Annotated in this window: 39 protein-coding genes; 22 read left to right on the forward strand and 17 right to left on the reverse strand. The window is 52.4% G+C overall.

Going from position 1 to position 43886, the window contains the following annotated elements; all coding sequences use genetic code 11:
• Positions 1–510: SdiA-regulated domain-containing protein (locus EK22_RS18940; RefSeq protein ID WP_036253564.1), on the forward strand; the 510-nt coding region annotated here is incomplete at its 5' end.
• Between the two features lie 65 nt (positions 511–575).
• Positions 576–3428, forward strand: coding sequence for an Ig-like domain-containing protein (locus tag EK22_RS25010; protein ID WP_036253566.1), 2853 nt, complete (start codon positions 576–578; stop codon positions 3426–3428).
• 410 nt (positions 3429–3838) lie between these two features.
• Here the strand turns inward: EK22_RS25010 and EK22_RS18950 are convergent, their stop codons facing one another.
• Both EK22_RS18950 and pap read right to left on the reverse strand, forming a co-directional pair.
• Complete coding sequence (locus EK22_RS18950; protein WP_051961974.1) at positions 3839–5743, reverse strand: CBM96 family carbohydrate-binding protein; 1905 nt, start codon at positions 5741–5743, stop codon at positions 3839–3841.
• Between the two features lie 482 nt (positions 5744–6225).
• Entirely contained in the window at positions 6226–7710 is a 1485-nt protein-coding gene (gene pap, locus EK22_RS18955; protein ID WP_036253568.1) for a polyphosphate:AMP phosphotransferase, read from the reverse strand.
• A 379-nt stretch (positions 7711–8089) separates the two neighbouring features.
• Here pap and EK22_RS18960 point away from each other — a divergent pair, with 379 nt between their 5' ends.
• Positions 8090–8284 carry a hypothetical protein gene (locus EK22_RS18960; RefSeq protein ID WP_020159484.1) on the forward strand — a complete coding sequence of 65 codons (195 nt, stop codon included), beginning with the start codon at positions 8090–8092 and terminating at the stop codon, positions 8282–8284.
• Positions 8285–8474: 190 nt separating this feature from the next.
• Here EK22_RS18960 and lpxD read toward each other — a convergent pair whose 3' ends face one another.
• The 3 genes from lpxD to EK22_RS18975 all read right to left on the reverse strand — a co-directional run bounded on the left by lpxD (position 8475) and on the right by EK22_RS18975 (position 10741).
• The gene (gene lpxD / locus EK22_RS18965; RefSeq protein WP_036253571.1) at positions 8475–9518 is read right to left on the reverse strand and encodes a UDP-3-O-(3-hydroxymyristoyl)glucosamine N-acyltransferase; all 1044 of its coding nucleotides are present in this window, start codon (positions 9516–9518) and stop codon (positions 8475–8477) included.
• 142 nt (positions 9519–9660) lie between these two features.
• Positions 9661–10173 carry a DUF2380 domain-containing protein gene (locus EK22_RS18970; protein WP_081917974.1) on the reverse strand — a complete coding sequence of 171 codons (513 nt, stop codon included), beginning with the start codon at positions 10171–10173 and terminating at the stop codon, positions 9661–9663.
• Positions 10174–10390: 217 nt separating this feature from the next.
• On the reverse strand, positions 10391–10741 hold the full coding sequence (locus EK22_RS18975; protein WP_020159481.1) for an HPF/RaiA family ribosome-associated protein: 351 nt from the start codon (positions 10739–10741) through the stop codon (positions 10391–10393).
• Between the two features lie 236 nt (positions 10742–10977).
• Here EK22_RS18975 and nhaR point away from each other — a divergent pair, with 236 nt between their 5' ends.
• Positions 10978–11886, forward strand: coding sequence for a transcriptional activator NhaR (gene nhaR, locus EK22_RS18980; RefSeq protein ID WP_020159480.1), 909 nt, complete (start codon positions 10978–10980; stop codon positions 11884–11886).
• Between the two features lie 133 nt (positions 11887–12019).
• On the opposite strand, the gene EK22_RS18985 is transcribed toward nhaR, so the two are convergent.
• The 3 genes from EK22_RS18985 to EK22_RS24775 all read right to left on the reverse strand — a co-directional run bounded on the left by EK22_RS18985 (position 12020) and on the right by EK22_RS24775 (position 13918).
• Positions 12020–13114: a 5-(carboxyamino)imidazole ribonucleotide synthase gene (locus tag EK22_RS18985; protein WP_036253579.1), complete on the reverse strand. Its 1095-nt coding sequence runs from the start codon at positions 13112–13114 to the stop codon at positions 12020–12022.
• Positions 13111–13608: a 5-(carboxyamino)imidazole ribonucleotide mutase gene (gene purE, locus EK22_RS18990; protein ID WP_020159478.1), complete on the reverse strand. Its 498-nt coding sequence runs from the start codon at positions 13606–13608 to the stop codon at positions 13111–13113. Before purE ends, EK22_RS18985 begins: the two co-directional genes overlap by 4 nt.
• Positions 13609–13753: 145 nt before the next feature.
• Positions 13754–13918 (reverse strand): hypothetical protein, encoded by a 165-nt coding sequence (locus tag EK22_RS24775; protein WP_161786470.1) that lies wholly within the window; start codon positions 13916–13918, stop codon positions 13754–13756.
• On the opposite strand from EK22_RS24775, the gene EK22_RS18995 reads away from it, so the two are divergent.
• Complete coding sequence (locus EK22_RS18995) at positions 13918–14361, forward strand: hypothetical protein (RefSeq protein WP_152565152.1); 444 nt, start codon at positions 13918–13920, stop codon at positions 14359–14361. The two genes, EK22_RS24775 and EK22_RS18995, sit on opposite strands and share 1 nt — an antisense overlap.
• 260 nt (positions 14362–14621) lie before the next feature.
• Here the strand turns inward: EK22_RS18995 and EK22_RS19000 are convergent, their stop codons facing one another.
• Together EK22_RS19000 and EK22_RS19005 are read right to left on the reverse strand one after the other, a co-directional pair.
• The gene (locus EK22_RS19000) at positions 14622–14987 is read right to left on the reverse strand and encodes a hypothetical protein (protein ID WP_036253582.1); all 366 of its coding nucleotides are present in this window, start codon (positions 14985–14987) and stop codon (positions 14622–14624) included.
• 137 nt (positions 14988–15124) lie between these two features.
• Complete coding sequence (locus EK22_RS19005) at positions 15125–15304, reverse strand: hypothetical protein (protein WP_027147291.1); 180 nt, start codon at positions 15302–15304, stop codon at positions 15125–15127.
• Between the two features lie 1334 nt (positions 15305–16638).
• Here EK22_RS19005 and gltA point away from each other — a divergent pair.
• The 13 genes from gltA to nirJ all read left to right on the forward strand — a co-directional run bounded on the left by gltA (position 16639) and on the right by nirJ (position 27663).
• Entirely contained in the window at positions 16639–17937 is a 1299-nt protein-coding gene (gene gltA, locus EK22_RS19015) for a citrate synthase (RefSeq protein ID WP_027147290.1), read from the forward strand.
• An 85-nt stretch (positions 17938–18022) separates the two neighbouring features.
• Positions 18023–19291 (forward strand): alginate export family protein, encoded by a 1269-nt coding sequence (locus tag EK22_RS19020; protein WP_036253586.1) that lies wholly within the window; start codon positions 18023–18025, stop codon positions 19289–19291.
• 189 nt (positions 19292–19480) lie between these two features.
• The gene (locus tag EK22_RS19025) at positions 19481–20194 is read left to right on the forward strand and encodes an MBL fold metallo-hydrolase (protein ID WP_036253588.1); all 714 of its coding nucleotides are present in this window, start codon (positions 19481–19483) and stop codon (positions 20192–20194) included.
• Positions 20195–20196: 2 nt separating this feature from the next.
• Complete coding sequence (locus EK22_RS19030) at positions 20197–21108, forward strand: sulfite exporter TauE/SafE family protein (protein WP_036253590.1); 912 nt, start codon at positions 20197–20199, stop codon at positions 21106–21108.
• Between the two features lie 55 nt (positions 21109–21163).
• On the forward strand, positions 21164–22750 hold the full coding sequence (locus EK22_RS19035) for a nitrite reductase (protein ID WP_051961975.1): 1587 nt from the start codon (positions 21164–21166) through the stop codon (positions 22748–22750).
• Positions 22750–23061 (forward strand): c-type cytochrome, encoded by a 312-nt coding sequence (locus tag EK22_RS19040; protein WP_036253592.1) that lies wholly within the window; start codon positions 22750–22752, stop codon positions 23059–23061. Before EK22_RS19035 ends, EK22_RS19040 begins: the two co-directional genes overlap by 1 nt.
• Before the next feature lie 5 nt (positions 23062–23066).
• Entirely contained in the window at positions 23067–23372 is a 306-nt protein-coding gene (locus EK22_RS19045) for a c-type cytochrome (protein ID WP_020159467.1), read from the forward strand.
• A gap of 77 nt (positions 23373–23449) precedes the next feature.
• A complete protein-coding gene (locus EK22_RS19050; RefSeq protein WP_020159466.1) occupies positions 23450–24613 on the forward strand; it encodes a cytochrome D1 domain-containing protein in 1164 nt (387 codons plus the stop codon).
• Between the two features lie 3 nt (positions 24614–24616).
• Positions 24617–25075 carry an Lrp/AsnC family transcriptional regulator gene (locus EK22_RS19055; protein WP_020159465.1) on the forward strand — a complete coding sequence of 153 codons (459 nt, stop codon included), beginning with the start codon at positions 24617–24619 and terminating at the stop codon, positions 25073–25075.
• A complete protein-coding gene (locus EK22_RS19060) occupies positions 25068–25577 on the forward strand; it encodes a siroheme decarboxylase subunit beta (RefSeq protein ID WP_081917975.1) in 510 nt (169 codons plus the stop codon). Before EK22_RS19055 ends, EK22_RS19060 begins: the two co-directional genes overlap by 8 nt.
• Entirely contained in the window at positions 25570–26010 is a 441-nt protein-coding gene (locus EK22_RS19065; RefSeq protein WP_036253594.1) for an Lrp/AsnC family transcriptional regulator, read from the forward strand. The genes EK22_RS19060 and EK22_RS19065 overlap by 8 nt, the downstream gene beginning before the upstream one ends.
• 2 nt (positions 26011–26012) lie before the next feature.
• Complete coding sequence (locus EK22_RS19070) at positions 26013–26519, forward strand: siroheme decarboxylase subunit beta (protein ID WP_036253597.1); 507 nt, start codon at positions 26013–26015, stop codon at positions 26517–26519.
• 1 nt (position 26520) lies between these two features.
• Positions 26521–27663 (forward strand): heme d1 biosynthesis radical SAM protein NirJ, encoded by a 1143-nt coding sequence (nirJ, locus tag EK22_RS19075; protein WP_036253599.1) that lies wholly within the window; start codon positions 26521–26523, stop codon positions 27661–27663.
• Between the two features lie 30 nt (positions 27664–27693).
• Here nirJ and EK22_RS19080 read toward each other — a convergent pair whose 3' ends face one another.
• The 5 genes from EK22_RS19080 to EK22_RS19100 form a co-directional block, all read right to left on the reverse strand.
• On the reverse strand, positions 27694–30867 hold the full coding sequence (locus EK22_RS19080) for a DUF748 domain-containing protein (RefSeq protein WP_036253601.1): 3174 nt from the start codon (positions 30865–30867) through the stop codon (positions 27694–27696).
• Positions 30868–30962: 95 nt separating this feature from the next.
• Positions 30963–32252, reverse strand: coding sequence for an ammonium transporter (locus EK22_RS19085; protein ID WP_020159459.1), 1290 nt, complete (start codon positions 32250–32252; stop codon positions 30963–30965).
• 16 nt (positions 32253–32268) lie between these two features.
• Positions 32269–32607 carry a P-II family nitrogen regulator gene (locus EK22_RS19090; RefSeq protein ID WP_020159458.1) on the reverse strand — a complete coding sequence of 113 codons (339 nt, stop codon included), beginning with the start codon at positions 32605–32607 and terminating at the stop codon, positions 32269–32271.
• Positions 32608–32803: 196 nt separating this feature from the next.
• Positions 32804–34060: an ammonium transporter gene (locus EK22_RS19095; RefSeq protein ID WP_020159457.1), complete on the reverse strand. Its 1257-nt coding sequence runs from the start codon at positions 34058–34060 to the stop codon at positions 32804–32806.
• Between the two features lie 20 nt (positions 34061–34080).
• Positions 34081–34419 (reverse strand): P-II family nitrogen regulator, encoded by a 339-nt coding sequence (locus EK22_RS19100; protein WP_036253603.1) that lies wholly within the window; start codon positions 34417–34419, stop codon positions 34081–34083.
• 667 nt (positions 34420–35086) lie between these two features.
• On the opposite strand from EK22_RS19100, the gene EK22_RS19105 reads away from it, so the two are divergent.
• From EK22_RS19105 to ntrC, 4 genes are all read left to right on the forward strand, one after another.
• Complete coding sequence (locus EK22_RS19105; protein ID WP_036253605.1) at positions 35087–36259, forward strand: porin; 1173 nt, start codon at positions 35087–35089, stop codon at positions 36257–36259.
• Positions 36260–36423: 164 nt separating this feature from the next.
• Positions 36424–37833 (forward strand): glutamate--ammonia ligase, encoded by a 1410-nt coding sequence (gene glnA, locus EK22_RS19110; protein WP_036253608.1) that lies wholly within the window; start codon positions 36424–36426, stop codon positions 37831–37833.
• 239 nt (positions 37834–38072) lie between these two features.
• Positions 38073–39122, forward strand: a complete 1050-nt coding sequence (glnL, locus tag EK22_RS19115; RefSeq protein ID WP_036253610.1) for a nitrogen regulation protein NR(II) — start codon at positions 38073–38075, stop codon at positions 39120–39122.
• Positions 39115–40536 carry a nitrogen regulation protein NR(I) gene (gene ntrC, locus EK22_RS19120; RefSeq protein ID WP_036253612.1) on the forward strand — a complete coding sequence of 474 codons (1422 nt, stop codon included), beginning with the start codon at positions 39115–39117 and terminating at the stop codon, positions 40534–40536. The genes glnL and ntrC overlap by 8 nt, the downstream gene beginning before the upstream one ends.
• A 342-nt stretch (positions 40537–40878) precedes the next feature.
• Here ntrC and EK22_RS19125 read toward each other — a convergent pair whose 3' ends face one another.
• Entirely contained in the window at positions 40879–43452 is a 2574-nt protein-coding gene (locus EK22_RS19125; protein WP_036253615.1) for a chemotaxis protein CheW, read from the reverse strand.
• Between the two features lie 195 nt (positions 43453–43647).
• The coding region (locus tag EK22_RS19130; protein ID WP_036253619.1) for a transposase at positions 43648–43886 on the reverse strand (239 nt) is incomplete at its 5' end.

The raw sequence follows: 43886 nt of genomic DNA on the forward strand, positions 1-43886 counted from the left end.
GGCGGCGAGCTGATCGCGGTCAAGGCGGGCGCGCGCAATAGGATGAATCCCGACAAGATCAAGCGCCTGGACGCGCAGGGCTTCGGCATCGCCGATCCCCAGGGCATGACGCTGGAACCGGCCACCGGCCGGCTGTTCGTTCTGGATGGCGCCGGACCGCGCCTGGTCAGCATCCAGCCGAAACCGGGACGCGAATTTGCCGGCGCCGAGGTGACGCCGATCGCGCTGCCGGGTGAACTGGGGGATCTGCGCGGCCTCGCCTTCAATCCCGAGGACGGCCATCTGTATGCGTTGAGCGCCGAGCGGCGGAAACTGTACAAATTGACGCTGGAGGGCGAACTGGCGGCCAGCCTGGATCTCTCCGGGTTAAATATCGGCACGCCCCAGGGCATGGTGTTCGGGCCGAGCCTGGATCGCACCGATCACCCGTCCATCTGCCATCTGTATCTGGTGACGGCCAAGGGGCCTAAAGGCGAAGTCAGCGAATGGGAACTGCCCGGACCTTTTTAGACCGGCGGCGGAAGTTTGATGTTTGCGAAGTTTCAGTCATCACTTTTCTTCAAGAGGACATTCCAATGACCAATCGAAAAACCCTGTTCAAACTTTCCGCGCTGGGTGCTCTGCTCCTGGCCGGCCAGCATCCCGCGCTTGCCGCGGATATCACGGGCTCGCTGATCCGGACCATCGATACCTCGGCATTCAATCCGCCCAGCCCGGACCCTAGCGGCGTTGCCTATCTCAGCGATATCGACAGATTGCTGATCTGTGACGGCGAAGTCAATGAAATGAATATCTATGACGGCGCCAACCTGTTCGAGATGACCCGCACGGGCGCTCTGCAAGGCACCTCGAACACGCTCGCCTACTCGGAAGAACCGGTGGGCTGCGCCTTCAACACGGACAACGGCCACCTGCTCATCTCCTCCGACGACGATAAAGCAGTCTACGATATCAATCCGGGGCCGGATGGGCAACTGTTCACCAGCGACGATAGCCGGACCTCGTTTTCAACCCGCACGCTCTGCGATAGCAGCGACCCCGAAGGCATTGCTTACGGAGAAGGCACGCTGTTCATCATCGATGGCGTGAATGCGGAAGTCTACAAGGTTACGCCGGGACCAGACGGGCTTTTTAACGGCTCGGGAGAAACCTGTACGCATTTCGATACCTCATCACTGGGCGTGACCGATCCCGAAGGCGGCGAATACGACCCGGACAATCCGGGGCACCTCTATATCGTCGGCAAGCCCAAGGAAGAATTGGCTTATCTGACTACGTCGGGCACGCTGGTGCGGACGATAGGCATCGACGCCGCCAGTCCCGTAAAACCCGCCGGGCTCGCGGCGGTATCGAAAAATATCTCCGGGGATAATACAACGCATGTCTATGTCGCCGACCGTGGTATCGATAATGATTCGAACCCGAATGAAAACGACGGCAAGGTTTATCAGTTTTCAATCCCGACTGGCGCACAGCCGGGCAATCAGGCGCCTACTGTCGCGGCCGGCCCGGATCAGTTCATCAGCGCATCGGCCGATGCCCTGCTCGACGGCACAGTGGCGGATGACGGGCTGCCCAATCCTCCCGGCCAGGTCACTACCACCTGGAGTAAGGTCAGCGGCCCGGGCACGGTGACTTTCGGCAATGCCAGCGCGGTCGATACCACGGCGAGTTTTTCCAGTCCCGGCGTTTATGTGCTGCGCCTGACGGCCAGCGATTCGCAGCTTTCGGGCAGCGATGACGTGCAAATCAACGTCCAGTCCCAGCCGGCGCCTTTCGCCGCCATCTACGTTTCCACTGTCAGCAGTGGCACTGTGAATGGCATAGCATTTGGAGACGAGGACATCCTCGCCTACGACACGGCCAACGGCACCTGGTCACTGTATTTCGACGGCTCCGATGTGGGTCTTGGCGCCAGCGGCGTGGAAGTCGATGCCTTCCACATTATGCCGGACGGCAGCATTCTGCTCAGCTTCGCGGCTGACGGCCTCGCGATACCGAACGTGGGCACCGTTGATGACTCCGACATCGTGCGTTTTATCCCGACCTCACTGGGCACTAACACGGCGGGCAGCTTCGAATGGTATTTCGACGGCTCCGACGTGGAACTGACCGCTAGCGACGAGGACGTTGACGCCATTGGATTTGCCCCGGATGGACGTCTGCTCATCAGCACCACTGGCAACCCGACAGTCACAGGCGTTTCCGGCGCTAACGACGAAGATATGCTCGCTTTCACACCCACGTCCCTGGGTGAAGCCACAAGCGGCACCTGGGCTCTGTATTTCGACGGTTCGGATGTGGAACTCAGCCAAAGCAGCAGCGAGGATGTGAACGGCGTCGCGATCGACGATAACGGCGACATTTATCTGACCACGCTGGGTACGTTCTCTGTCACCGGCGCCAACGGCGGCGGCGCCGATATTTTCCAATGCAGTCCAAGTTCAACCGGCAGCAATACGGCCTGCAACTATGCATTTGTCTGGAATGGCATAGGCAGCGGACTGCCGTCCGGAACGGTGGTCAATGGCATCGATCTGACGCGCACGGCATCGGGCGGCGGTGGCGGCGGCAGCGATGATACGACAGCGCCTACCGTGAGCCTGACAGCTCCTACGAATGGCGCCACGGTGCTCGGCACGGTTACCGTTTCGGCCAATGCCTCGGATAATGTCGGCGTCGTGGGCGTGCAATTCAGACTGGACGGCGTCAATTTAGGCGCCGAGGATACCAGTTCGCCCTATTCCATCGCCTGGGATACGACGGCGGTAGCCAACGGCAGCCACAGCTTGACCGCCGTGGCGAGGGATGCCGCCGGGAATATACGTACATCCGATGCAGTCACCGTCACCGTGGACAATTCAACGGGCGGCGGAGGCGGCGGCAGCGGCTCGCTGGACATCCGCGTCTCAGCCAGTACCGATGACGCCGAGGAAATCATTTCTACCGGCAAGATGGATTTGAAAAGCTCCGATCTTGAGATGATACTCGACTCAGATGGCAACCAAACCGTGGGAATGCGTTTTAACGCCATTACGATTCCACAGGGAGCGACGATTACCAGTGCTTTCATCCAGTTCACGGTCGATGAAGCGGAATCAGGCGCCACCACGCTGCAAATTGCGGGTCAGGCTATCGACAATGCCCCCACGTTTACCACAGCAACCGGCAATATTTCCTCACGACCCAAAACGGGCGCTTCGGTATCCTGGAGTCCGGCGGCATGGCCGACAAAGAATGTCGCCGGCCCTGACCAGCGGACGCCGAATATCGCCGCCGTGATTCAGGAAATTGTCAATCGCGCCGGCTGGTCGAGCGGCAATTCGCTGGCGGTGATCATTACCGGCAGCGGCGAGCGTGTTGCGGAAGCCTTCGATGGCGTGCCATCCGCCGCGCCGCTGTTGCATGTCGAATATACGGCCGATTGAGGGCGACCGCTCCAGAGCCGTATCCATGTTTCATAAAAAAGGGGCCCTTGGGGGCCCTTTGCTGATACAACCATAGCCAGTATCAATGCTGGTCATGGCTGCGTCTTGTTGAAATCCCTCCCGTTTCCAGGAGGGGCTTTAGCCGTTTAGGAACGCGCATAAAATAACTTCCCCAAATGTGCGAATGAATTCGCACCTACAATTCCCTGATTTATTTCATGCCCATTACTTAGGATTTGGCCGTAAATAATTTCCCGGTTTACGGATGCAATTAACCGTTATGTAGGGGCGAATTTATTTATGCCCTTTGGGTACTTGTGCCCTTTAGGGTATTCGCCCAGGGCGACTCAAGTCGTCCCCACAAAGGTATTATTTATTCATCACGATTCAGGGAAGTTATTAACGCATCCTTACTTCACCGTAACGATCAACTGTGGTGCAAATCCCGATCTTTCTTTCGATCTGTAATCGGCGCCATCACTTGAGGTCGACTGCATGCTCAGGCTGTATTCGCCATCTCCCTTGATTAACGAGGTGACATCCACTTCATACCAATTGCCCTTGGTGACCGCGCCCAGCGATGCGATCTTGCCCTGATCGGCCGGTGGCGCACTGTTCCAGGTGACACTTTGCTCGGACCAGGAATTGTCGGCGACCGGATAAAAATCCCCGCCAGTTTTTGATGAATTGGAGTTGTGCAATCGCAGCTTGGCGCTGGCAACCTGGTCCGATCCGATACCTGAAACCGCGAACTTGATGAGGGCATGCGCCATGGAACTCTTATCGACCTCCAGCTTGTCCTCGCTGCCGTAATTGGTATCAGGCGAATCGGCCATGATCGTTGCATCGGCGACAGGCGCAAAAGTCAGCGTATCCGACCCCGTGTTATCCTCGCCGCCCCCCGTTCCGGAATCGATTATCGGCTCTTCCGGATCTTCCGGCCCATCTGTCCCTGGTCCGGTTGAAGGCGGTGGATCAATGACATCACCGCCTGCAACCCGTGGATCGGTTCCGTTCAAATACTCTTCGACGTTGGTGTAACCGTCATTATCGGCATCTTGCGAACCATCCGCCGCGTTCGAGGCATTTAAACCGTTCGCCTGTTCCCACTCGTTGGGCATCCCGTCCTTATCGTCGTCGGGCAGCGGTGTTCCGGGCGCCATGACCAGCCAGCCGCCCACCTCGGACGGGTCATCGATAAGACTGCCGGTGCCGTTGCGCACATCGTCAACGATGCTGGCGTCATGGGCATCCCGCACCGGCAAGGTGGCGCCGACGCCATCCAGCACCTTGGTAAACGCTTCGTTTGCCGGGAAAGTCGTTACCGCCGGCGCCGGGAAGCGGCTGTTCACGATCATCCAGCGGCTGTCCTCGCGCACGATCTCTGCATCCGGCAGATCGTTCGTCGGCCGGTGAAAGCCGATGTTGCCGCTGACGTAGACTCTGGGCTGCCGGCCGGTGCTGTCGTAGTAAAAGACTTCATAGCCCTTGCTGCCGCTGCTCGGCCCCATTTTGTAATAGTTGTTGACAATGTTGGCTTTCGGTTCGCCGAACTTGTCCTTGATCTCGGTCCAGCGCGTAGCGTTGTAGAAGACATTGTTGACCAGATCCACAGTCCCGGACGAATTGACATTGGGATTGCGGTCCTCGTTATGCGCCAGCAGATTGTGGTGCGCGGAGATATTGTCGGAGTTGGCGTCCCTGAAATGCATGCCCTTGCTATGATCGCCTTCCGGATGGGTGGCGTTTCTCAATCCTTCCGCGACAATACTCCACTGGATCGTAAAGTCATGCGCTCCGCCCGTTTGAAATACTTCGTCCGTTCCCCACGAGAAAGAGCAATGGTCCACGACGACGTTATATGGCCCCGGGTACATGGTCATTGCATCCAGTGTTCCGCCGTCATTCGGACTGGGGGAGGAACGGATTCTGAGATAACGCAGCACCACGTCGTGCGTGCTTATCCGCATCGGCCCTTTGCCGTTGGACTCATGATTCTTGATTGTGATGCCATCGCCGGGGGCTGTCTGCCCGGCTACTGTCAAATAGGGTTCCTCCACCTCAATCCGTGATGACAGCTCTATAGTACCGGCCACCTTAAAAACGACAATACGCGGGCCGGACGCCGTCAATGCGGCGCGCAGGCTTCCAGGACCGCTGTCGTTCAGGTTGGTGACTTCGATCACCTTGCCGCCGCGCCCGCCCGGTGTTTCCGTCCCGAACCCCTCCGCTCCCGGAAAAGCCGGCAAGCTGAATGCCGGTCCTGACAAACCGGCCAAGACCAATCCTGAAAACGCTAAATTTAATTTATGCATATATATACCTTACATTTTTAGCAGCTTTTTAAATTTATTTAAAACAGTAATCGAGTGAAATTTAATTAATATTTAACAAGAGCTTGTAATTAATATTTAAAATTGCTGCTATACATCATCAATGCTTGTTTTTAAATGCCGTCCAATTCAAAAGCACATAGAAACCTAAAGGGAGCTAATTTGTGCACGATTTCAAAGAGGACGATTATTGGATCAAATGGAAGTACTTAATTGACACGCTAAACGCCGTGTTCCCGATTAGCTTATTTGATGAACCTTAGCTCTTGCTTAGGAGCGATAAGTTTTTTTATGCATTTACTAATCAATTAGTTACAAGTTACCATTATCGAAACAATCCGGCACTCTCACTGAATTATTTGAATTGGGGAATATTAGAATTACAGACAAATATAATATGGCCAATTAGAACTGAATAGTCACTATCAATTCTTAAACTTACATTATTAAAAAATATATATTAATCAGTCGAAAATCGATTCCAATTTCTCGCAATAGCTTTTTAATACTTTAATACGGGCATATTTTTTATCATTGCCTTCAACCAATATCCAGGGAGCAGCCTCGGTACTGGTGCGGGTTATCATGTCATTGACTGCCAATTCATAGTCGGCCCATTTTTCACGGTTGCGGTAATCTTCTTCGGTTATCTTATGTTGTTTATAAATGATCCGTTCGCGCTCACGAAAACGTCTCAATTGCTCATCCTGGTCAATATGCAGCCAGAATTTCAGGATAATGATACCGGCGCGCATTAATTCTTCCTCAAAATTGACTATTTCCGAAAAGCCTCGCCGCCATTCATGTTCCGCCGCAAAGCCTTCAACACGTTCAACCAGCACACGTCCATACCAGCTCCTGTCATAGATAGTGATCTTGCCGGCGCGCGGAATATGGCGCCAGAACCGCCACAGGTAATGCCGGGAGCGCTCTTCATCGGTGGGTGCGGCCACGGAAATCACGCGGTAATGCCTCGCATCAAGCGCATGGATCAAGCGCCTGATGGCTCCCCCCTTGCCGCTGGCATCCCAGCCCTCGAAGACTAAGATACTGGAGCATTTTTTCTGGTGCGCCAGCCTGGTCAGCCGGCTAAGTTCGCCTTGATAAAAACTCAATTGTTCATCATAGGTTTTTTTGCTCAGTTTAAGCGACAGGTCGAGCCTGGCCAGTACACTGTCCCGTGGAATATCGATGATACCGGTGGCGGTTACAGGCTCGATGACACCTTGGCCGGCAGCTCTTCTTTCGATATGCCGGCCAATACTGTCCAGCACATGCCGGCCTACGGATAGACGGCTGTAGCGTCTATCCGTACCGTCGATAATCCGCCAGCGCGCGGCGGCGGTACTGGTTTCGAATAATGCGCGTTCAGCCACCCGGATAAAATCATCATACGTTTTCAGATGTTTTTTATCGCGGTCGCTTACCCGCCAACTGGTTTGCGGATTTTTTTCGAGCTTTTTCAGCCGTTTTTGCTGTTCACCCTTGTTCAGGTGCAACCAGCATTTAATGATCAAGACGCCATCATCGGTTAACAGTTGCTCGAATTGCTTGATGTGCGTTAATTCAACGTGCAGTTGATCATTCGTGATTTCCTGGCGGACACGCTGCGATATCGGCTCGCTGTACCAGGAGCCTATATAAATGCCAATGGTGCCTTTTGCCGGCAATGTGCGCCAGAAGCGCCAGAACTTGGGCCGCTCCTTCTCTTCATCGCTAGGTTCGTCGAAAGCATTAGTTTGTATATAGCGCGAATCCATCCACTCGTTCAGAAGATTGATTATTTCGCCCTTGCCGCCTCCATCAACGCCTGATACAAGGATAATGACAGAAAAATCCGCCGATCGGAGTTTCCGCTGCGCCGTCAGCAATTGCGTTCTCAATTCCAGCACTTGCTTATCGTATTCGGCTTTCTTCAATCGATGTTCCGGTCCGGAAATTTCAAACATTTGACCTTCCTTCAACCTCGTCAATGTGATTTCTTTAACTTGCTCTACCTTAACTGATCAGCAGCCCTCGCCTAAAAACACATTACGCTGTCGCTATGCATGCTTCGCAATAAAATTATAAGTTATTTAATTATCAATAACTTATAAATATAACTTTGAAAAATAAGGCAATAAATAAGAGCTTTATTCAAAACAAAAAACACGACAGTCAAGATAAATTTATTTTAGTTTTGACACAACACCTTATCTCGTGATAAAAATTAACCCGTCGTTTACAAAAATATTTCGACGATCGGCTCAATGATTATTAATTGTTGAGTTGCCCCTTTGAGGAGAGGGGACAAAAACATTACTACAATAACTATATGAGGATTTAAAAATGGCTGAAGAACAAGAAAGAGATAATTTCTGGCTGTACATCGGCGGAATCATCGTCGCGACTATCATATTAGTTGTCATGCTCAAAGGCAGAGAAACCGAGCATTTGAAAAGCGGCGCAGTAGCTGAACTTCAACAAGAAACTTTTCAAGCTATTGAAGCAAGAAAAGCGACAAAAAATAAAGCTGTAGAATAAGATACTGCTACCCCCTCGCAGACATATGCGGGGGGGTTGTTTAACATTTTTTAATTCCCTGGCATCACTGATGCTTTTCCTGGCCGCTTTTTAGAAACACTAAAGCGCATTTTCAAGCCACCATTCCAACAACGCTAGTTCAGCGATCTCACGACAAGCAACTACCGAATTTACTGATTAGCCATATCGGCTACACATCTTTATCAAGAAGAAGACTGAGCTTCTCTTCCAGAATTTTCACTTTTTTCAACAGTTCCGGCAATTTACTGATGGCCACTTGCTCTTTATAGGCGATTTTCTTGTCCTTGGCAGGACTGCCGAATACTTGAGCGCCCGGCTTGACATCGCCGGCTATCCCCGAACGCGCCATGACTACCGCGCCGCGACCGATCGTGACATGATCGGCAACGCCGGCACTACCGGCCAGGATGGCATAATCCTCAATCGTGCAAGAACCTGATACGCCTGTTTGACCGCACATGATCACGTGTTCGCCGACTTTATTGTTGTGTCCGACCTGTACCAGGTTATCTATTTTGCTGCCTGATCCGATCACCGTACTACCCAGCGCGCCCCTGTCGATACAGGTGTTAGCGCCGATCTCGACGTTATCCGCAATAACGACATTGCCGACCTGCGGCACTTTAACATGCGCACCATTGCGAAATTTATATCCGAATCCCTCAGCGCCGATAACCGCACCGGAATGAATGATGACGTTGTCGCCGATTTCCACATTATCATAGATGACGGCATAGGGATGAATGCGGCAGTTTTTACCTATCTTGGCATTATTCCCGATATAGACGCCGGCCAGTATGTCGCTGCCATCACCGATACTCGCATTTTCGCCAATCACCGCATACGGTCCGATATACAGTTCGTTGCCTAAGACAACATTGTCCTCAAGGACGGCCTGGGGCGAAATTTTCCGGCGATAAACCCTGGCCGGATGCAACATCTCGACGGCTTTAATAAAGCTGATCTCCGGATCGGCGCAAACCAGTAACGCCATGCCTGGCGGAACGTTTTCAACCGTGAAACCTTCTGCGATAAAACAGGCGGAAGCCATCGAATTCTTGATATGAGCGGCATACCGGCTATTTGTCAGCTGGGTGACTTGTCCGCTTTGCGCGGTCATGATATCCGCCGCGGCGTGAATTAATACTGATGCGTCTCCCCCATCAATCCGGGCTCCGCAAAAATCGGCTAGTTCGCTTAATATAACCGGCATAGTTGTCTCTGCTATTATTGTGTTATAGGGCCAAACTATATGGCATATAGTGGCTATAAAAAGAATAGTTTAGCAAAAACAAATAAGTCGGTATGACAAAAAACAGTTTCAATGGAAATTAACCGCCAGTTTCAAGCCTTGTTTAGTTGTTTTTTAGCGTTTTGTCGATTTTAACAGCCAGACTTTCCACGCCTTTCAAGGTAAGTTTTTTATCATTGCCCTTAATTTCGGAAATGTAATTGCCTATCAACCGGCCAGTATGCACGTCAATTAAGTGAGCCATAAGATAAGCAAACAGAAAGCTGGGTTTGTGCAGGCGCCCGACCAGCACATAATCGGCGCCGGTTGGCTTGGCCAGTTCGGCCGCCACATCGTCATGATCGAAAAGATAACCGACACCAACATCAGCATTCCGCTGGGCCTCAGAGCGGACCGTCACGACTTCATAGCCGGCTTTTTCCAGTTCGTTTTCCAGCATGGCTCTTATGCTGGCTGTGCGTTGGATTTCCGCAGGAATGCCGGGGGCCAGGGTCAGATCTTTCAGCTCGAAATCCAGAATGGCGATACGTTGCCCGGCCCAACTGTCCAGACTCATCAAACATAAGACCAATGGCAGAATCATCCGCCATATTCGGGCGTTGGCTAAATAACTCATTGTTTCTCCCTTAGTCAGAAAATGGTATTAACGAAGCGATTCGGGCGAAAATTATCAATTAACCACTGAAATTTGACCAATAATTAATTCGTTGGATTGAGCTGGAATGCCAAAGTTTGATTAAATTTTGTACTTAACCGCGGCATTGTCAATGGCCCTCTCCCGAATGGAGAGGGCGCGTTGTCAGTATTGAGGTTGAAAGCAGGACAGGCGGGTATTAAATTTCAGCCGTAACCGCATTGGCTGAATTGAATACACGTTTGAATTTTCGATGCTTGGCTACATGACGCGTGACCGTGCGTCCGGCTCGATCGGTCGCATTGTCAACAGCCGCATACATATTGGCCTCAACATCATCAATAATTACATCTGATTGGTGGGGTATCACTACTTGAATATGGCAGCGTTTATCGGCGCCGCCTTTGGGTCCATTGGCATTGGAAAGGCGCACGATGATACGCTGAACAGAATCATTACTGCTGGTTAAAGCACTGTTGATACGCTTAATGACATAACGCTGTAATGCTTCGGTCAAAGAAAAATTTCGAGCTTGAATATCAATTTGCATACTGCACTCCTGATTGAGTATTACCAGATGAGCTTTTAAATTACCGTGTCTTGTATTAAATAAAAAGTCGGATATTTTTTATTAATTGATCGGATTAATCGAACTTTTTCGCTTTTTAAAGAAGCAAATATCCATCACGGCATCGCGTGAGCGGAATAAAAAAATCATCCATGTATGATTTCATCAGTGATCATGTTCTAATTGACCGCAATCAGAGCATGAACTGAGCAATATCTATGATTAACTACAAGCATCTCCATTACTTTTGGATGGTCGCCAAGGAAAAAAGCATTGTCCGGGCCAGTGAACGTTTAAACCTGACGCCTCAAACCATTAGCGGACAACTGAGCTTACTGGAAGAATCTCTGGGTGTGGCGTTATTTGATCGGGTAGGTCGTCACCTCGAACTCACCGATACCGGCCATAGAGTGTTAGCTTATGCCGATGAAATCTTCTCGCTAGGCTGTGAATTGGAAAGCGTGGTTTACGATCGTCCTATCGAGCCGATATTGACATTCAACGTAGGCATTGCCGATGTCGTGCCTAAATCCATTGCTTATCGCTTGCTGGAACCGGCCTTGCACATACCCGCCCCGGTACGCATCAATTGCAGGGAAAATGATCTCAACTCGCTATTGGGCGATCTGGTTCTGCACAAACTGGATCTGGTCATATCGGACAGCCAAATCCCTGCGGACATCCATATTCGTGGCTTTAGCCGGCCGCTGGGCGAATCGGCGCTGACATTTTTCGCCGCGCCGAAGCTGGTAGACACTTTCGCACAGTCTTTTCCGAACTGCCTCGATAATGCCCCGCTGTTATTGCCGGGCGACGCCAGTGGAATAAGAGGTCAACTCCAGCAATGGTTTGATAGATGGCATATTCACCCTCGCATTATCGGAGAATTTGATGACAGTGCGCTGATGGAGGAATTTGGCCAGGCCGGCATCGGTATTTTTGCCGCGCCGACCGCGATTAAGGCGGAAATCGAAAAGAAATACGAAGTGCGATCCATTGGCGACGCAGAAGACTTAACCGTTCAATTTTATGCCATCTCAATGCAGCGAAAAGTCTCCCACCCGGCTGTAACGGCAATTACCGCCAAGGCCAGGGAATGGCTGTCCTACGATACGACAAATCAATAAGAGAAGGCATCAGCCTGCGCCCTTTTCAACTTGTGCGCCCAAAACATAGCGCGTTTTGAGCGCCTAGCGACTGAACCGCATCGCAATGCCGTCGGGCCACGATTTCTGCCGCGGCCCGCAGGAGGATCGAACGTTATGAGTCGTCCACCTGGTCGGCAAGCGTGGTTAAGGCCTTAACCAAATCCGACAGCCTTTCCGGATTTTCCGCCCGCGCCGTCGCGTGCGCGACTTTGCGGCCTTTCCGGGGCGCTTTGTCATAGAGATGCAGATGCGCATTCGCAATCTTCAACACGTCCTCATTAGCCGGCAGGCCGCCGATAAAATTCACCATGGCAGCGTTGCCGACCGGCGTGGTCGCGCCTAAAGGCTGGTCCAGAATCGCGCGCAGATGATTTTCAAACTGGCTGGTTTCCGCGCCTTCAATCGTCCAATGGCCGGAGTTATGCACACGTGGCGCGAATTCATTGGCAATCAGCGTACCGTCCACATCGAACAGCTCCAGGGCCAGCACACCGACATAATCCAGTGCTTCCAGTAGCGTTGTAACGTGGGATTCAGCCTGTTTTTGCAGCTCATCGCCGTCCCGGCATTCAGAAACACGCAAAATACCGCCGCGATGCAGGTTCTCCGATAAAGAATAGAAAGCAATGGCGCCTGAAATACTGCGTGCCGCAATAATTGACACTTCACGTTTGAACGGCACGAAAGCCTCGACGATGGCCGGCACGCCTTGCAACAGTTCCCAGGCAGGCTCCAGATCGTCAACGGATTTGAGCACTGACTGGCCTTTGCCGTCGTATCCCTGGGTACGACTTTTCAAGATAGCCGGCCATCCGATGCTCGGCATGGCCTGTTTCAAATCCTCAAGGCTGTTGAGCGCCGCGAAAGCCGGCGTCGGAATTCCGATTTCACGGAAAAAGTTTTTCTCGCTGAGCCGGTCCTGAGCAACAGCCAGCGCCCTGGGCGCCGGATGCACTTGTGTCCGCGCGGCCAGAAACTCAGCAACATGCGCCGGCACATTCTCAAATTCATAAGTGACCACATCAGCACGTTCCGCCAGCTGCGCGAGCAAGGCCGGGTCGCTATAATCCCCATGCAGATGCTCGCCCAATTTGTTGGCACAGGCATCGGCCGACGGATCCAGAAATATAAAATCGAGCCCCAAAGGATAACCTGCCAACGCAATCATGCGCGCAAGCTGTCCAGCTCCGAGAATGCCGATTTTCATGCCATGTTCTCCCGCGGATCTGAATGTTCCAGCACCATTTCAGTCTGTTCATGCCGAAAATCGTTCAAGGTCGCACGGTATTGGCTGTGTTTATTGCTGATAATGGCTGCCGCCAGCAAAGCGGCATTTGTGGCTCCCGCTTTGCCGATTGCCAAAGTGCCGACCGGAATACCGGCAGGCATTTGCACAATCGATAATAAGGAGTCCATGCCGTTTAAGGCTTTGGACTGTACCGGCACACCCAAAACAGGCACGATGGTTTTCGCCGCCGTCATACCGGGCAGATGAGCGGCGCCACCGGCGCCCGCGATGATCGCTTCCAGTCCCCTGGCTTCCGCCGTTTCGGCATAATGGAACAGTTTGTCCGGTGTCCGGTGTGCCGAAACGACGTCAACTTCATACGGCACCCCAAGTCGATCAAGCGTTTCCGCAGCAAAGCGCATGGTTTCCCAGTCAGAGGTCGAGCCCATAATGATGCCAACCAGTGCTGTCATGTGTTACTCCTATCAGTATCAGAATAATCCGGACACAACAGGTCCAAATAATAGTTAAGCGCGGAATTATCGCATAAATGTCGGCGATGTTTTCTAAGTTTTCGCATAATTTATCGGCAACAGTCCGAAGCGCTATTCAACGCCTTCATTCTCTAATATATAAAAACAGCACGGCAATCGTTGAAGGTTTTCCTGACAGCGCCATGCCCGCAACACCATCAGTTCCTGCCTCTAATTTGTCAGGCAAGTCGGGAATATCAGCCCTTGACATCGTTAACCTAATGCTTATAGTTACTGAAATAATACTCAATGAATAATCAATTGCGGAATTTAACAAACGAAATGACACGACTGCAACGGAAACAACTAGAGGGATGGATAGTGGTTTTGATGCTTTTCTTTGTCGTGTGGTTGTTTCAAGATAACCCTGTCGTCGCACGCGGCGCTTTCTTGCCGGTCATTATTTACCTGATGGCGAACTGGAGCACCATTCTTTATATGGCACGGGTAGGCCCTACCCCTACGGAAGTACTCGCAAAAAGCATTCGCATCCGGGTGGGACTGTTTGTTTGCATAGGCCTGCAATTAGCCGTTGCTTATTTCTTTTTATTTACCGGCAGGGATCTGGGGGAAATTTTGACCGGGTATGGTTCGTTAACGCTCGCCGTGCTGTTTCCGATTTTGCCGGCTGTCATTAACAGCGAATTTGCGCGATTCCGCCGTTTGGGGAAAACGGCGCCGAAAGAGCAATAGCACTCTGAAACGTTTGCTACGGAGTGGATACGGAATATAAAAAAAAGGATGACGCAGAGGGAGAGGATTGTGAGTATTCGCGTGCGTTTCTAACTGCGTTTCACTAAGGACAGCCCCGCGACATTTATTTCCAGACTTTCGTTTCTATAGCGGGGAGATTGTTTGCCGGGTGGTTGAAAACCAAATTTGCGCCATTAACCGGCTGACAGCACCGAATGAGCAAGAGACCCATACGGATCTCTTGCTGCTCAAATTTCCTGCTAACCTTTGCCGGGCAGCATACCTACTGAACCGGGCTTAATGCGTTTGCAGGTGACCACCATATCTTCCAGATGACATTGAGCCTTGCCTTTGCTATCGGCATCCGTGCATTCTTCACAGACGGGCGTGCCGGTACTTTTCACTTCTGACACATGCCAGCCGTAACCTTGTGTCTGACAAAACTTCTTACTGTATCTGTTCAGATTATATTGCTTTGAAGCCGTTTCGATTGCCGCGGATTTGGCTTCGCACTTCGCTGAAGGCAACGTATTGGCCATGATATCCCGATAAATATATTCTGTTGCCGTTGCGCCACCTGAAAAAAGCGATAACGCCGCCAACAGGCCTACCAAATTAAGTTTCATAATTCTCTCCTCATTATTTAGCGATCATTGATGCGCTATATCTTCTATATAATAGTGTCGCCCTGGACCATGATTACAACCGGCGCCTGCAAAAATCGGCAGCCAAGATCCCACGAAGTATCCTGTATGCTCAGGATTTAATTTAAAACACGAATATTCATAAGCGCGGCTTCATCTTGCAGCTGCTGTTTGATCGGAGCGAATTTTTCGTCCTCGCTCTTCTTGACCAACACCAAGGTCGTCACTAAAGCAAACGTTATGCAGCCGACATACAACCAGAATCTATCTTTTGTTTGTGCTTGTGTTTCATCATTCATTTTTCTGTACCTCTGTATTTTTAAGTCATCTATGGACATGCCAAAGTTGTTAAAAAAGCCCGGCCATTTAAAACCGGCGCTGTACCTCATTTCACTACTGAAGCACCTGCTTCGTTCATGTATTCAGCAATTTCCCAAGGTGGATAATTTCAACCTGATATTGGCACGATCACTGACATCAATCACCTTCAGCCCTACCCTAAAAAAACGGATAGGGCATGATAAAAATTGCCGTGCTTACAAATTTCCTTTTCAATTTAGTAGTGAATCGATACTATAGGAAAGCCAGAGCTCACTGTCAATAAATATCGAATCAATACTACATGTTTTCGATATTACGCCCGTCGAGCGCTCAACGCAATCATTTACTCCGGCTAATCTTCAACTGTTACTATCGCCGCCGCTAATAACCCAGTCGTAAATCAGTCTCGGTACTTTTTTAACCTTTCTCAGCTACAGCTTGCCTTAAGCGTAGTTTTCCTAATGCACAGGTATTCCACGCCGTTTCATATTTACTGATGTTGCGCACGAACCTTTTAATCCCGTCTGCCGCGATTATTGCGGTTCTTAAGCCCTTCACACTACACAGTAATATGCGGACGTCATAACCCTCGGCTGGCGTATCGGGTCGAATCCCCATAGGGCACGAGTACATTCAAACCAGCAACCGCGTAACATCAGATATTTATTTGAAGAGCATGAAACTAAAGCCACAGTTAATTACTCTTTAAATATAAAGCACCAGATTGTCTTTAGATGTCTTGGCATCTTTATCGAACACAGAGAATTACCTCGATGTTTCTTTAGTAATATGCCTTACCTATTAATTGCCATTGACTGGATTCAGAGGGCTTTCCAATGCATGACTTTTGTAAAAACGCTTTGTATGGCTTACTGACTGTTATCGTGCTTATCAGTTTTATCGTGAGCACATTTATCGTCTCAAGCATTTTAGTTATCAGTTTTACGCTATGGTTTGTCTGGAATTACAGCAATCTCGCCATACAAAGAAAGCTCAACTACATATTTGAAATTTAGCGCTGCATTGAAAAGCCCCATAAAAGCGCTTTCCATATTCCAGCATTGAACTGGGAGGGAGAAATTTCGCCTCTATTAAAATTTAATGGCGCCATATTTAAGAAGCCGTCTTTCTAATTATTTCAGGTTCTCGCCGGCAAACGACATCGCATTCGAGATGCCACCCGTTCACAAATCCGCATTATGATTCCCAGGGTCAAGCCGAACAAACAGTTGAGCATGTATTTTCTGTTTAAATATCATTTAGCTTTGTGATACTGTCGTTAAAATAAATTATTAGAACGGAGATCAGTACCATGACTAACCAACGCCGTGTTACCCTAGTTAATGAGGAGAATCAGTCCGTATGTGAGTTGCCTGTTTTATCAGGAACTACTGGCCCTGATGTAGTCGATGTCCAGGATCTGTATAAAAAGACCGGCATGTTTACCTATGATCCGGGTTATACCTCCACTGCCAGCTGTTCCTCGAAAATAACGTTTATTGATGGTGAAGCCGGCATATTGCTGTACCGCGGTTACCCCATCGAGCAACTGGCTGAACAATGCACTTTTCTGGAAGTCTGCTATTTGCTGCTGAACGGCGAGCTGCCGACCAGCAGCCAGATGGATCAGTTTGAACATTCCGTAACCATGCATACGATGGTGCACGATCAGTTGACCAACTTCTTTAAAGGCTTTCGCCGGGATGCCCATCCAATGGCCATCATAGTCGGCGTAGTCGGCGCTCTATCCGCTTTCTATCATGACGCCCTGGATATTACCAATAAAAAGGACCGCGACCTGTGCGCCATTCGCCTGATCGCAAAAATACCGACCATCGTGGCCATGAGTCATAAATACAGCATCGGCCTGCCGTTTATGCACCCGCAAAATAAACTGAGTTACGTGGAAAATTTCATGCGCATGATGCTGGCCACGCCTTGCGATGACTTTCACCCCAACCCGATTCTGGTAAAAGCGCTGGATAGAATCCTGATTCTGCATGCCGATCATGAACAGAATGCCTCCACATCGACGGTTCGCCTTGCCGGTTCCAGCGGCGCCAATCCCTATGCCTGTATTACGGCGGGAATCGCCTGCTTATGGGGCGCGGCGCATGGCGGCGCCAATGAGGCGGTGCTGAACATGCTGGAAGAAATCGGCGATATTTCGCATATCGACCCTTATATCAAAAAAGCCAAGGATAAAAACGATCCATTCAGACTGATGGGGTTCGGCCATCGCGTTTACAAGAACTATGACCCGCGAGCCAAGCTCATGCGCGCGACATGTCATGAAGTGCTTAATGAACTGGGCCTGCATGACGACAGGTTATTCAAGCTGGCGCTGGAATTGGAGCGCATTGCCCTGGAAGACGAATACTTCATCGAGAAAAAACTGTATCCGAACGTCGATTTTTATTCGGGTATCGTGCTGCGCGCCTTGGGGATCCCCAGCAACATGTTTACGGCCATGTTCGCCATGGGCCGCAGCGTAGGCTGGATTGCTCACTGGGATGAAATGATATCGGATCCGGAACAGAAAATAGGCCGCCCCAGACAACTCTATACCGGATCAACGAGGCGCGATGTGGTGCCCATGGCCGCACGCTGAATGGTCAGGCATCGGTTCTTGATGCCATCCGCGGGGCGGGCTCGTTAAACTTGTACCATTCGCTATCATATCGTGGGGAGTAACAATGTCTTTACGTAAAACATTAGCCGATACCAGCATAAAAATCACGTTTGTATCGGCGGCTGTTTTATTCTTTCCAATAGCCCACACGGCGGCCTTTGCCGCGATGGACGATGCCATCGAAAACGCATTGAAATTCGGCCAGGCCGATGCCAGGTATGGACAGGTAAAATTCAACCTGCGTTATCGTTACGAAAACGATGACAGCAAAAACCCTGACAAAGCCGTCGGCAATGCCTCTACTGTTCGTCTGCGCCTGGGGTATTTGACGCCCGAATTCCACAGTCTGCAAATTTACGCCGAATACGAGGGCAACCAGGATGTCGGTGCCAACACCTACAACAGCCTCAGAAACGGCCACGATACGTATGAGACGATCGCCGATCCGCAACAGCATGAACTGAATCAATTCTGGATCAGCTATACCGGCCTGCCCGGTACCGAAATCAAGCTGGGGCGCCAACGTATCACGTTGGATAACCAGCGTTTTATCGGCGACCTGGACTGGCGGCAAATGCAGCGAACGTTTGACGCGATTACGGTTAGCAATAATTCGTTGCCCAACACGACAATACAGGCCGGCTATATAACCAGTGTCAGGGAAGTGACTGCGGAAAAAATCTCGATGGACAGCCAGTTCGTCAATATCGGCTACGATATCGAACGCATCGGCCTGTTATCGGCCTACACCTATCTGCTGGGCTACAATGACCTGCCGGCCGACAACATAAAATCCAGTCAGACTTATGGCGTTCGTTTTAACGGGGGGGCCACAATCAATGACGATGTCGCCACCATTTTTACCAATGAGTATGCCTATCAACAGGATTATGCGAATAATCCCGACGACTACGAAGCCGATTATTACCTGTTAGTCGCGGGCCTTCAGGCTTACGGCTTCACGATCAAAGGCACCATAGAGCAACTGGACGGCAAAGGCTCAGGCCCCGCGTTTCAAACACCTTTGTCATCGGATCACCTGTTTAACGGCTGGTCGGATCAATTTACGGTTATACCGGTTCACGGCCTGCGCGATATCAACGGCTCAATCGGCGCCACGGTCATGGGCATCAATATCGAAGGCATTTATCATGATTTCGCCGACGATACCGGCAACATCGATTATGGTGAGGAATGGGATTTCATCGCCGCCAAAACCTTTGGCAAGCACTACAGCTTGCTGGCCAAATACGCCTATTACGATGACAACGGCGCGCTGCCCGGCTTAACCGATACGCATAATTTCTGGCTGCAGGCTGGAGTCAGTTTCTAAACCGTCCGGCAACGATTCATTGCAATAATATGGTTCACACCGATAGGAACCGGTTTTCAGATCCCGTCAATTGGAAATAACGGCCAGCCTATCGGGCCGAATGATTGATAAAGCTATTGATCATCCCCTGGACTGTCTTATAATTAATATTAGATTTTTATTATTTACTTAATTGAAGAGGTTAACTCCATGATCTTCAGACAACTTTTCGAACCCGACACCGCTACCTACAGTTACCTGCTCGGCTGCGAATTCAGTCAAAAAGCCGTCCTGATCGATCCGGTCGCCGGCGACGTGGAGCACTATATAGCGCTTCTAAACGAACTTGAATTAACATTGATCTACACCATGGAAACCCATGTCCACGCCGACCATATCACCGGCGCCGGCTTATTGAGGGACAAACTGGGCAGTAAAGGCGTCGTTCACCGCGATGCCGGCGCCATGTGCGCCGATCTGCTGGTCACCGACGGCGTGCAGCTTCAGGTTGGCGAAATTGAAATACTCGTCCGCCATACTCCCGGCCATACCTCAGGTTGTGTCAGTTATGTCGCCGGAGACCGTGTTTTTTCCGGCGATGCCCTGTTTATCGATGGCTGCGGACGCACGGATTTCCAGCAGGGCGATGCCGGCATGCTCTATGACAGCATCACGCAAAAGCTGTTCACGCTGCCGCCTGACACACTGGTTTACCCGGGACATGATTACAACGGCAAAACCGTATCCACGATCAAACAGGAAATAGCAACCAACGCCCGTCTGGGCGGCGGTAAAACGCGGGAGGAATTTATTGAAATCATGGCGAATCTGAATCTGCCTTATCCTCGATACATTGACGAGGCCTTGCCTGCCAACCAGGCCTGCGGCCAACCGGATAAACAAGAGTCCGTCAGACAAGGTTAATCATGCTGCTATTAATCGCGCTCTCCCTGCTGATCGGCGTTTTACTGGGCCTTTTAGGAGGGGGAGGCTCAATCCTGACCGTGCCGGTTCTGGTTTACCTGGCTGATTTATCGGCCAAAAACGCAATTGTCACCTCGTTAATTGTCGTCTGCCTGACCAGCTTTATCGCCGTCATCAATCATGCGCGCAATGGCCGGGTTTGCTGGGCCACGGGCCTGGCTTTCGGCCTGAGCGGCATGATTGGCGCCTTTCTGGGAGGCCGGCTGACCACCTATGTCCCTGACTCGCTGCTGCTGGTGCTGTTTGCCGTCATCATGCTGGCAGCCTCGGTGCCGATGCTGCGCGCTAACAAAATCCGAAATCTGCCCCCGGCCCCGGCCTCTACAAAGCCCTGCCCCCGGCATCTACCACTGATAGCGCTAGCCTTCGACGGTTTTCTGGTCGGATTGATGACTGGACTGCTCGGCGTCGGCGGCGGTTTCCTGATGGTTCCGGCACTGAACAATCTGGCTGGTCTCCCCATACATGCCGCCATAGGCACATCGCTGTTTATCATGGTGATTCAATCCGCTGCGGCCCTGGCGGGACACGCCAGCCATATGACGGTCGACTTGTTTTTAACGACCCTGGTAGCGGCTTTTGCCATTACTGGCAGTTTTATCGGCAGCAGCCTGTCCGGCAAGATACCCGGCCGCCATTTAAAACGCGGTTTCGGCCTGTTCGTTTTCGGATTGGGCTGTTTCTTGCTCTACCGCGAGATAAACCAGCCGATGATAGCGCAAATAAAAGACCTTGCTATCCGTTATCAGGACTTCATTCTCGGCGCTTCGACCATTCTGGCCATACTGCTGTTTTATCGGTTATGGCTTTGGGCACATACTGCCAAAAATAACAATGATCGTAATCAAACTTGAGCTTTCGGTGTTAATTGGATAATATTGATTCAATACTACCTGGAGTTCATAGAGAATGAAAAATACAAAAAAGCTTCTGTCTCAATCAGTCATTGCCGGCTTAACCGCCCTCGTTTTACCTTTAGCCGCACAGGCGAAATCCGATAACGCCCAGAATATGCATCAATTGTATGAAAACAATTGTGCCAGTTGTCACGGTTCCGATCATGGCGGCTATCTGGCTCCGGCATTGAACGCGGATACCTTGAAAGGCCGCAGCCCCACGGCTTTGCGCAGTCTGATCATGACCGGAAGCTTCGACACCCTAATGCCTCCGTTTTACGGCCGTTTAACGGACGACCAGATTCGCGGCCTGGTCAGTCACCTGCAAAAAACTCCCAAACAGGATAACCCCGCCTGGACCATTGACGACATGAAAGCGTCATTAAAAGTCTACGTCAAAGATGAAAGCACATTACCCGATAAACCAACCTACCAGATCGGCAGCATGGATGACGTGATCGGTGTCGCGGCTCGCGGCAAATACGGCCGCGGCGATGGTTCCAAAGCGGTTTTCATCGATAGCACGACCCATAAACAAATCGGCGAAGTTCCAACCGGCACGGCGGCGCATATCATCGACTATAACCCGGCCAACCCGCGCTGGGCTTATGTAAAAACCGACACGGCGGAAATTTACAAAGTCGACCTGTATTCCATGAAAGCCGTGCGCAGCATCAAGACCGGCTACAATGGTCCGGGCATGGGCGTATCGCGCGACGGCAGATACATCATGGCCGGCTCGTTCGTCCCGCACAATGCCGTCATTCTGGACGCCGACACGCTGGAGCCGTTGAAAACCTTTGAACTGGAAGGCATTGATCCGGACGGCAACATGGTCACCTCCGATTCCGGCATGGTCATCGGCACGCCCTATGACGATATTTTCGCCATTGCCCTGGAAAACGCCGGCCAGGTCTGGGTGGTCGATCTGAAAAAAGACCAGGACTTCCCTGTCACCAAAATCACCGATGTCGGCCGCCATCTGCATGACGCGTTCCTGACGCATAACGGCCGCAAGCTGATGATCGCCTCATACGATGACAGCATCGTCGCCGCGATCGACTTGAAAGACCGCAAGATCATCAAAAAACTGGAAGCGGGCTGCGTACCGCACGTAGGCGGCGGTTCCGCCGTCAAGGTTGATGGCCGTACCCTGGGCTTCGGCACCAACTTCGGCGACTGCGAAAAAACAGTCGTCAGCGTCTGGGACCTCGATACCATGGAAGTGGTCAAGCAAGTCCCCGTTTCCGGCGGCACCGAATCACCGGCCGCCCATGCCAACGCACCTTATGTGGCTGTGGACATTATCAGCAAGGACCGGCGCGCGCGCACCATTCAGCTGATCGACAAGAAAACGCTGGAAGTCGCGAAAACACTGGATGTCGGCGGTCATGCCTATTTCCCTGAATACAGCGCGGACGGCAAATTTCTGTATGTCAGCGCCGGTTACAGCGGCGACGAAGTCGTCGTATATGATTCCAACTCGCTGAAGAAAGTCGCTTCCATCTCGATGGAAAGCCCGGCCGGTATTTTCTCGCACGGCCGTGTTAAATACATGACCCGCGGCCTTTCACCGGACGAGATGGAAGGAGCAAAATAATGAGACTATTTGCTCTTTCCAGCGTCTTGATCGCAGGCCTGTGCGGCATCCAAAGCGCTAATGCCGCAAGCATTTACGCCGGCCATGCGATTGCGGCCGCAGTCTGCGCGCAGTGCCACGGCATCGTCAACCCGTCCGCCGGCGCGCCTTTTCCGCCGCTGGCCGGGCGCGACGCCGAGTACCTGAAATCGGCGCTAAAGCAATACCGCGATAAAACACGCGAATCGGACATCATGAACAATATTGCCGGTTCTTTAAGCGATAAAGACATCAACAATGTCATCGCCTACTATTCGCGATTAAAACCTTAAAACCCATGAAAAAACTGCTGCTGTTAATCCTGGTTTCCAGTACCGCCCTTGCCGGTGAACCTTCGGCAGACAGGCAGGCCGTGCTGCGCAACATGCTCAAGCATGATTGCGGAGCGTGTCATGGGCTAACGTTAAAAGGCGGCCTGGGCCCTGCCCTGCTGCCTGAAGCATTGGCCGGAAAATCGGATGATTTTCTGGCCGATACTATCCTTAATGGCCGCACAGGAACCGCCATGCCTCCCTGGCAACAATTTATCAATCGCGATGAAGCGCTCTGGCTGGTTAACATTTTACGCAACCCCGAGCATTAATTCATGCCAAGGCGCGATGTACCCGCGCATCCTATCCTGTTCGAAATTTTAAGTGCCGAGCGCACGACTTATCCATTATGAAAAAGCTAATCCCCATTCTAGGCTTCGTCTTATCCCTCAACGCCGCGGCGGAACCGCGCGCGACCGGTGATTTAGGCGTCGTCATTGAACGCGAAGACGGCAAAGCGATGATCATCAATACCACCGAGCGCAAGCAACTGGCTGAAATCGAAGGCCTCGGGGATCTGTCGCATGCTTCGGTCGTGTTCTCGCGCGATCAGCGCTATGCCTATGTTTTCGGCCGCGACGGCGGTCTGACCAAAGTCGATTTGCTTGGTGACGCCATAGCCCGGCGCATCGTTCAGGCCGGCAACAGCATCGGCGGCGCCATTTCCCAGGATGGCCGTTTCATTGCCGTATCCAATTACACGCCCGGCGGCGTCAAGGTGTTTTCTTCCGACACGCTGGAACTGGTCGCCGATATCCCGGCCGAATATGACAACGGCAAACTGTCCAAGGTCGTAGGTTTGGCCGATGCGCCCGGACAACGCTTTGTCTTCAGCCTGTTCGATGCCGGTGAAATCTGGGTGCTGGATCTTAACAATCCGCAACAGCCCGCCATTGAAAAGTTCAGGAATATCGGCAAGCAGCCTTATGACGCCTTGATATCGCCGGATGGCCGTTATTATATTGCCGGCCTGTTCGGCGAGCCCGGCCTGGCCTTGCTGGATTTATGGAACAGGCAAGACGGCGTCAAGCGCGTGCTGCCGGAATACGGCAAAACCGATGAAAAACTGCCGGTCTATAAAATGCCGCATCTTGAAGGCTGGGCCATAGCCGGCGATTACCTGTTCGTGCCGGCCGTCGGCAAGCACGAAGTACTGGTGATCGACAAACGCCAATGGCAATTAGTGAAAGCTATCCCGACGGCCGGACAACCGGTTTTTGTCATGGCCCGGCCCGATGCGCGGCAAATCTGGGTTAATTTCGCTTTCCCCGATAACGGCCAGGTGCAGGTCATTGACGCCAAGGACCTGAGCGTCAGCAAGACCCTGGCGCCGGGCAAAGCCGTTCTGCACATGGAATTCACACCGCGCGGCGAGCAGGTCTGGCTTGCCGTTCGGGACGACAACCAGATCGTTGTTTACGATACCGAAACCCTGGCGGAAATCACGCGCCTGCCGGCAAAAACGCCCAGCGGCATATTCTTCAGCGCACGGGCGCACCAGATAGGCCTGTAGTCCATGCTGACGCCATTGCACAAACGGCTGCTGAACGATTTTCAGCATGATTTCCCGCTCACTGAGCGCCCTTTCCAGGCCATCGCCGATGAACTGGGCGTTGCCGAGGATGAGGTGATCTCGGCCTTGAACGACCTGAACGACAAGCGCTTTATCAGCCGCATTGGCCCGGTCATTCCGCCCAATCATATCGGCGTCAGCACGCTGGTTGCGATGGCCGTTCCCGAAGAGCGGCTGCAGGAAGTCGCCGACAAAATCAGCGCCTACCGGGAAGTCAACCACAATTACGAGCGCGAACACCCATTCAACCTCTGGTTTGTCGTGATCGCCGCCGATGCCGCCCACCTGCGCGCCGTGATTGAAGCCATCGAACAGGAAACAGCCTGCAAAACCATGCAATTACCCTTGCTGGATGATTTTTTTATCGATTTAGGCTTTAAGCTGGACCTGAATAATGATTGACAGCCGCGACCTTGAACTGCTGGAACACATACAAACGGGGCTGCCCGTCTGTTCACGACCCTATGCCGAAATCGGGCGACGCTGCGATATGTCCGAATCGGAAGTGATTGAACGCCTGACCCGGCTGAAACAGCAAGGCTTGATCAAGCGCATGGGCGTCATCGTCAAGCACCGGAAACTGGGTTACCGCGCCAACGCCATGGTCGTCTGGAACGTGCCCGACGATCGGGTCAAGCAACTGGGCGGCCACATGAGCCGGTTTCCGTTCGTGACGCTCTGCTACCGGCGCCCGAGACGGCCGGGCTGGCCCTATAACTTATATTGCATGATCCACGGCAAGGACCGAGCCACGGTGTTGCAGCAGCTGGAACAGCTGACCGTCGCCTGCGGCCTGACAAGCTTTGACCACGAAGTTTTGTTCAGCCGCCGCTGCTTCAAGCAGCGCGGCGCCGTCTACAAGAACATCGCAGCCACGGCTAGCGCGGAAGTAGCCCATGGATAATCTGGACAGAAGAATCATCAATGCACTGCAAGGCGGCTTTCCGATTTGCGATGCGCCCTACCGACAGGTCGCCTTGACGCTGAATATCACCGAAGCCGAGCTGCTGATCCGGCTCAAGAACCTGCGCGCCAACGGCATACTGACGCGCTTCGGGCCGCTTTATAACGCCGAACAGATGGGCGGCGCCCTGACGCTGGCCGCCGTGAAAGCGCCAGAGCGGTTCGATGAAATCGCCGACATTATCAATGCGTTTCCCGAGGTGGCCCATAACTACGCGCGCCGGCATACCCTGAACATGTGGTTCGTGATCGCCACGGAAACGCCCGAGCAGGTCAGCCAGACCATCGACGCGATAGAGGAAAAAACCGGGCTGACCGTCTACAACATGCCGAAAATCAAAGAGTATTTCGTCAACCTGAAGCTGGAGGCCTGACCATGCTCGACGCCATAGACCGCAAGATCATCGAAGCCACACAGGCCGGCCTGCCGCTGACGCCGCAGCCTTACCAGACGATCGCCGAACAACTGAACCTGACCGCCGACGAGGTCATGGCGCGCCTGGCGGCCATGCAGGACAGCGGCGTCATCCGGCGCATCGGCGCCGTGCCCAATCACTACAAGCTGGGTTACCACTATAACGGCATGACGGTCTGGGACATACCCGACGACAAGATCGACGACCTGGGGCGGCAAGTCGGGCAACTGGCATTCGTCAGCCATTGCTATCATCGCCCGCGGCATCTGCCCGACTGGCCTTATAATCTGTTCGCGATGGTGCATGGCAAGACGCAGGCCGATGTAGACCGGCAGATCCGCCAGATCTCCGACCTGCTCGGCGACTGTAACCGCGGCAGTGATGTCTTGTACAGCACGAAAATTCTGAAAAAGACCGGTTTTCGCAGCCGCTCTAAAAGCACCCCATCCGATTCCGTAAACTCATAATATGTTCAGACTCAGCCACTACATGCGGGAACTGATAGACCCGACGCCGATAAAACCGGCACGCAAGCCGGCCGCGCCGGTCGTGATCTGGAACCTGATCCGCCGCTGCAATCTGGCCTGCAAGCATTGCTACACGACCTCGGCCGATATCGATTTTCCCGGCGAGTTGAGCACGCAGGAAATCTATACGGTCATGGACGACCTGAAGGCGTTCAAGGTGCCGGTGCTGATTCTGTCGGGCGGCGAACCGCTGCTGCGCCCCGACATCTTCGACATTTCGCGCCGGGCCAAAGACATGGGCTTTTACGTCGCCCTGTCGAGCAACGGCACGAAGATTACGGCCGACAATATCGATGAAATCGCCGCGATCGATTATCAGTATATCGGCGTCAGCCTGGACGGCATCAAGGACACGCATGACCGGTTCCGGCGCCTGCCGGGTTCGTTTGACCAAGCGCTGCGCGGCGTGCATCTGTGCCTGGACAAAGGCATCAAGGTCGGCATCCGTTTCACCCTGACGCAAGATAATTACCAGGATTTCCCGGCCCTGCTGAAATTAATGGACGACCATGACATCGACAAGTTCTACCTGTCGCATCTGAACTACGGCGGCCGCGGCAACCGGAATCGCAAGGACGACGCGCATTTCCAGATGACCCGCACCGCCATGGATCTGCTGTTCGAGACCGCCTATGCGTGGCTCAAAGCCGGCAAGGAGCGCGAGTTCGTCACCGGCAACAACGATGCCGACGCCGTTTATTTCCTGCATTGGGTCGCCGGAAAATTCCCCGACAAGATCGACCACATCAAGGCCAAACTGGAGCAATGGGGCGGCAATGCCTCCGGCGTCAACGTGGCCAATATCGACAATCTCGGCCACGTGCACCCGGACACGTTCTGGTGGCATTACGATCTGGGCGATGTCAGACAGCGGCCTTTTTCGGAAATCTGGACGGATGTCTCCGACCCGTTGATGGCCGGGCTCAAGCAGAATCCGAGACCCCTGGAAGGCCGCTGCGCAACCTGTCATTTCCAGCGCATCTGCAACGGCAACACCCGGGTCAGGGCGCAGCAGACATCAGGCAATGCCTGGGCCGAGGACCCGGGCTGTTATCTGACCGATGCCGAAATCGCACATCCATAGCACGGCGGAGCGCTCCGCCAATCCCTGACATCAACGGGTCTTTAAAGACAGCGAGCTGACAATCTCGCCGTTTTCCCGTTCAGGATCAACCGCGGTATCGAGAATAAACACCCGGTCATTGTCGATGCCGCCTTGCTGAACGAGATACTTCGCGATGGCCTGAGCCCGATCCGCCGCCAGGTCTTTAAGCCGCTTTTGTTCCGGCTCGATAATGCTGGTCAGTTTCTGTTTGGCGACTTCATAAAAATCGCCGGCTTTCGGATCCTTTAAGCGCGGTTTGCCAAAAAACGTTCTCTCCGCCATCAGCGGAAACTTTTCGATAAACCTGTCCGCCAGAAGGCGCTTGTATTCCTCATCGGAAAGCTCGACATATTCCTCGCGTATTTTTTTGCCGCCCTGACTGTTGATCTCGGCCGCGCGCATTTTTTTAAGCTGGTCGTATAAAGCCGCGTCTGTCAGCGCGGGCCAATCCTGCTCCATGAATGCCGCGCCTTTGATATCGACATTGAGCGCCGGCCGTTCATGAAGCGCCTTGGCCACAGTCTCCAGTTTACTTTGCTGCTGTTCATCCAGTTCCGCCTTGCCGGCGGCAAAGCTGATCGTGCTCAGGTCATCCTCGGTACCAAACAAGGACGCTATCGCCTTAAACGGCGACTTGACGATTTTTGTAATGGCATTCACCAGAGCATCGGTAACCAGCGCGCCGACGCTGAATTGCGGATCCTCGAGGCTGCCGGTAATCGGCACATCCATTTTTATTTTACCCTCCGAATCTTTCAGCAGCGCTATGGCCAGATCAAGCGGCAAGGAGACGGCATCTGGATTTTCCACTTTCTCGCCCAATGTGAACTGATCGATCAGGATGCTATTCGACGCAGTGAGTTCGCCGTCATCGACACTGTATTTCAGTCCCAGCGTCATCTTGCCTTTTTCCACCTTATAACCGGCAAATTCCACCATATAAGGCGAAATCAACGGCATCGGCATGCCGCGAAAATTCAGTTCCAGATTGAAATTGCCCAGATACGGGCTGACTTCACCTTTGATATCAACCGGTGCCAGATCATAAGCCTTGCCTTTTAAAGCGACATCAACCCGCGATCTTTTTTCCGATGAAAATCCGCTGGCGCCGCCGTCGAGATTGGTGATATGCGCCGCGAAAGGCAAAATCAGCGACAAATCGGCGAAATCCGATGTGCCATCCGTTATCCGAACCCGGTCGATTTTAAAGTAAGGTTTTTCGCTGTCAGCCGGCGCCGCCTTGACCGGTACCTTTTCAGACGGCTTGGTCTCGGATTTTTTGTCGCCAACAATCAGATCATTAAAATTGACCGACTTGTCTTCCTTGATAATCACCCGAGCGTAAGGCTTGTCAATAGCCAGTTCGCCGGCAGTATAGCGTTCCGCCGCCACATCCGCCTTTATCTCGTTTAACGTCAGGTTTTGCCATTTGATCAGGTCCTTATTGACCAACTGATCGCGCGTTACCAGATCGGCGATGCCGGTGCTGCCGTTAAACTTGATATCCGGCGGCTGCTGTTCCTGCAACGCGACGGACAGCTGGCCGGCCAGCCTGAATTTGCCATCCTCGATATCGACCCGTGCAAACTGAGCCAGATAAGACTGGAATGCTTCCAGGCCGATATCCTTGACATCAACGGCCGCCCGGGCGGAAAAAGGCTCGATGACCATGTCGCCTTTCAGGGCCACCGAACCGTGTTCATTGACGCCGGTATCGAACTGAAAGGGCATGCTGGCTCCGGCCTCCGTGCTGAATTTTTTCAGATTGAAATCGACACCGGAAAATTTCACCGCCACCGGTTTTTCCAGCGTTCGGTCCTCAAAAGCCAGCGCGGCATTCTTGAGGGTGATATCGTTGACCTTAAGTTGCCATGGCGACTTTTCAGCGGCTGCCGGTTGCGGCGCAGGTTGAGGGGCTTGATCGTCATCGTTTTTATCGCCGGCAAACAGGGCCTGATAATTAATGACGCCGTCGGTGTTCAACCAGGCCTGGATATCGGCGCCGTCGGCCAAAACGGAATCAATTCCGACCTTCTGCTGGTTTAGATCCAGGTCGATTCCGCGCACCGAAAAACTCGGCAGTTTAACCAGAACCAGATCCTGCCCTCGTTCCGAAAGCTGAAAGCCTTGAATATTAAACCGGCCCTGGCTGACCATGAGCTTGAGGGTATCGTCCGCATAACTGGCCTTGTAATCGGCTTCGAAGAACTCCTCGCCTTTTAAGGCAACCGGGACAGCATCCTGCGGCGCCAGTTGCTGGATTCGTTGAAGCGTCACCTTCTCCAGCTTGATATGTCCTTCCGAAGCCAGGGGATCCGTAGCCAGTATGGCGCGCCAATCCAAACGCTCTCCTGTATTCAACAGGAGCGACAGATCGATGTTGAACTGGTTGTTTTCCTTTATGGCGTTAACCTTGTACGTTAGCGTCAGCAGTTCCTCGCCCTTAAAATCAATCGGCGCATTGTCCTTCATGCCCAACGCCAGAATTTTTTGCAATTCGATCTTATCGAACTTGATAGCACCCTCTGAAGCCAACGGGTTTACGCCGGCCTTGCCCTGCCAGTCAAACTGACCACCCGGCGACGGCACTAACGCCAAAGATAAGTCGAACCGTTCATCGGGCAATGTTGAAAAATGATTGATTTGCAGATTGATCGGGAAGATCTGCTCGTTTATCGGCCGTTCCGCCGATGCATCTTCGTACGCCAGTTTTCCTTCCACCAGGGACAGATTACCGACGACGACCGGAAAAATCCCCCCCTCTTCCTGTTCGGGCTCAGCCTCCTCCTTGATCAGATCAGCAAAATTGAACTCCCCGGTTTTGTGCCTGGCGATATGGACGAAAGGCTTTTCCAGGTACACATCATCGAAAACCAGTGCGGTTTGCTTGATGGATTCAAGCGCATTGACATTAAGATAAAAACGATCGAATGCGACAAAAGGCTGGTCGTTTTTTTCCTGTACCTCAAATCCCCGTATACTGGCGACCAGGGAAAAAGGGTTAAACTGAACCTGTTCCACGGACGCTTTCCTGCCGGTTTGCTGCTCGATGATGTCAGGTAGTTTGGCCTCCAATACTGCCGGTACGATAAAAAAACCGATCACGGCATAAACAGCCAGGACAATGGCGATGGTCAATAAAACTCTTAAGAGAATGGTTACAATTTTCCGCGTATTTTTCATAAGCCCTGATCAGGTTCAGCTTTACTTGCGACCATTTTAAACAAAAAAGGCGACCCTACCGCCGCCTTTTTTGTGACCCATCACTGAGATTTAAGTCATAAATCCTGATAGCCCGTCTCTTCGTGCAGCACGATATCCAGTCCCTGCACCTCTTCATCAGCCGTCACGCGCAGGCCGATCAGCTTATCCAGTACTTTCAGGATCAGATAACTGAAACCGGCGCTCCAGAGCAACGTCACCATAATGGCCAAAGCCTGGACACCGACCTGATCCATGATCGATACACCTTCAGCCAGCCCTAATCCGCCCAGGCTGCTCGTCGCGAAAACACCGGTCAGCAACGAACCCGTCACGCCGCCTACGCCGTGCACCGGAAACACATCCAGTGAATCATCGATTTTCAGCGTGCGTTTGAAGTAGTGCGTGGCATAAAAACAAACGATGCCGGCCGTAACGCCTATCGCCAAGGCACCAATGGGGCCGACAAAACCGGAAGCCGGCGTAATCGTGCCAAGGCCTGCGACCATACCGGTCACAATGCCTAGGACACTCGGTTTGCCAAAACGTTTCCATTCGATAAACATCCAGGTTAAAGAACCGGAAGCGGCGCCGATATGCGTGACCAGCATCGCCATGCCGGCATTGCCGTTAGCGGTTAAGGCGCTGCCGGCATTGAAACCGAACCAGCCCACCCACAACATGCCCGCGCCGGTTATCACCATGGTCATATTATGCGGCGGCATGGCCGTGGTCGGGAACCCGCGGCGCTTGCCCAGCACCAGGGCCGCCACCAGGGCCGCAACGCCGGCATTGACATGAATGACAATGCCGCCGGCGAAATCCATCACGCCCAGATCGGCCAGCCAACCGCCGCCCCAGAGCCAGTGGCATACCGGCAAATAGCAGAGGATCAGCCATAAACCGCTAAACCAAAGCATCGCCGAAAACTTCATTCGTTCGGCAAAACCGCCGACGATCAGCGCCGGCGAAATAATCGCGAATGTCATCTCAAACATAAAATAAACTGTTTCAGGAATATCGCCGGTCATCGAACCGATGCCGATATCCGGCAGAAACAGCTTGGATGTGCCGCCTATCAGTTTTTGCAGCTCGCCGCCATTGGCGAAAATCAAGCTATAAACACCGGCCAGCCAGAGTATGGAAACCAGACAGGTAATTGAAAAACACTGCATCAAAACCGACAGCACATTTTTGCTTCTGACCAGCCCCCCATAAAACAGGGACAACCCCGGTATCGTCATAAACAAAACCAGAGCGGTGGAGGTTAAAACCCAGGCCGTATTGGCCTGATTCAATTCGCCGGCCACAGACAGTTCCGGCAGTAATAACAAGACTAAAAACAGTTTACTAATTTTAAATGACATTCTCTTTCAAACATAACTAAATGGCATCCTCTCCGGTTTCTCCCGTTCTAATCCGAATCACCTGCTCCAGATTAGAGACAAATATTTTCCCATCACCGATTTTGCCGGTGTTGGCCGCTTTTACTATTGTTTCAACCGCCTTATCCAAAATATCGTCCGGCACGGCGATTTCCAGCTTGACTTTAGGCAGAAAATCCACCACATACTCTGCCCCCCGGTACAGTTCGGTATGGCCTTTCTGACGGCCGAAACCTTTAACTTCGGTGGCTGTCACGCCGGCAACGCCGATTTCGGACAAGGCTTCTCTTACATCATCCATTTTGAACGGCTTAATGATTGCTGTGATTAATTTCATTTTAGTTTCCCAAATTTAATGTGACGTATAATGATCAACCCTGAAGGGGTCAACGTAAGCGGCCATCATAGTGAATTATCGGCCGACATACAATTTACGTGAAACTGGCGTTGCCCCACTGCAACCTGGAATGAACCTGAACCAACAAAAACGGGCGCAATCAAGCGCCCGCACTGCAACCATCTGAAATTTAACGTTACCGTTTACTGCCCTCGGCCGTAAATTCAGGATAAGCCTCCATACCGCATTCGGAGAAATCAACGCCGTTATACTCGTCTTCCTCACTGACGCGTATCCCTATCATTGACTTGATGACAAACCACGTAATCAGGCTGGCGATGAAAACAAATCCGAAGATGGTCACGATACCTGTTAACTGGACCAGGAATTTGGCATCAGGGTTGGATAAGCAGACGGCAATCACTCCCCAGATGCCGACCACACCGTGAACCGAAATCGCGCCGACCGGATCATCGATTTTCAACTTGTCCATGAACAGGATGGCGAAGACCACCAGGACGCCGCCGACCGCACCGATAATAACCGCCAATAAAGGGGCCGGGGTCAAAGGCTCCGCGGTGATGGCCACCAGTCCCGCCAGGGCGCCGTTCAGTATCATTGACAAGTCGGCCTTGCCGAACAGGAAATGCGCGGTCATCAGCGCTGCGATCAAGCCGCCGGCAGCAGCCATATTGGTGTTTACAAAAACCATGGCTACCGAGTTCGCTTCGCCGATATCGGAGATTTTCAATTCCGAGCCGCCATTGAATCCGAACCAGCCCATCCACAGAATGAACGTACCCAAAGTCGCCATTGGCATGTTGCAGCCAGGGATCGGATTGATAGTGCCGTTCTCGCCATATTTCCCTCTACGCGGACCGAGCAGCATAACACCGGCCAAAGCCGCACTGGCACCGGTCATATGGACGACGCCGGAGCCGGCAAAATCGAGAAACCCCATTTCATCAAGAAAACCGCCGCCCCATTTCCAGAAGCCTTGCAGCGGATAGATAAAGCCGGTCATGACCACCGCGAAGGTCAGGAAAGACCACAGCTTCATCCGTTCGGCGACAGCCCCGGAAACAATCGACATGGCAGTTGCCACGAAAACGACTTGAAAGAAGAAGTCCGCGAGCTTCGCATAGTAGGTCTTGCCGTCGCTGTTCATGACTTCCTCCACCGTATGCTCGGGCCCTATCAAAAAGCTCACCCCCGGCCAAACACTATTAACGGCCGCATCCGGATACATGATTCCGTAGCCGACCAACAGGTACATCACACAGGCAATCGCAAACAACGCAATATTTTTGGTCAGAATCTCCGTGGTATTCTTGGCTCTGACCAGACCCGATTCAAGCATGGCGAAGCCGGCGGCCATCCACATAACCAACGCGCCACTCATTAAAAAGTAAAACGTATCCAAGGCGTAACTCAATTGAACTAATTTATCCACTTTGTCTCTCCTTATAATAGTTATAATGCTTCATCGCCGGTTTCGCCGGTACGGATCCGGACCACCTGCTCCAAGTTAGTGACAAAAATCTTGCCATCCCCGATTTTTCCGGTGTTGGCAGCTTTGGCGATCACTTCCACAGCCTGATCGACCAACACATCGCCTACCGCGACTTCAACCTTGGCTTTAGGTAAAAAATCAACCACATACTCAGCTCCGCGGTAAAGCTCGGTATGCCCTTTCTGTCGGCCAAAGCCTTTCACTTCGGTTACCGTGACGCCGGACACTCCTATCTCAGACAAGGCTTCACGGACATCATCCAGTTTGAAGGGTTTGACAATAGCGGTTATCAGTTTCATACAACACCTCTTGCTTACGTTAACTGTTGGAACTTCCAAAGCACAGATTGTGCCAAATAAAATTCGTGATAAAACCTTGTTGGGGCTGGCTTTTCTAAAAATAAATTTGCCCCATTATTGTGCAATCAAGGTATTTTAAGCACCATTATGGAGCATTGCGGTTATTCAGCCAGCCTGCGTTTTTATCCTGCCTCACTCAGCGGGCATTTGGATATCGCTCAAGCGATACCCGGCCTGCTTTTATGCTAGAGAAGTTAGTCCCCATCACATCCGAACGGCGAGACACCTGTATCGCGTAAGCATTGACCTATAGGAACGGGTCCTGGTTTTGTCGCGTGACTAACGCCCGCAATCAGTATATAAAGCAGTGTTGCACCAAAGTCGACCAAATTAAGGAGATTTTTGCACTACTCTGATTCATGACGGGCCGTATTTAATGCGGCCGCCTTCTTTGTTTTCTTAACCGGAAACCAGTTTATACAATTATGGCCCGAATTTTGCATTTGAAGATTAGGCTGTGTTAATAAAACCACAATGTGTGTTACAAACAACAATACCTGAAAATTAGTTTTAATCAGTCATTGGATTTTTAATTTAGAATCAAGCTAAGTCCTTCCGAATAATTGCTATCCGGGAGGACTTAAGCTCACGACAAAAGGCGATACTTATGCTGACTCATCACAAAAAACATCATGGCTGGCCGCTGACCATGTGCAGCGCCCTGCTTTGCTCATCGATGGCTCAAGCCTATGACAAAGGCGCGATTGAGAGCCTGACTGGCTTCAATATCAATGAGACAAACACCATGAAAAACCTGGGCCTCAATGTTGGCGGCTGGGTCTCAGCCGGCGTCGCGGGCAATCCGGATTCCCCTGAAAGCAGAACGAACGGCCCTGTCACATTCAACAATCGCGCCAATGAATTCAACGCCCATCAGTTGTATGGCTTCATCGAAAGAGCCGTCGATGCCGAAGGCAGCCAATGGGACATAGGATTCAGGGCCGATGTGGTCTATGGCATAGACGCTTTTTATACCACGCAAGCCAACTTTGACGACAACCTGATCACGGACAGTTCCTCACGGCTTTATAAACTCGCATTCCCGCAAGCGTATGCGACGGTTTTCGCACCGATAGGCAACGGCATCACCACCAAGATCGGCCATTTTTATACCATCATCGGTAATGAAGTCGTCACCGCGCCTGACAACTTCTTCTTCTCTCATGCCTATACGATGCAATACGGCGAACCGTTCACACATACTGGCATCCTATCATCCTATCCCGTCAACAAGAACATCAGCATTACCGGCGGCGTCGTATCGGGATGGGATTCGTTCTTTCAGGAACCGGCCAATTTTCTGGGCGGCATCACCTATACGACCGATGATGAAAGAACCTCGGTCGCCTTTTCGTTGATCACCGGCGACGTCGACAAAAACGACGAACACAACCGCACGATGTACAGCGTCGTGTTGAGCCATGACATTACCGACAGCCTCCATTACAAACTGCAGCACGATATGGGCATAGAGGAAAAATCGCTAGCTGCGGATTCCGGCAAATGGTACGGCGTCAATCAATATCTGACTTATGACGTATCCGATAAAATCGGCGTCGGCACACGCCTTGAATGGTTCCGCGACGAAGACGGATTCAGGGTCAACGGCAACAAAGCGCATTTTCTGGCCGCCACTGTGGGACTGAACTACAAACCCATGTCCTGGCTGACGCTACGCCCCGAAGTCAGATACGACCATTCAATCGAAAACAGCGCCTATAACGATGGCTTGAGCAATGACCAGGTGCTGATTTCGGCTGATGCAATCGTTCACTTTTAAAAACCCGAACAGACGGCACAAGGACGTGCCGTCCATTCACCCGGCACACTAACATGGGGCTTGTTCAGCCCATAATTTTAGTGGCTAAGCTATTAAAAAAAAGGTATGTTATGACGTTTGCCTTAATAATAATCCCCTCAAAAATCATCCAGGAGACGCGATAAATGTCTGTAGAAAAAGTGCTTAAAATGATCGAAGAAAACGACGTGAAGTTCGTCGATTTTCGTTTTTGCGATACTCGCGGTAAAGAACAGCATGTGACTTTCCCGGCCCATACCATCGACGAAGATACTTTCGAAGAAGGCAACATGTTTGATGGCTCATCCGTTGCCGGCTGGAAAGGCATCAATGAATCCGACATGATCCTGATGCCTGATCCGACTACCGCAGTCATGGATCCCTTCTTTGATGACAATACCCTGATCTTGCGTTGCGACATCATCGAGCCCAACAACATGCAAGGTTACGAGCGCGACCCCCGCTCCATCGCCAAACGCGCGGAAGCCTATTTGCAATCAACCGGCATTGCCGACACCGCTTTCTTCGGGCCTGAAAACGAATTCTTTATTTTCGATGACGTCCGCTGGAGTTCCGACATGAGCGGTTCCTTCTTCAAGGTCGACTCCCAGGAAGCCGGCTGGAACTCGGAAAAAGTCTATGAAGATGGCAATATTGGTCACCGTCCCGGCGTTAAAGGCGGTTACTTCCCCGTTCCCCCAGTCGATTCGTTCCAGGACATGCGTTCTGCCATGTGCCTGACGCTGGAAGAAATGGGCATGACGACTGAAGTCCATCACCACGAAGTGGCAACCGCGGGCCAATGCGAAATCGGCGTGAAATTCAATACGCTGGTTAAAAAAGCCGACGAAGTCCTGAACTTGAAATATGTTATCGCCAACATCGCGCATGCTTATGGCAAAACAGCCACTTTCATGCCTAAACCGCTGGTCGGCGACAACGGCAGCGGCATGCACGTGCATCAATCCCTGAGCAAGGGCGACACCAACCTGTTCTCAGGCGATCTATACGGCGGTCTGTCCGAAACGGCCCTGTATTACATTGGCGGCATTATCAAACACGCGAAAGCCCTGAACGCTTTCACGAACGCGTCAACCAACAGCTACAAACGCCTGGTTCCCGGCTTTGAAGCACCGGTCATGCTGGCCTATTCCTCGCGCAACCGTTCCGCGTCCATCCGCATTCCTTACGTACAAAATCCTAGAGGCCGCCGTATCGAGATACGCTTCCCTGACTCGACCGCGAACCCCTACCTGGCATTCTCAGCCATGCTGATGGCCGGCCTGGACGGCATCCAGAACAAAATCCATCCCGGCGATGCCATGGATAAAGACCTGTATGACCTGCCGCCGGAAGAAGAGAAAGAAATCCCGCAGGTTTGCCACGCTTTCGACCAGGCGCTGGATGCACTGGACAAAGACCGTGAATTCCTGCTCCAAGGCGGTGTATTCACTAATGACGCGATTGACGGCTACATTAAACTGAAAATGGAAGAAGTCACTCGTCTGCGCATGAGTACGCATCCTGTAGAATTTGATATGTACTACAGCTTGTAAGCTTTAACGCGCGTCCGACCAGACCGGACGCCATCAAGCCCATACAAAAACGCCCCATTTTGGGGCGTTTTTCGTTTACCCTCTTGCGTTACCCTTTTAGAACCTTATTATAAAGGCGGCGCAGTCCTGCCCGTTAGTTGAGACCATTTGCGAAGACCGCTTAAACACTCTCCGCTCAGCTTGGTCTGATAATTGCTATAAATTTAAAGTCCATAGTAAAAACAGCTCTTAGAGGAACCGTGTATAAATACATACTTGAACATCTTAACGAAGCCATTTTGCTGTTTGATCATGAGTTGAAACTCACCTACATCAATACCGCCGGCGAAATTTTACTGGCTGACAGCGCGCGCCATCTGGTAGGGCTCAGCGCCTACGAGCTATTCAAGTCATCCGATTCGGCCTTGCTCCTGAATTTACAACAATGCCTGGCGATGGAAGAGCCGCTGGTCGATCGCGAGCTGGCATTGGAGCGCATGTCGCAAACCGTGACGATTAATTTCAGCGCAACGCCGCTGCTAAAGGATCAGCAACAGACGGAAATCCTGGTGGAACTGCAGCAGGTCGACACCCATCTGCGCATATCGAAGGAAGAACAGCAATTGAGTCAGCAAAACACGGCCAGGCTGCTGGTCAGAGGCCTAGCCCATGAAATCAAGAATCCGCTAGGCGGTTTGCGTGGCGCGGCCCAACTGCTGGACCTGGAACTGCACGAGCCGGAACTCAAGGAATACACGCAAATCATCATTGCCGAGTCGGACCGGCTTCAGGGCCTGATGGACAAAATGCTGGGGCCCAACAAACTGCCCAACAAAAAAGCCTTGAACATTCATGAAGTGCTGGAGCGCGTCAGACAACTCGTGCAGGTCGAAGCCAGCGGCGGCCTCACGGTTCGATATGACTACGACCCCAGCATCCCCGAAATTCAGGCCGACAAGGACCAGTTGATCCAGGCCATTCTGAACATTGCCAGAAACGCCGCCCAAGCGATGGATGGCAAAGGTGAAATCATGATCAAAACGCGCATACACAGGCAGATGACCATCGGCCGTAAACGTTACAAATTGACGGTCAAGATCGACATTATCGACTACGGCCCCGGCATAGAGGCCGACATGCTGAACCAGATCTTTTACCCGATGATCACCGGGCGCGCGGAAGGCACCGGACTGGGCTTGTCGATCGCGCAAGCCCTGATCAACCAGCATAACGGCCTGATTGAATACCACAGCGAACCCGGCCATACCGTGTTTTCGATTTTTTTACCCGTGGAGTCCAGCCATGACTAATCTGGAAACCGTCTGGATCATCGATGATGACAAGTCCATACGCTGGGTGCTTGAAAAAGCGCTGGAAAAAGCCGCTATCGCGACACGCAGCTTTGCCAACGCGAAAGAACTGCTGACGGCCCTGCAGCATGACCTGCCCAATGCGCTGCTGACTGATATCCGCATGCCCGGCATGGATGGCCTGGAATTGCTCGACAAGATTCAGCACAGCCATCCTGACCTGCCGGTTATCGTCATGACCGCGCACTCCGACCTGGAAAGCGCCGTCTCGGCATTCCACGGCGGTGCCTTCGAATACCTGCCCAAGCCCTTTGATATCAAGGAAGTCGTCGATCTCGTGCATCGCGCCTGCGTGCATAGCCGTCAACAGCAGGAACGCGCGCGCGGACACGAAGAAACCACCCTGATAGAAACGCCGCCGGAAATCATCGGCGAGGCGCCGGCCATGCAGGAGGTGTTCCGTGCCATCGGCCGGCTGGCCCGTTCCCATATTACCGTACTGATCAACGGCGAATCGGGGACCGGCAAGGAACTGGTCGCCAAGGCCCTGCACCGGCACAGTCCCAGAGCCCAGCAACCGTTTATCGCCCTGAACATGGCCGCCATTCCGAAAGACCTGATGGAATCGGAACTGTTCGGCCATGAAAAAGGCGCTTTTACCGGCGCGCAGGCTCGACGGGCCGGCCGCTTCGAGCAAGCCAACGGCGGCACGCTGTTTCTGGATGAAATCGGCGACATGCCGGCCGAGCTGCAAACACGCCTGTTGCGCGTGCTGGCCGACGGCGAGTTTTACCCGGTCGGCTCCCATGCCTCCGTTAAAGTCGATGTGCGCATTATTGCCGCCACGCACCAGAATCTGGAAACCCTGGTCAACGAAGGCCGTTTTCGCGAGGATTTATTCCACAGGCTGAACGTCATCCGCATTCATATTCCGCCGCTGCGCGACAGGAAACAGGATATTCCCTTGCTGCTGCGCCATTTTCTGACCCAGGCCGCGCACGAGTTGAATACTGAAGTCAAAACCCTGAAGCCCGAAGCTGAGGCGTTTTTGAGTTCGCTGGATTGGCCCGGCAACGTGCGGCAACTGGAAAACAGCTGCCGCTGGCTGACGGTTATGGCATCGGGCCGCGAAATCCACATCCATGACCTGCCGCCTGAACTGCTGCACACCCAGACGGAAAAAGAGGCGTCTCATACCGATTGGCAATCGCTGCTGAGAACCGCGGTGGATCAGCAACTAATGACCAAAACGCCGGAAGTGGCCAAACACATTATTCCGGCCGTTGAAACGCTGTTGATCAAAGCCGCGCTGGACTTCACCCATGGCAAGCGCCACGAAGCCGCGATCATGCTCGGCTACGGGCGAAATACCCTGACCCGCAAGATCAAGGAACTGGGCATAGAGGAGGAATAACATTAACGGCACAAATTGCAGGCTGGGCTGGTAAATCCGATATTCGAAGCCGCCAGTGCCGGGTTTCCGCTAAAGCGCCATCCCAGCCTACGCTTGCTGGCTTTATGCCAGGCATGGCGCATGTACACCGACAATTTCAGTCGCCTGTCGATGCGTAAGTTCCAGGGCAAATGGTAGAGCTGTAGGGCGGGTTAGACGCGCAAGCCACTATGTCATCAGTTTTCACCCGATCTTTATGCGCGTCGTAACCCGCCTTCCGGGTTTCCAAGCAATAAGGAAACATCCCTGCGGGATGAAGCCAATGATTACCGACTGCCCGTTGAAAGCGGCTGCCGCCCCCGGTTACCGCTGGCGGACTGCGGCCAGGATCAGGTCCTGATCCAGCACGATCAGCATTTTTCCAGAGGTGTCGCTTTCAGGAATATTAACCAATGACTTTACATAGCCTCCGTCGCCCCGCAGCAATTTATTGACCGGCTGGATCTGCATTTTTTCAAAGGCGGGCACGGCATCAATCCCATCGACCAACAGGCCAATCGGCCCCATTTGCGTCCGCACAACGATAACGGCGCCCGCGTTTTTTTCCTGTCGCTCCCGATCCGCGGGCGGCTTATTGGTCAGAATCCGGCCGTCAATGACAAGCACCGGGACTTTTTCGTTGATGCCGTCGGGGCTTTTATCGCAATACATGATGCTGCCGACAATGTAGGATTTCACGCCGGGCAGACGATTGATCTGCGCCACATCCACGGCTTCCAGCACATCCGCGGCATTAAACGCGTAAACCTCCGGACCGATATGAAACGTGGCGAGATCGATGATTTCGCCGGTTATCGGCTCTTGCGGGTAAAGGATGACTTGCCGTTGTTCGGAGCCGGCGGTTTCGGCTTTCTCGCCGATGGGAATAAACACGAAGGCCGCCACATCATTATGATAATCGCCCGTGGTTTTAAACTCGCGATATCCTCTGGAGGAGTAACAGCCGACGGCATAGTACTTTTTTTTATAAAGCACGATTTTGGCTTTTCCCGCGCCTTCCTGCAGTTCGACAAATTCCGGGGCAATCCAGAACATGTCCCCCGTTTTGAAATGGGCCTCGTCGGTCGACGCGATAATACGGCCGCTGAGCCGCTCGACAAAGAGCCCGAAGGCTCCCGGCTTATCGGGCAGGCAATCCTCCAGCATGTGCTTGAATTCAGGAGTGGAGTCAAACACGATACCGATACCGCCCACTACCTTGTTCAAATCATCAATATGGCGGATCGCGGCATTATAAATATAAGTGGGCTTGCCCTCGTACAGCCAGGACTCCTCAAACGGCGACACCCGGTATGCCTGCGGCGAGCGCAAGGCAAAAGTCTCCTGCGTATAGGCGGCGTTGACCTTTCTGCCCAAAGCCTCGACGGGGTCGTCATGCAGATTGGACTCGGCCACTACAGTCCCTTTGATGTCATAGATAAAAAGGCGCGTGTAGACCGTGTAGAGCTTATTGATATAGATCAGAATATCAGTCATTTTCGCCTTGTCCTCGGGGCTCAGACGGCCTTCGGACAGGATGCGCCGGATTTCCGACGTCAGCGCCCACCAGCGGCAATCATTGCTGCGCTCGTACAGGTTGCGATCCATGATATCAATCATGAGCCGGGCGATGGATTCGGCATTTCGCAGTTCAGAGGTAATCATCGTAACATGCAGCTTGCTGCTGGAATCTGCAAGCGCCTGAGCCGTGCGCGCGCCCATTGAGCGGATCTGTCTCAGGATCGCCTTGAGCGACAAAGGGTTGCCGTATTCGTTCGTCGCCATGACCTGGCCGTTCCAGATGACGCGGTGCAAAAACAGGTTGATGCCTTCGGCGGCGCCGGCAATGATGCTGGACAGTTCGGGAGCCAGCGAGTCGCCATGCCGAAGAATTTCGGCATTGATCTCCCGGTCGGATGCGGAACAACCGAACGCCGACTGCAATGGAACCATGGCATGCCCGTACCATTCCTGCCCGGCATACCCCTGATAGGGACGCCCCCTGTGCGTTACCGACAGGTATTCGCGGCCGGCAAAGTCAGTCAGGCCGTAGACATCATCTTCCGGAACGGCTTCGATGACGCGGCTAAGCGGCACATGATCGGGGTCGCTCGTGGCGATCACCACGGAGTCGGCATCCAGCAGCAACATGACGGCTTTGTCGCCTTTCTTTTGCAGGCTGCGGAAAATGCCCTCCATCTCGTTATCGAAACGGAATGACAGGCATAAAACGCCAATCACCGAGTCGTCGGCCGGATCGACGATCCGTTTGGAATAGATGAGCGCCCGGTCCATGCCGGGCCGCAGAGCGGTTTTACCAAAGGTTTCGACATAATCCTCCGGTGAATTCAAGGTCCGCTGAACGATAGGGCCAAAAAGCCCGCGAGAGACGGCCGGCGTATCGCGGTCAAGCCTGGCGAGTACATGCTGATTGGCATCCAGAATGATAATGTCATCGTATACGGTATATTTTGAACCATATTCGTCAAGCAGTTGATTAATCGAATCCGCATTTGCCGCCTCGGCTTTCGCGGAGGCCAGCACAAAATTGCATATATCGGCATTGGTCGCCAGAAAGCCGATATCGGCGGTACGCTCATAGAGATTTCGAACCAGAATGTCGACCGACACCTGGGCCTTGGATTCAAGTTCGAGACAGGTTTTGTTGATCTCCTCGGACACCAGCTGGCCGGTCAATTTGCTTTCAAGTTCGCCAAAACCTTTTTTTGTGGCTTCCATCGCCGGCAGTATGGTTGCGGCTTCTTTGGGGCAACTGATTTCGGCAATGGCGGAAATCAATCCCCAGGTTCCATTCAAATCACGGAGTATTTCCTTGCATTGGGTAACACTACGAATATAGGGAGAGAAAGTTTCAAACCGTTCAGCGTCCGACAACATATAATTTATCCTTAGCCCGGATATTTCATCAGCCCCATGAAGCCGCCCCTCAGAGGCACTCGACGACCAGAAACGACTGATATTTTTTGGAGGAGAAGTTCAACGGGCTGTTTTCAGGGTTGATTGCCGATTTTCAGGCACAGCTCCCCCTTACCCCGTTGTTTATAGCGTGCCGGGCACAGCACTTACCGAGTGCTAATCAGGGCACAGGCGCTGGCAGACAGATCGAAACAAGGATTGGAAGGGATAATGACTGCTCAGCAGCAGCCGAATACGGCGGGTATTGCGGATGACCACGGCGCCGATTTTAAACAGTTTCAGGCGAATGGTGGCACAGGTGGCCTGCGCCAGTTCAGTATGGTTCAGGGCGATCCGGCGAAGGGCCTCGATCAGCGTATAGGCCAGCGTCGACAGCAGCAGGCGGAACTGGTTCG

The sequence above is a fragment of the Methylobacter sp. BBA5.1 genome (genome assembly GCF_000746145.1).
GTDB classification, from domain to species: Bacteria; Pseudomonadota; Gammaproteobacteria; order Methylococcales; family Methylomonadaceae; genus Methylobacter; species Methylobacter marinus.

Excerpts from the sequence above, each read along its gene's own strand:
- EK22_RS19060 (WP_081917975.1), top strand. The coding sequence starts at position 25,068 with ATGATTGACAGCCGCGACCTTGAACTGCTGGAACACATACAAACGGGG.
- gltA (WP_027147290.1), top strand. The coding sequence starts at position 16,639 with ATGACTAACCAACGCCGTGTTACCCTAGTTAATGAGGAGAATCAGTCC.
- EK22_RS19005 (WP_027147291.1), bottom strand. The coding sequence starts at position 15,304 with ATGAATGATGAAACACAAGCACAAACAAAAGATAGATTCTGGTTGTAT.
- EK22_RS19085 (WP_020159459.1), bottom strand. The coding sequence starts at position 32,252 with ATGTCATTTAAAATTAGTAAACTGTTTTTAGTCTTGTTATTACTGCCG.
- EK22_RS18975 (WP_020159481.1), bottom strand. The coding sequence starts at position 10,741 with ATGCAAATTGATATTCAAGCTCGAAATTTTTCTTTGACCGAAGCATTA.
- ntrC (WP_036253612.1), top strand. The coding sequence starts at position 39,115 with ATGACTAATCTGGAAACCGTCTGGATCATCGATGATGACAAGTCCATA.
- EK22_RS19020 (WP_036253586.1), top strand. The coding sequence starts at position 18,023 with ATGTCTTTACGTAAAACATTAGCCGATACCAGCATAAAAATCACGTTT.
- lpxD (WP_036253571.1), bottom strand. The coding sequence starts at position 9,518 with ATGCCGGTTATATTAAGCGAACTAGCCGATTTTTGCGGAGCCCGGATT.
- EK22_RS18995 (WP_152565152.1), top strand. The coding sequence starts at position 13,918 with ATGAATAATCAATTGCGGAATTTAACAAACGAAATGACACGACTGCAA.
- EK22_RS19125 (WP_036253615.1), bottom strand. The coding sequence starts at position 43,452 with ATGTTGTCGGACGCTGAACGGTTTGAAACTTTCTCTCCCTATATTCGT.
- EK22_RS19040 (WP_036253592.1), top strand. The coding sequence starts at position 22,750 with ATGAGACTATTTGCTCTTTCCAGCGTCTTGATCGCAGGCCTGTGCGGC.
- glnA (WP_036253608.1), top strand. The coding sequence starts at position 36,424 with ATGTCTGTAGAAAAAGTGCTTAAAATGATCGAAGAAAACGACGTGAAG.
- EK22_RS19100 (WP_036253603.1), bottom strand. The coding sequence starts at position 34,419 with ATGAAACTGATAACCGCTATTGTCAAACCCTTCAAACTGGATGATGTC.
- EK22_RS19055 (WP_020159465.1), top strand. The coding sequence starts at position 24,617 with ATGCTGACGCCATTGCACAAACGGCTGCTGAACGATTTTCAGCATGAT.
- EK22_RS19000 (WP_036253582.1), bottom strand. The coding sequence starts at position 14,987 with ATGAAACTTAATTTGGTAGGCCTGTTGGCGGCGTTATCGCTTTTTTCA.
- EK22_RS19035 (WP_051961975.1), top strand. The coding sequence starts at position 21,164 with ATGAAAAATACAAAAAAGCTTCTGTCTCAATCAGTCATTGCCGGCTTA.
- purE (WP_020159478.1), bottom strand. The coding sequence starts at position 13,608 with ATGACAGCACTGGTTGGCATCATTATGGGCTCGACCTCTGACTGGGAA.
- EK22_RS19030 (WP_036253590.1), top strand. The coding sequence starts at position 20,197 with ATGCTGCTATTAATCGCGCTCTCCCTGCTGATCGGCGTTTTACTGGGC.
- EK22_RS19070 (WP_036253597.1), top strand. The coding sequence starts at position 26,013 with ATGCTCGACGCCATAGACCGCAAGATCATCGAAGCCACACAGGCCGGC.
- EK22_RS19025 (WP_036253588.1), top strand. The coding sequence starts at position 19,481 with ATGATCTTCAGACAACTTTTCGAACCCGACACCGCTACCTACAGTTAC.
- EK22_RS18950 (WP_051961974.1), bottom strand. The coding sequence starts at position 5,743 with ATGCATAAATTAAATTTAGCGTTTTCAGGATTGGTCTTGGCCGGTTTG.
- EK22_RS19090 (WP_020159458.1), bottom strand. The coding sequence starts at position 32,607 with ATGAAATTAATCACAGCAATCATTAAGCCGTTCAAAATGGATGATGTA.
- EK22_RS19050 (WP_020159466.1), top strand. The coding sequence starts at position 23,450 with ATGAAAAAGCTAATCCCCATTCTAGGCTTCGTCTTATCCCTCAACGCC.
- EK22_RS19065 (WP_036253594.1), top strand. The coding sequence starts at position 25,570 with ATGGATAATCTGGACAGAAGAATCATCAATGCACTGCAAGGCGGCTTT.
- EK22_RS19105 (WP_036253605.1), top strand. The coding sequence starts at position 35,087 with ATGCTGACTCATCACAAAAAACATCATGGCTGGCCGCTGACCATGTGC.
- EK22_RS19045 (WP_020159467.1), top strand. The coding sequence starts at position 23,067 with ATGAAAAAACTGCTGCTGTTAATCCTGGTTTCCAGTACCGCCCTTGCC.
- pap (WP_036253568.1), bottom strand. The coding sequence starts at position 7,710 with ATGTTTGAAATTTCCGGACCGGAACATCGATTGAAGAAAGCCGAATAC.
- EK22_RS25010 (WP_036253566.1), top strand. The coding sequence starts at position 576 with ATGACCAATCGAAAAACCCTGTTCAAACTTTCCGCGCTGGGTGCTCTG.
- EK22_RS18970 (WP_081917974.1), bottom strand. The coding sequence starts at position 10,173 with ATGAGTTATTTAGCCAACGCCCGAATATGGCGGATGATTCTGCCATTG.
- EK22_RS18985 (WP_036253579.1), bottom strand. The coding sequence starts at position 13,114 with ATGAAAATCGGCATTCTCGGAGCTGGACAGCTTGCGCGCATGATTGCG.
- EK22_RS18960 (WP_020159484.1), top strand. The coding sequence starts at position 8,090 with ATGGCTGAAGAACAAGAAAGAGATAATTTCTGGCTGTACATCGGCGGA.
- EK22_RS19080 (WP_036253601.1), bottom strand. The coding sequence starts at position 30,867 with ATGAAAAATACGCGGAAAATTGTAACCATTCTCTTAAGAGTTTTATTG.
- nhaR (WP_020159480.1), top strand. The coding sequence starts at position 10,978 with ATGATTAACTACAAGCATCTCCATTACTTTTGGATGGTCGCCAAGGAA.
- nirJ (WP_036253599.1), top strand. The coding sequence starts at position 26,521 with ATGTTCAGACTCAGCCACTACATGCGGGAACTGATAGACCCGACGCCG.